Origin of the sequence: Streptomyces sp. NPDC005808 (assembly GCF_042871385.1) — a bacterium.
Taxonomy (GTDB): Bacteria; Actinomycetota; Actinomycetes; order Streptomycetales; family Streptomycetaceae; genus Streptomyces.
Genome location: NZ_JBIAIK010000003.1, coordinates 560,536 through 617,163, shown reverse-complemented (window position 1 = coordinate 617,163; position 56,628 = coordinate 560,536). Strand labels below are relative to the sequence as shown.

Sequence of the window (56,628 nt, the reverse complement as noted above, 5' to 3'; positions counted from 1 at the left end):
CCGGTGGCCTGGGTCGCGCCGCCGGATGCGGTGATGCTGCCCTGGGCGACGCTTCCCACAACGTACGAACGGAAGGACTCCTTCACGCCCCAGCCGAGCGTGCCGTCGACGATCTCACCCTTGGTCGCGGAGCTCTCGGAGGGCGAGGGGCCGGTCGTCTGCGTGGGCGACGGCGTCGTGGTCTGCGTGGCCGTCGGCGTCGGGGTCGGTGTGGCTGTCGTGGTCTTCGTGGGGGCCGGCGTTGTGGGCGGGGTTGTGGGCGGGGTCGGTGTCGGCGTCGTCTTCTGCACCAGCGTCAACGGGTCCCCGGCCGCGTTCTCGTAGCTGGCGCTGCCGAGGACGTCCGCCGCCTCCGCCGTCAGCTTGGTCGCCATGTCCTTCATGTCCCGGGTGACGGTCACCGTGGCGAGCGGCGTGTCGTCCGTCGTCGTCGTACCCGCCGCGGTGGTCTTCGTCACGTCGGCGGTGAGTTCGGTGGTGGCGCTGTCGAACTTCACGTCGGACAGGGTGATGTCGAAGCCGTGCGCCTTGGAGACGATGTTCAGGGTGCCCTTGAAGCCGAGGTCGAGCGTGTGCGCCTCGGGGTCGTAGGTACCGGTGCCGTCCACGAAGGTGAACGCGCCGTTGCCCGTGGCCTGCGTGGCGCCGTCCGCGGGCGTGAAGGTGCCGGCCGCCATCCCGGTCACGTACGTGCGGTACGACTGCTTGATCCCCCACGTCAACTCATAGCCGGCGAGGGGGGTTTCGGCCGCCGCGGCGGTGGTCGCGCCGACGGTGGCGAGCGCGGTGGCGCCCAGTGCGGCGGCCGTGGCGACAGCTGCGGCAAGGGCGAGAGGGCGGCGTGCTCTGGCAGGCATGGTGAGTGTTCTCCTTGGTGGGTGGTCCGGCCGGGCGGCGGACGGTGTACGGGAGTTCAGTCCTCGTCGGGGACTGTGGCGAACGGTGTACGGGAGTTCAGTCCTCGTCGGGGGCTGCGGCGGACGGTGTACGGGAGTTCAGTCCCCGTCGGGGACCGCGGCGGCCGTGCGGGCGCGGCGCCTGCGGACGACGAACGTGTAGGCCGCGCCCGCCACCAGCAGGGAACCCGCCACCAGGCCGATGTGCAGGACCGGTGCGCCGTCGGAGGTGTTCGCGGCGGCCTCGGTCGTGTCGGTCCCGGCGTCGGTCGCCGTCCGAGGGGCCGAAGCGGATGGGCTCGCGGTGGCCGAACTGCCCAGGTCGGGCAGGGCGGGCAGCGCCGCGTCATCGGTGAGGGCGACGGCGAGCGAGAGGGGATCCATCGCCGTTCCCGCCTGGTACATCCCGCCGAAGGCCTTGGCGCCCTGGGCGGTGAGCTTCGTCGGGACCTCGGTCAGCTCGACGAGGTCGTCCCGCGGGGTGAAGTCCTTCGCCGTGAAGGTGGCGATCGCGACCTTCTTTCCGGTGAAGTCCGCGCTCGTCACATCGGCGTACAGCGTGCCCTTGGCGTCCTGGACGGTCACCCGGACGCCGCTCAGCTTCAGGTCGAGACCCTGTTCGCCGGTGAAGCGCACCGCGCCGTCGAACTCCGCCTCCAGCGAGCGTGCGCCCTTCTCGTACGTCCCCTCGCCGGCGGGAAAGCGGAAGAGCGCGCCGCCGTCCTGTGCCCCCGCCGACAGGGTCCACCCGCCCTGGGCGATGTCCCCCGTGACGTACTCGCGGAAGGTGCGGCGCACGCCCCAGTCGACGGCGCCGTTCGCGATGGCGCCCGAAGTCTCCTTCTCCTCCGCGGACTTCGAGGGCGTCGGCCTGTCAGTGCCCGACGGCTTCGGCTCGGCCGCCTGCACGTCCGCGGACAGGCTCAGCGGGTCCAGCGCCGTACCGGCCGTGTAGTACCCCGCGAAGGACTGCGCGCCCGCGGAAGTCAGCGTGGCGGGAAGGTCGTTGAGCTGGACGGCGTTGCCGCCGCCCCTCATGTCGATCCCGCCGAGGGAGAGGGAGGCGAAGGGCACCTGCGAGGACGTCGTGACCGTCCCGGTGCCCTTCGCCTTGCTGAGAATGTCGACGTAGAGGGTGCCGCTGCCGCCGGAGATACGGACGGTGGGGCGGCTGATCGTGAGGTCGAGCTGGTAGGTGCCGTCGTCCTCCTTGTGCCCGACGAAGTGGACCCCGCCGGAGAAGGCGGCGGAGAAGGCGCCGGTGTCGCCGTCGTACGTGCCCGTCGCCGAGTGGAAGCGGAACTCGCTTCCACCGACCGTGGCCGCACCGCCGGTGAGGGAGTAACTCCCCTTGGCGATGGGCCCGGTGACATAGCTCTGGAAGGAGGACTTGATGCCCCAGTCGAGCCGGCCGCCCTGCACGGTGCGGCCGGCGGCGTGCGCGGCGGTGGCGGGCAGCAGCGCCCCCAGCAGAGCTCCGAGCGCGGTCACACAGACCGCGGTGATCAGGGCCCTCGGGCGCACGGGCATGGGTGTCCTCCGGGTACGAAGTCAGGATCCGGCCTCTCCTGGCGGGAAAGGTAAGGCTAACCTAAGCTATGCCTCGCATGTGCCGGAAGTGGCGGGATGAAGACCGGGGGCGGGATGAAGACCGACCGGGAGCCGGATGAAGCCCGATCGCCGGTTGAAGACCGAGTTGAAGACCGAGAGGACGGATGGACGACGATGAGGATGAGGGACGGGACAGCGCACCGTCGGCGCACACGAATGGCGGGCGCCCTGCTCTCCGCACTCGCCGTCCTGACGGCCGCGACCGGATGCGGAGGCTCCGCCCAGAGCGCGGAGTCCGCGAAGGAGACCTCGCAATCGGCGTCCGCCACCGCCGACCGGGTCGAACCCCTCGCGGATCCCGCGAAGCCCCAACTCCCCGTCACCGTCAGCTCGTCCGACGGCAAAAGGGTGACAGTCCGGGCCGCCGACCGGATCGTCCCGCTCTCCGGCAGCCTCAGCGAGATCGTCTTCACGCTCGGGCTCGGTGACCGGGTCGTCGCCCGTGACATCACCGCCACCTTCGCGCAGGCGGAGAAGCTGCCTGTGGTCACCCGCAACCACGACGTCTCGGCGGAGAGCGTCCTCTCCCTCGAGCCGGACCTCGTCCTCGCCGAGACGACGACCGGGCCCGACGAGGCCATGGAGCAGATCCGCGACGCCGGCGTCCCCGTCCTCGTCGTCGACCCGGCGCTCGGCCTCGACGACGTCGGCCCGCGCATCCAGGCGGTGGCCGACGCCCTCGGCGTGCCGGCCGACGGGAAGCGGCTCACCCTGCGCTCGGAGGACCGGATCGCCGCCGTACGCAAGGCGATTCCGGCCCGCGAGGAGCATCCGCGCGTCGCCTTCCTCTATCTCCGCGGCACCGCCTCCGTCTATCTCATCGGCGGCAAGGGCTCGGGAGCCACCTCGCTGCTCGAAGCGGCCGGAGCGGTCGACGCGGGCGCCGAGTCGGGCCTGGAAAAGGACTTCTCGACCATCACCACCGAGGCCCTGGCCCAGGCCGCACCGGACGCGATCCTCGTGATGACCAAGGGACTTGAATCGGTCGGCGGGATCGACGGCCTCGTCAAGATCCCCGGTGTCGCGCAGACCCCGGCCGGGATGGAACGCCGGGTCGTCTCGATCGAGGACGGGGTGCTCCTCAACTACGGTCCGCGCACGGACGAAGTCCTCAAGTCGATCGTCGAGCAGCTGTACGGGGATTCCCAGTGACCGTGCGCGAGGAGGCGCTGCCCGAGCACACCCGGGCGCAAAGTCCCGTACCCGGGAAGCCCGTTGGAGGCCAGGAGGGCCCCGCTGCCCGCTCCCCGCGCACCACCCGCTGGTTCCTCGCCGCCGGGCTCGTCGCCGCCCTGCTCGTGCTGGTGCCCGTCGCCGCGGGACTCGGCGCCTATCCGATCCCCATCGGTGACGTACTCGGCTCCGTGCAGCACCGGATCGGCCTGGGCGGGGCCGAGTTGGACCGGGTCGCCGAGTCGGTGCTGTGGAACGTCCGCTTCCCACGGATCGTGCTCGCACTGCTCGTCGGTGCCTCGCTGGGCTGTGCGGGAGCGCTGATGCAGGGCGTGTTCGGCAATCCGCTCGCCGAGCCGGGGGTCATCGGCGTCTCCTCGGGCGCTGCGGTCGGCGCGGTCGCCGCGATCTCGCTCGGCCTGAACTTCCTCGGTACGTGGACCGTTCCGGCCTTCGCCTTCGTCTCGGGGCTCGGCACGGTGCTGCTCGTGTACGCGATGTCGCGCTCGGGCGGACGGACGGAGGTGGTGACGCTGATCCTCACCGGCATCGCGCTGAACGCCTTCGCGGGTGCGCTGATCGGGCTGTTCATCTTCTTCGCGGAAAGCACCGCGGCGGTCAACCAGATCACTTTCTGGCAGCTCGGCTCGCTCGCCCAGGCCACCTGGCCCAAGGTGCTCGCCGTACTGCCCTGCGCGGTCGCCGGTCTGGCCCTGGCGCCTTTGTACGCCCGGCGGTTGGACCTCCTGGCGCTCGGCGAGCGGCCCGCCCGACACCTGGGCGTGGACGTGGAGCGGCTGCGGATCATCCTGGTGTTCGTCATCGCGCTGCTGACCGCCGCGGCCGTCAGCGTCTCCGGGATCATCAGTTTCGTCGGTCTCGTCGTGCCGCATCTGCTGCGGATGGCGGCGGGACCGGGGCACCGGTTCCTCGTTCCGGCCGGCGCGCTGTGCGGCGCGCTCGTGCTGCTCGGCGCCGACCTCGCGGCCCGTACCGTCGCCGCCCCCGCCGAACTCCCGCTCGGCGTCCTCACCGCCCTGCTCGGCAGCCCGTTCTTCCTCTGGCTGCTGCGCAGGACCCGTCGCAGGCAGGGAGGCTGGGCATGAGGTTCCCGCGGACGGGGCGCCCCACGCCCCCTCCCCCGGCCGCGCCCGGCGACGTACTCGCCGAGGCCGAGGGACTCCATGTCCGGCTCGGCGCCCGCGAGGTGCTGTGCGGCGTGGACGTCACCGCCCGGGCCGGCGAGGTCCTGGCCCTTGTCGGCCCCAACGGCGCTGGAAAGTCGACCCTGTTGGGCGCGCTGGCGGCCGATCTGCGGCCCTCCGCCGGAGTCGTACGCATCCATGGCCGCCCGGCCGCACAGTGGTCCGCGCCCGAACTCGCCCTGCGCCGCGCCGTGCTTCCCCAGTCGGCCGCGCTCTCCTTCCCGTTCACGGTCGACGAGGTCGTACGGATGGGCCGGGCGCCCTGGGCCGGACAGTGCGACGCAGACGAGGTGGCCGTGGCCGAGGCCATGGCGGTGACGGAGGTCGCGCCGTTCGCGGGCCGTCCCTTCTCGGCGCTGAGCGGCGGTGAGCGGGCGCGGGTCGCGCTCGCCCGGGTGCTCGCCCAGCGCGCTCCCCTGCTGCTGCTCGACGAGCCGACCGCCGCTCTCGATCTGCGGCACCAGGAGCTGGTGCTCCGGGTCTGCCGGGAAAGGGCGCACGCGGGGGACGCCGTGGTCGTGGTGTTGCACGATCTGGGGCTCGCGGCGGCGTACGCGCACCGGGTGGTGATTCTGAGCGCCGGGCGCGCGGTGGCCGACGGGCCGCCGGCCGGGATCTTCACCGACGCCTTGCTCTCGGACGTCTACAAGCAGCCGGTCGAGGTGTTTCCGCACCCGCGCACCGGCGAGGTCCTGGTGAGCCCGCGCCGCCTGTCTTGACCAGCTCTTTACCATCCCATGGGGTACAGATTGAGCCACCGTGATCCGGCCGCGCTCCTACACCCTCCATGAGAGCTGAATCACTCGACGGGTGGGTATCGCTCAGGTAAGCCTCAGATAAGTTAAGTCCGCCTCACCTGGATCTACGCCTTTCCTGTGAACCCGCCGAGCCCCGCTTGGAGCCTGAATGCGCCCCGTCCGACTCTCCGCCGTCACCGCCGTCGCCGGTGCGGTGGTTCTGACCGCCGTCACGGGCTGCACAGAGAAAAGCGACGCTTCGAGCAGCGACAACCTCATTGCGGTGACCGCCACCGACTCCACGTGCGAGGTGTCCAAAACGGAGTTCCCTGCCGGGCACGTCGAGATATCCGTGGAGAACAAGGGCTCCAAGGTGACCGAGATCTACCTCCTCTTCCCGGACGACCGGATCGTCACCGAGCGCGAGAACATCGGCCCGGGCACCAAGCAGACGGTCACCGCCGAGGTGAAGGCCGGCGACTACCGGATCGCCTGCAAGCCGGGCATGAAGGGCGACGGCATCCGCCAGGACGTCAAGGCCACCGGCGGCACGGTGGCCAAGCGCGACCCGCGGCTCGACGAGGCCGTCGCCGCCTACCGCGCGTACGCGCAGGCGCAGGCCGACCAGACGCTGCCCAAGGTCAAGATCTTCACCGACGCCGTCAAGGCAGGCGATCTGGAGGCCGCGAAGAAGGCGTACGCGCCCTCGCGCATCGGCTGGGAGCGCACCGAGCCGGTGGCCGAGTCCTTCGGCGACATCGACCCGAAGGTCGACGTCCGCGCGGACGGCCTGGAGGACGGCCAGGAATTCACCGGCTGGCACCGCCTGGAGAAGGCCCTCTGGCAGGACAAGAAGATCACCGCCGAGGACAAGACCCTCGCCGACCAGCTGGTGACGGACCTGACCGACTGGCAGAAGCGGGTGGGCAAGGCCGACATCACGCCTACCTCCATGGCCAACGGCGCCAAGGAACTCCTCGACGAGGTCGCCACCGGCAAGGTCACCGGCGAGGAGGAGCGCTACTCGCACACCGACCTGGTCGACTTCAAGGCCAACATCGAGGGCGCACAGGAGTCCTACACGCTCCTCAAGCCGGTCGCCGGCGAGAACGACGCGGCGCTGACGAAGGAGCTGGACAAGCAGTTCGCGGCGCTGAACACGCTGCTCGACAAGTACCGCGCGGACAAGACCTCCTACGAGTTCACCTCGTACGACAAGGTCGCCGACGCCGACCGCAAGGAACTCTCGGACGCGGTCAACGCGCTTGCCGAGCCCCTGTCCAAGCTCGCCGCCGCCGTCGTGAAGTAGCCGAGGGATCACTATGACGGACACCTCCAACGGTTCCACCCCCTCCCGGCGTTCGCTGATCGGCTGGGGCGGCGCGGGTCTCGCACTCGGTGCCGCCGCTGCCGGTGGCGCGGTGGCGATGGCCCGTACGGGCAGCGACGTGGAACCGGTCGCCGAGTCCGGCGCCGCGATCGCCTTCCACGGAGCGAACCAGGCGGGTATCGCGACACCGGTGCAGGACCGGCTGCACTTCGCCGCGTTCGACGTGAAGACGGAGGACCGCGCCGAGTTCGTCCAGCTCCTGAAGGACTGGACCGAGGCTGCGCGGCGGGTCACCGCCGGGCAGGCGGTCGGTGAGGGCGCGTACGGCGGTCTGGCCGAGGCGCCGCCGGACGACACCGGTGAGGCGCTGGGCCTCAGTCCCTCGCGGCTGACGCTGACGATCGGCTTCGGGCCCTCACTCTTCGAGAAGTTCGGCCTGGCGGGCCGGCGGCCGACGGCCCTCGTCGACCTGCCGAAGTTCGCGGGCGACAACCTGGACGGGACCCGCAGCGGCGGCGACCTGTGTGTCCAGGCCTGCGCGGACGACCCGCAGGTAGCGGTGCACGCGATCCGCAACCTCGCCCGGATCGGCTTCGGCAAGGTCGTCATGCGCTGGTCCCAGCTGGGCTTCGGCAAGACCTCGTCGACGACGCCGGACGCGCAGACCCCTCGTAACCTCATGGGCTTCAAGGACGGCACCCGCAATATCGCGGGGACGGAGACCGACCGGCTGAAGAAGTTCGTGTGGGTGGAGGAGGGGGACGAGAAGGGCGCCGCGGCCTGGATGGCCGGGGGCTCGTACCTTGTCGCCCGGCGGATCCGGATGAACATCGAGACCTGGGACCGGACTTCGCTCCAGGAGCAGGAGGACATCTTCGGCCGTGACAAGGCCGAGGGCGCCCCGGTCGGCAAGGCGAAGGAGCGCGACGAGCCGTTCCTCAAGGCGATGAAGCCCGACGCGCACGTACGGCTCGCGCACCCCGACTCCAACCACGGCGCGACGCTGCTGCGCCGCGGTTACTCCTTCACCGACGGCACGGACAGCCTCGGTCGCCTGGAGGCGGGCCTGTTCTTCCTCGCGTACCAGCGCGATGTGCGCACCGGATTCATCCCGGTGCAGCGCAGCCTGGCCATCGACCCGCTCAACGAGTACATCCAGCACGTGGGTTCGGCGATCTTCGCGATCCCACCGGGCGTCCGGGACAAGGGCGACTGGTGGGGCCGGGCGCTGTTCTCCGAGGAGGCGTAGCCGTGTTCGCGAACTATCTGATCGGTCTGCGCGAAGGGCTGGAAGCCAGCCTGGTCGTCTGCATCCTCATCGCCTACTTGGTGAAGACCGAGCACCGCGAGGCCCTACGGCCGATCTGGATCGGCATCGCCGTCGCGGTGCTGATCTCGCTCGGCTTCGGCTTCGGCCTGGAGTACGGCTCGCAGGAGATGACCTTCAAGGCGCAGGAGGCGCTGGGCGGTTCGCTGTCGATCGTGGCCGTGGGACTGGTGACCTGGATGGTCTTCTGGATGCGGCGCACGGCGCGGCATCTGAAGGCGGAGCTGCACGGCAAGCTGGACTCGGCGCTGCTGATGGGCACCGGGGCGCTGGTGGCCACCGCGTTCCTGGCCGTCGGCCGGGAGGGCCTGGAGACCTCGCTGTTCGTGTGGACGTCGGTGCACGCGGCCGGTTCGGAGGACGGCACATTCAAGCCGCTGCTCGGCGCGCTGCTCGGTCTCGCGACGGCGGTGGTGCTCGGCTGGCTGTTCTACCGCGGGGCGCTGCGCATCAACCTGGCCAAGTTCTTCACCTGGACCGGCGGCATGCTGGTCGTCGTCGCCGCGGGTGTGCTGGCGTACGGCTTCCATGATCTCCAGGAGGCCGACTTCCTGCCGGGGCTGACGAACAAGGCGTTCGACATCAGCGGCGCCATCCCGCCGGACAGTTGGTACGGCACCCTGCTCAAGGGCGTCTTCAACTTCCAGCCCGACCCGACCGTCCTCCAGGTCACGGTGTGGGCGCTGTATCTGATCCCGACGCTCGCGATTTTCCTTGCCCCGGTAGGGTTCGCCTCCGGGAAGGGGAAGGTGAAGACACCTGATGAGCAGGGATCGCAGGGTTCGCGGGGATCGCAGCATTCGAAGGCTTCGTAGTCGCGGCCAATTCGCCCTGGCGACGGGCGCGGTGACCGTTCTGTCCTTGACGGCGAGCGGCTGCGTGGTGGTGCACGGGGAACGGGAGATCGTGCCGACGGCGACCCGGACGGAGGCCGCCCGCGCCCTCAGCGACTTCACCACCGCGTACAACAAGGCGGACAAGGCGTACGACCGCTCGCTGGACGCCGGTCATGTCACCGGCCCGCTCTCCGACATCGACGGCGCGAAGCTGGACGCCGGGCACGAGAACAGCCCGGCCGGCAACCCGGCGCACGCTCCGCTGGAGCTGACCGACGCGAAGTTCACCATCCCCGAGAAGGCGGGCTGGCCGCGCTGGTTCCTGGCGGACACCCAGGCCAACAAGGGCTCGGACGACACCCGTTGGCTGCTGGTGTTCACCCGGGGCAGCGCGAGCGACGTGTGGGAGGCCTCGTACCTGACCGTCCTGGCCAGCGACGACGTACCGGAGTTCGAGAAGGACGCGGACGGCTGGGCGCAGCCGGTCACGGCGGACGACGCGGCCCTCGCGATCGAGCCGGAGGAACTGGGCCAGGCGTACGCGACGTATCTGGCGAGCGGTGGCGACACCTTCGCGCCGGGCGCCCACACCACCGAGTGGCGGGCCCTGCGCGAGAAGAACGCGAGCAAGCCGGGCCTGGCCCGGCAGTACGTCGACGAGCCGCTCAACTCCGGTGACTACGCCCCCGTCGGGCTGCGCACCACGGACGGCGGCGCACTGGTCTTCTTCGCCACCCGACACTACGAGAAGCAGACCGCCGCCACGGGCGTCGACCTCAACGTCACCGACGTGAACATCAAGGCCTTGATGACCGGCGAGGTGAAGCAGTCCCTCACGCTGGAGTTCGTCTCCAACGAGGCGGTCCTCGACCCGGCGAAGGGGTCGGGGGACCAGCAAGTGGAGTTCCTGAGCCGGGTGCAGGGGCTGACGGGGGCGAAGGGCGAATAGCCCGCGCCCGTAGGGGTTCAGCCCCGGTGGGGGTTCAGCCCCTGCGCAGGTTCAGCCTCGGTGGGGGTTCAGCCCCGGTGGGGCCAGGCCGCCAGTTGGTCCGAGCCGTCTCCGACATAGCGGGCGCAGGCGTCGGTCAGCATTTCGAGGATGGTGAGCGGGTCCGGCAGGGGGTGCTCGGGGCCCCGCACCCAGTCGACCGTCAGGTCACCGGGGAGCTGGGCGGGCGGCACGAGGACGTACGACCCGCGACAGTGCCAGCGCAGGCCCGGGTGTTCGTCCATCGTCTCGGGGTGGCAGTCCAGCTCGCAGGGCCACCACTCGTCCGGGTCCTCGGGCGTACCGCGGGTGGCCGTGAAGAAGAGCATGCGGTCTGCGCCGGACTGGGCGACGGGTCCGACCTCGATCCCGGAGGCCAGCAGTCGCTCCAGCGCCTCGCGCCCCGCCTCCAGCGGCACGTCCAGGACGTCGTGCACCATGCCGGTCGCGGTGATGAAGTTGGCGCGTGGCTGGTGCCTGGCCCAGCGCTCGATCTGGGCGCGGTCGGTGGTGGACTGGGTCTGCCAGGCGAAGGAGACGGGGTGGCGCGCGGGGGTGGGACAGCCGACGCGGTCACAGGAACACCGGTATCCGGAGGGGTACGCGGCTTGCGCGAGCGGCAGCCCGGCTGCGGCAGCGGCGAGCAGCAGGGCTTCACGTCCGCTGCCGTCGTCGGCGGTCTCCTTGGGGCGGCGGCCACGCAGCCACTGGGAGATCCTGCCCTGCGCGCCGGAGCGGCTGCCGAACTCTGCGCTCATGTATCGCCTCGCCTCGCCGTAGTGGCTACGTCTTGCGTCCTGCCCCATGGTCCCACCATCCTGCGCTCCGGGTGGCCAGAGCTGACATCCGGGGTGGGCGGGGGCGATGCGCCTGCGGCAGGAATCAGGCGCGTTTGCGTATTTTGGTGTGATTTATCTCGCCGCCCCGGTGGCCGCTCAGCGCGGGGCGAGGCCGTGGAGGGCGTATTCGACCAGGGCGTCCGTGTACGCGTAGTCGATCGGGCCGGTGCGCTGGAGCCAGCGCTGGGCGAGCGGGGAGACCCAGAGTTCCAGGGCGATGCGCAGGTCGATGCCCTGCCGCACCTGGCCGACGTCCTGGGCGGAGCGCAACCGCTTCACGTACAGCTGGAGCTGGGGTTCGAGGAGCTTCGTCACGAACTCGACGCCGACCTGTTCGTTGACGACGCCCTCGGCGGCCAGCGCGCGCGAGGGGATCTCGAACTTGGGGTCGAGGAGCTCGTCGACGGTGGCCCGCAGGACCAGCTTGAGGTCGGCCTCCAGATCGCCGGTGTCCGGGATCTCGTACGCCGCCTGCTCCCCCAGGATCTCGGGCCGGGCCGCGGCCTCCGCCGCCTGGGCGCTGAGGTCGATGAACGCCTCCAGGAGCACCTCCGCCTTCGACGACCACCAGCGGTAGATCGTCTGCTTGCCGACGCCGGCACGGGCGGCGATGCCCTCGACGGTGGTCTTCGGGTAGCCGACCTCGCCGACGAGGGCGAGGGCGGCGTCGTAGATGGCACGGCGGGACTTCTCGCTGCGGCGGGTGGAGTCGGGGGTGGGCTTGGCCGGGGGCTGGGTGGGCTCGCCCTGGGTCTTGAGGGGCTTGGGCGGCTCGGGGGGCTTCTGGACCATGGGGCGAACCTATCAGGTTGACAAGACGGTGCGTCTCGCCGGACAGTAGTGGAGCAATGACGAGACGATACGTATCGTTACGCGATCTGAGAGACAAGGAGTGCAGTCATGAGCCGAGGCGGAAACGGAAACACGCTGGGAGTCGGCGGCACCCGCAGCAATCTGGGCCGCAAGGCGCTGCGCGGCGGTGGCCGGGGCAACCGGATCGGCGGGGGTCAGGACCCCCAGGCCCAGAAACGGGAACTGCTGCGCAAGTTGCAGGAAGAGCGCCGCAGTGCGGAAGGGAGTTAGCCCCCCTGGGGCGGCGGCCAGGCGTCGCCCCAGTCCGCGCCTCGGGCCGCCTTGTACAGGAGCCCGTGGCGCTTGCTGACCGTCTCCCGGCGGAGTGCGGGCTCGGTCTCGCAGAGGTCCAGGAGCACTTGGCCCTTGCGGATCTGCGGCTTGCGGACGACGCGGGACGGGGCGGGGGAAGGCGGGAAGCGGGTCGCGGCGACATAGCTGAACTTCTCGTCCTCGTAGGGCAGTGAGCCGCCCTTGACCTGGCGGTGCAGGGAGGAACGGCTGACCCGGGCCGAGAAGTGACACCAGTCCTCGCCGGGGACGATGGGGCAGCCCGCGCTGTGCGGACAGGGCGCGGCGACCTGGAACCCGGCGCCGGTCAGGCGGTCGCGGGCCTCGATGACGCGGGCGTAGCCATCGGGGGTGCCCGGCTCGATGATCATGACGGCCTGGGCGGCGGACGCGGCGGCGTCGACGACGTGGGCGCGGTCGGCGTCGGTCAGTTCGCCCAGAACGTAGGAGACGGTGACGAGATCAGTGCTCTCGATGGTGAGCGCCGCTCCGATACGAGAGCGGTGCCACTCGGCGGACTTCAACTCCGGGTTCGCCGCGGCGATTTCCCGGCCGAGCGCGAGCGCCGGCTCCGCCCAGTCGAGCACCGTGACCGGGCGCGTGCCCTCCCAGGTCGCGTTCACCGCCCAGGTCGCCGCGCCGGTGCCGCCGCCGACGTCCACGTGACTGTCCGGCGCCCAGCCGGGGGCCGCGTCCGCGAACGCGTCCAGTGCCGTGCGTACCGCCTCGAAGGTCGCGGGCATCCGGTACGCGGCGTACGCGACCACGTCCGAGCGGTCGCGCAGGACCGGGGTGTGCGTCGGGGTGTGCCCCCGGTAGTTCGCGATCAGCCGCTCCACCGCCTGCGCGGCCACCTTCGGCGGGAGACCGTCGAGAAGTCCGGCGAGGGCGGTACGGAGGGTTTCGGCGGGGGCGGTCACGTCGTGATTCTACGGTTGGCGGGGCGGGGGGTTGGTTTCTCGCCCCCTCCGCCCTTACCCGTCCCATCCTTGCGGGGCTGCGCCCCGTTTCAGCCCGTCCGGCGGTTGAGGACGAGCGCGTTCAGCGCGATGCGGGGGTCTGGGGGCTGCAGCCCCCAGAGGCAAGGGCCGGGCAGGGGCGGAGGGGGCGAATAACTACCCGCCTCCAGCACCCCGCACCGCCCGGGCCACCCGCGTTCCCGCCGCCGCCCGCGGTCCGTTGTCGGCCGGCCGGCGCCGGGGATGCACCGTGTTCGCCAGTAACACCACGAACGTGTCCGTCGCCGGATCCAGCACCAGCGACGTCCCCGTGAATCCTGTATGCCCCGCCGCACCGCGCCCCGCGAGGTCGCCCATGAACCAGGCCCGGTCGAGGGCGAAGCCGAGGCCGGGCGGGGTGAGCATGAGTTCGACGAGGTCGGGGCCGAGGATGCGGGCGGGGCCGTAGGAGCCGCCGGCGAGGAGGGTGCGGCAGAAGACGGCGAGGTCGCGGCCCGTGGAGAAGAGGCCGGCGTGGCCCGCCACACCGCCGAGGGCCCAGGCGTTCTCGTCGTGGACCACACCACGCAGCATGCCCCGATCGGCCTTGGCCCACGGCCACCGCTGGTCCTCCGTGGCCGCCGCCCCGGGACAGGGCCCGAAGCCCGTGGCCGTCATCCCGAGCGGCCGGGTGATCCCGTCGCGCACGAGAACGTCCAGCGTGCGCCCGGTGACGCGCTCCAGGACGTGCTGGAGGAGGAGCAGGTTCACATCCGAGTAGACGTACTCCCCCGGCTCCGACTCGGGCGCCTCCGCCCGGAGCATCGCGAGCCGCGCCCGGTCGTCGGGGCAGTCGTACAGCGGGACTTCGGGCCGCATCCCAGAGGTGTGGGTGAGCAACTGCCGTACGGTCACGCCGTGTTCGACGACTCCACGGAAGTCCGGCAGATACGCGCCGACACGCGAGTCGATGCCGAGCGTGCCCCGCTCCAGCTGCTGCACGGCGGCGACCGCCGTGAACAGCTTGGTGAGGGAGGCCAGGTCGAAGGGTGTGTGGACGGTCGCGGGCACCCGTGTCTCGGGCGGCAGTTCGACACCCGTCTGCGCCTCCTGGTCGTACGAGGCGTAGCGGACCGCCCACCCCGCCGCCTCCTCGACGGCGATGACCGGGCCGCGCCCGGCGACCAGGACGACGCCCGCCGCCCAGGGGTCCGTCCCGCCGGTGAGGGCACGTACCTCCCGTACGAGGTGCTTCAGTTCTCCGGGGTCGAGCCCGGCCCGTTCCGGTGAGTCGATGCGCAGTCTCGGCGCGCTCAGCTGTCCCCGCCTTTCCGTGTGAAGTACGTCTTGATGTACGTCATCCCCCGCTCTCGGCTCCACTGGAGCGGGCGGACCCCCATTGCCAGGGACGGCACAGTCCCACGAAGCAGGCGGCGGCCACCAGTACCGCCGCCAGTTGGACGACGGCCATCGGGACGGCGGTGTGCTCTCCGGCGATGCCCACGAGGGGTGAGGCGATCGCGCCGATGAGGAAGGAGGTGGTTCCCAGGAGCGCGGAAGCGGAACCCGCTGCGTGCTTGACCCGCATCAGGGCCATCGCCTGCGTGTTGGGCATGGCCACGCCCATCGCCGACATCAGCACGAACAGCGCGACGGCGACCGGAACGAGCCCGGTCTCGCCGAACACGCCCGTGGACATCAGCAGCAGCGCGGTCGCGGCGAGCGTGACGACCGCCAGACCGACGGCGAGAACTTTGTCGAGACTGACCCGGCCGACCAGGATCTTGCCGTTGATCTGGCCGACGATCACCAGGCCGACGGAGTTGACGCCGAAGAGCAGGCTGAAGGTCTGCGGGGAGGCGCCGTAGATCTCCTGGATCACGAAGGGCGAGGCGGAGATGTACGCGAACAGCGCGGCGAAGGTGAACCCGCCCGCGAGCATGTAACCGGTGAAGACCCGGTCGGCCAGCAGTCCGCGCATCGAGCGCAGCGCCTCACCCACGCCGCCGCCGTGCCGTTCGGCGGGCGCGAGGGTCTCCGGCAGCCGGAACCAGACCATCGCCGTCAGCGCGATGCCGACCCCCGTGAGGACCACGAACACGCCCCGCCAGTCGGTGATCCGCAGGATCTGCCCGCCGATGAGCGGTGCGACGACCGGGGCGACGCCGGAGATCAGCATGAGCGTGGAGAAGAAGCGGGCCATCTCCACGCCGTCGTAGAGATCGCGTACCACCGCTCGCGCGATGACGATTCCGGCCGCGCCGGCCAGGCCCTGGACGAGTCGGAAGGTGACGAGGAGTTGGATGTTCGGGGCGGTGGCGCACATCGCGGTGGCCAGGATGTAGATGAGCAGGCCCACGAGCAGCGGTCTGCGCCGCCCCCACCTGTCGCTCATGGGGCCGACGACGAGCTGCCCGAGCGCCATGCCCGCGAGGCAGGCGGTGAGGGTGAGCTGGACGGTCGCGGCGGGGGCGTGCAGGGACCTGGTGACCTCCGGCAGCGCGGGGAGGTACATGTCCATCGCCAGCGGGGGTGTGGCGGTGAGCCCGCCGAGGATCAGGGTGACGAGGAGTCCGGTGCGGCGGAGGGCGGCGGTGCCGTGCACGCCGGGCAACGCCGCGACGGCCGTGTCCGATATGGGCCCCTCCCGGTCGTCCCGTCCGGCCCGGCCCTCCTGCTCCCGTGCGGTGGTGCCACGCTCGGGCATGCGTCCCTCCCTCTCCGATGATCCGGCACCTATGCTCTCAGTTCGAACAGCGTGTTCGGGCCACGGAGGCCGCAGCGGCCGTAGAGGTCGCAGAGGTCACAGAGGTGACAGAGCGAGGGGCCGGAGATGGCAGTGGATCGCGTGCGGTGGGGCATTCTGGCGACGGGCGGGATCGCCGCCGCGTTCACGGCGGACCTGGTGGACCTGCCGGACGCCGAGGTGGTGGCCGTGGCCTCGCGGACGGACGCCTCGGCGAAGGCGTTCGCGGAACGGTTCGGGATTCCCAGGGCGTACGGGGACTGGGCCTCGCTCGCCGAGGACGCGGACGTGGATGTGGTGTACGTCGCCACTCCGCACTCGGCGCACCGGGCCGCGGCCGGAATGTGTCTGGAGGCGGGCCGCCATGTGCTGTGCGAGAAGGCGTTCACGCTGAACTCGCGGGAGGCGGAGGAGCTGGTCGCGCTCGCGCGCCGGCACGACCGCTTTCTGATGGAGGCCATGTGGACGTACTGCAATCCGCTGATCCGGCGGCTCAAGGCGCTCGTCGAGGACGGCGCGGTCGGTGAAGTGCGCACCGTGCAGGCCGACTTCGGGATCTCGGGTCCGTTCCCGCCCTCGCACCGGCTGCGTGACCCGGCGCAGGGCGGCGGCGCGCTCCTCGATCTCGGTGTCTATCCGGTGTCGTTCGCGCAGTTGCTGCTCGGGGAGCCCTCGGACGTTGTCGCGAGAGCAGTGCTCTCCGACGAGGGCATTGATCTCCAGACCGGAGCCGTGCTCTCCTTCGAGAGCGGCGCTCTCGCAACGGTGCACTGCTCTCTCATCGGTGGCACCCCCACCACGGCCTCGGTCACCGGCTCCGAGGGCCGCATCGACGTCCCGAACGGCTTCTTCTCCGCGAACCGCTTCGTCCTGCACCGCGACGGCCGCGACCCCGAGGAGTTCACGGCCGATCCGGCAGACGGCCTCCGCAACAGCCTCAGGCACGAGGCCGCCGAGGTCATGCGCGCCCTGCGGGCCGGCGAGACCGAGTCCCCGCTGGTCCCGCTCGACGGCACCCTCGCCGTGATGCGGACGCTCGACGCGATCCGGGACCGCATCGGCGTCCGCTACCCCTGGGAGACGATCTGACCGGTGACGGCCGGATCAGATCCGAACCGGCCGGAGCGGAACCTGCCCAAGCCGAGCCAGCCGGACCAGAACCGGCCGAAGCCGAAGCCGCCCAAGCCGAACCGGCCAGGACCGAACCGGCCGGAGCCGAACCGGCCGGGACCGGACCGCCGGGACCGGACCGTCGACGCCGGACCGTCGACGCCGGACCATAGGCGCCGGACCATAGGCGCCGGATCGGCCGGGGATCAGGCGGACTTGAGGCCCTGGTCCCCGACCTCCGTCACGAACGACGCCGCCGTCGTGATCGGAGCGCCCGGCGTCGTCACGGCGGACACCGTCTTGAAGTCCGCCCGCGCCGACTCCCGCCCCAGCTCGACCGTCACATAGCCGCGCCGTCCGTTGTAGAGCTTCATGTGCGGGTTGGCGCCGGTGTACGTGTCCCAGGTGGCGGGCTTGTCCGCGCCGTCCCTGCCGCTGGAGATCGACGTGGCGACGATCTCCGTGCCGAGCGTCGCGGACGACGGGTCGTCGAAGTCGTCCTTGATGTCGTAGGCGTACGCCACATGCACATCGCCGGTGAGCACCATCAGGTTCTCGATCCCGGCCGCCTTCGCCCCGTCCAGGACGCGCCGGCGCGAGGCGCGGTAGCCGTCCCAGGAGTCCATCGACAGCCTGGCGACCGGAGCGATGTCCAACTTCCGCTGGGCGAAGTTGACTTGCTGCGGGACCACGTTCCACAGCGCCCGTGAGCGGCGCCAGCCGTCGAGCAGCCACCGCTCCTGCGTCTCGCCGGTCATCGTGCGCGCCGGGTCGTCGATCTCGGGCCCGGGGAGGTCGAGTCCGTCGCCGTACGCCTGGTTGGAGCGGTACTGCCGGGTGTCGAGGATGTCGAACTGGGCGAGCCGGCCCCAGCCCAGTCGCCGGTAGAGCTGCATGTCGGGCCCCACCGGTTGCTGCGGGCGCCGCAGCGGCTGGTTCTCCCAGTACGCGCGGTAGGCGGCGGCGCGGCGCAGCAGGAACTCCTCCGGCGGTACGTCGTTCTCGGGGATGTCGTCGGCGTAGTTGTTCTCGGTCTCGTGGTCGTCCCAGGTGACGACGAAGGGGTGCGCGGCGTGCGCGGCGCGCAGGTCGGGGTCGGACTTGTAGAGGGCGTACCGCAGGCGGTAGTCCTCCAGGGTCAGGGTCTCGTGGTTGAAGTGGTCGGGGATGACCCGGTCGGTGTAGTTGCGGTAGCCGCCGACGGAGTTGACCGCGTACTCGTACAGGTAGTCGCCGAGGTGGAAGACCACGTCGACGTCGTCCTCGGCGAGATGGCTGTACGCGGTGAAGTAGCCGTCCGTGTACGCCTGGCAGGAGACGGCGGCGAAGGTGAGGGCCGACGCCTGGGCGAGGGCGGCGGGCGTCGTGCGCGTGCGGCCCGTCTCGCTGATCCAACTGCCCGTCCGGAAGCGGTAGTAGAAGACCCGGTCCGGGGCGAGGGAGCCGACCTCGACGTGCACGGTGTGGTTGAACTCGGGGTGCGCGGTGGCCGTGCCACGTCTGACGATCCGGCGGAAGCGCTCGTCGTGGGCCAACTCCCAGTGCACGGAGACACGTTCGGCGGGCAGACCGCCGTCGGGCTGGTACGGGGCGGGCGCGAGCCGCGTCCACAGGAGTACGGAGCCGGGCAGTGGGTCGCCCGAGGCGACCCCGAGCGTGAAGGGGTCCTCGGTGATCTTCGACGCGTCGAGTTCCGCGGCGCTCGCCACGCCCGCGGTCGGCAGGTTGACGGCGAACGCGACCGCGGCGGCCGCCGCGGTGTGAGTGAGGAAGCGGCGGCGGCCGATGTGGCGGGCGACGGCGCGGAGTTCGGGGGCGTGCTGCGACGGATGCTGGGCTGCGGGTGTCATCTGGCCCTCCCCTGACAGTGGTGGTGCCTGTCATTGGAGTGGCCGCGATCAACGTCAGCTTGGCGCGTACACAACAGCATGATGGCGGACGCGTGAGTTCCGCATGACGGCCCCCGCGCCAGGTCTCCCGTACGCTGCGGGGCCATGAATGCCATGCAAACGAAGATCGCTGTGGTCACCGGAGCAGGATCGGGTATCGGACGCGCCGTTGCCGTGGAACTGCTGCGCACCGGCTGGTCGGTGGCGCTCGCCGGACGCCGGCCACAGATGCTGGACGAGACGGCCGCCCTCGCCCCCGAGGGCCCCTCGATCGCCGTACGGACCGATGTCGCCCGCCCCGACGACGTCGAGGCCCTCTTCGCGGCCGTACACGACCGCTTCGGACGGCTGGACCTGCTCTTCAACAACGCCGGTACGTTCGGCCCCGGCGGCGTCCCGTTCGAGGAGCTGCCGTACGAGGCCTGGCGGCACGTCGTGGACACCAACCTCAACGGGGCGTTCCTGTGCGCGCAGGCGGCCTACCGCCAGATGAAGGGGCAGGACCCGCAGGGCGGCCGGATCATCAACAACGGCTCGGTCTCCGCGCACACCCCGCGCCCGCACTCGGCCCCGTACACGGCGACCAAGCACGCGCTGACCGGGCTGACCAAGTCACTGTCCCTGGACGGGCGTCCGTACCGGATCGCCTGCGGTCAGATCGACATCGGCAACGCGGCGACCGACATGACCGAGCGCATGCGAACCGGAACCCTGCAGGCGAACGGGGAGACGGCGGTCGAGCCGGTGATGGACGTCGCCGATGTGGCTCGCACCGTGCGGCACATGGCGGAGCTGCCCCTGGAGGCGAACGTGCAGTTCGCGACGGTGCTGGCGACGGCGATGCCGTACGTGGGGCGCGGCTGAGGAAGCCGCCCAGCCCCCCGCAGCTGCCCCGTCAACTCTCAACATGTACAAACGGAAGCTGAACCTCCGGACCATAGAGGCCGGTAGCGGGCTTATGCTCGACGTCTCCTCCATCAGAGCTTCACACTTGGAGCACAGGACTTCGGTACGGCCACGGTGCACACCACGGTCCACACCGAGGGGGAGGAACAGCCGTCCGCGGCCGGGGTGGGGGCGGACCTCGCACCGGACCGCGGGGTACGCACCGGGCCGCGGACGGCTGCAACCGCACATCGGCCGGCGACAGCCGTTGCCGCCTGCGCAGCCACCCATCCCGACCGACATGCCGACCGACATGCCGACCGACGGCGCTGATTATCGCCCCGCTCACAAAGGCAGTCCGTGACACCGTGACACCGCACGGCGGGGCGGGGCGAAAAAGGGAATCCACCGCGTTCCCAAAGGGAGCGCAAAGGCAGCGGACGGGAAAGCGCCGCCGGCACCTGCTCGACATGCCGAAAAAGGCGCGGACCCGCCCCGTACACCTGCCCGCCGTCCCAGCTGGGGATACGTACCGGACGGGCCCGCCGTTCTTCACCAAGAACCCACTCAACAGGCACTACCTGGCAGCCAGCCCTAGGTAACCTGAGAATCAGCTGTCTGATGAAACATTGATATCGGGCCTCACATTCTCAGCCCTCACACATCCTTTACTCAGCCCGACGCAAAGGTTCCTTCATAGCTTGTGGCCGCGCCCACCAGCGGGCGCCAAGAACCTTTGAGGAACGGGATGTTTGGCATCTATCTCAAGCGTGAGCTGAGCCGGCGCAAGAAGGCGGCCCTGGTCATCGCCCTGGGTCTGGCGCTCGGTATCGCGCTGGTCATCACCGTCAACTCGGTGTCGGCCGGCATGACGCAGGCCCAGGACAAGGTCCTGACCTCGCTGTACGGGCTCGGGACCGACATGACGGTCACCAAGGCCCAGGCAGCACCCACGGACGGCGCGTCGGGCCGTCCCAAGTTCGACTTCGAGGCAGGCTCGGACAGCAGCGAAACCCAGAGCTCCGACCGCGTGATGCCGCAGGGCGGGCAGGCGCTCAAGGCCTCGCTCGTCACCGAGGTCGCCGATCAGGCAGGGGTGGCGAGCGCGGTCGGCGCGCTGAACCTGAACGTCACCAAGGTCGACGGTTCCTTCACCCAGGGCACGGCGGAATCCGCGGCGCCCTCCGGACAGGGCGGGGGCCAGGGCAGCGGCGGCGGCCAGCCGCGCGTGCAGGGCGGCGGCGCCTCCTTCGACGTCAACTCGTACTCCGTCGCCGGCGTCGACGTCAGCAACCTGGACCTCGGTCCGCTCGCCACGTCGAAGATCACCACGGGCACGACGTTCACCACCGCGCAGTCCAACTCGAAGGTCGCGGTGGTCAGCGCGTCGTACGCCAAGGAGAACGAGCTCACGACCGCCAAGACGATCACGATCTCCGACACCAAGTACGACATCATCGGCATCGCGACTCCCGACAGCAGCGAGAGCACCACCGACGTCTACCTGCCGCTGAAGCAGGCGCAGACGCTGGGTGACTCGGCCGACGAGGTCACCACGATCTACGTCACGGCGACCGACTCCAAGCAGATCGACACGGTCAAGGCAGAGATCCAGAAGAACATCTCGGGGACGACGGTCACCACCTCCGCCGACCTGGCGGAGACCGTCTCGGGTTCGCTGTCCACCGCCTCCAACCTCGCGACCAGCGTGGGCAAGTGGCTGTCCATCGCGGTGCTCATCGCCGCGTTCCTGGTGGCGGCGCTGCTCACCTCCTCCGCCGTCTCCCGCCGGGTGCGTGAGTTCGGCACCCTCAAGGCGCTCGGCTGGCCGTCCCGCAAGGTCACCCGACAGGTCGTCGGCGAGTCCATCGTGAACGGCCTCATCGGCGGCGCGCTCGGCATCGCCATCGGTGTCGGCGCGGCCTACGCCGTGACGGCGATCAGCCCGACACTGACCGCGGAGCTCGGCTCCACGGCCGGCGCGGGTGGAGGCGGCGGCGGCGGTCGCGGCGGCGCCCAGCAGGCGGCCACCAACACCATGGAGATCGCGCTCTCCGCGCCGGTCTCGCTGACCACCATCGCGCTCGCGGCGGGCCTGGCCATCGCCGGCGGTCTGATCGCCGGTGCGATGGGCGGCTGGCGCGCCTCCCGGATGCGCCCGGCGGACGCGCTGCGCAGCGTTCAGTAACAGTCCCTCGGGCAACCGGCCTTCGGGCCGGCCCCCAGGTCCTGTCGTCACCTTCCCGTCTGCCCTCCTGGCGGACGACGGGAAGGTGACGACAGGACCTAGAGCTGGGGCGCCGCGTCCGTTCCCCCCGGGTCGCGGCGCCCCGCCCCCTTTCGTCACCTCACCTGGCTGCTTCATCTTCGGAGAACTCATGTACAAGCTCACCGGCGTCACCAAGCGCTACACACGGGGCAAGGACACGGTCGAGGCGCTGCGCGGCATCGACCTCACCATCGAGGACGGCGACCAGCTCGTCATCCAGGGCCCCACGGGTGGCGGCAAGTCCACCCTGCTGCAGATGATCGGCGGCCTCGACCGCCCTTCCTCGGGCAGCGTCGAACTGGACGGCGTGGACCTCGCCTCCATCAGCGAGGCCAAGCTGACCCGGCTGCGTGCCGAGAAGATCGGCATCATCTTCCAGTCGTTCAACCTCATCCCGACGCTGACCGCGCAGGAGAACGTCGAGACGGCGCTCGTGCCGCTCGGTGTGAAGCCCAAGGAGCGGCGCGAGCGGGCCGCCGAGGCACTGACCTCCGTCGGCCTCGGCGACCGGCTGACCCACGCCCCCTCCGAGCTGTCCGGCGGCCAGCAACAGCGTGTCGCCATCGCACGCGCCCTGGTCAAGAAGCCGAAGGTGCTCCTCGCCGACGAGCCGACCGGCAACCTCGACGAGGGCACCCGCGACGACATCATGGGGCTGCTCGACGGGTTGTGGCACGAGTACGGGCTGACCTTCATCATGGTCACCCACGACTCGTCCATCGCCCGCCGCGCTCCGCGCCTCGCCACCATCAAGAAGGGGCAGATCTCGCTGAAGGAGCAGGGCGGCGGGACACGGCGCGCCCCCGTTCCGGCTCCCCAGCAGTTCGTCCAGTAGCGGTCCGGCGGTCCTTGGGGCCGCTCACCGTCCGAGAACCCGGTCGACCTCGGTCAACTGCTCGGCGGTGAGCGGCCCTTCGGCGATCGCGCCCGCGTTCTCCTCGGCCTGGGCGACCGAGCGGAAACCGGGGATCGGGACAGTCCGAGGGCTGCGCGCCCAGATCCAGGCGAGGGCGCCCTGCGCGAGCGTACGGCCGTTGCTGGTGAGGATGTCCCTGAGAGCGTCGACCCTGGCGAGCCACTGCGGGTCGGCGCCGCTGCTCTCGTTGAAGCCCGGCAGCCAGGCGGGCGGGGTGTTGCGGATGTCCCCCGCTTCGAGGGCACGCCCCGGCGCGTGCTTCCCGGTCAGCAGACCCATCGCGAGGGGGCTGCGATTGATGCTCGCGAGGTCCGACTCCTCGCAGAGCGCCAGGAGTTCGGGGGCGTCCTGGAGAATGTTCAGACAGTGCTGTACGGCCGCGCAGTGCTCGCCCGCCGCGAAGACGGCGGCCCGCTCGGGGTCGTCGGTGCTCCAGGCATACGCGCGGATGAGCCCCTCGCTCACGAACTCCTCGCAGGTCTCCCGGAGTTGGGCGGCACGGTCCGGGTCGGCGTCGGAGATGTGCAGCTGGTAGAGGTCGACGTAGTCGGTGTCCAGGCGGCGCAGTGAGGCGGTCAGCGCGCGGCGGGCGTACGCCGGGGAGTCGTCGCTCCCCTGCGCGACACGGCGCTCCTCGTCGGTCACGTTGCCCCACTTGGTGGCGACGACCACGTCGGCGCGGCGCTTGCCGAGAGCGCGCGCGAGGACCCGCTCACTGTGCCCGGTGCCGTACGCGTCGGCGGTGTCGAAGAACGTCACGCCGAGGTCGAGGGCGCGCCGCACGGCCCGTACGGACTCCTCGTCGTCGACCTTGCCCCAGCCCAGCGGCTGCCCGTCGGCGCCCGCCCATTCGCCGCCGATGGCCCAGCAGCCGAAGCCGAGTGCGCTGACCTCGATGCCGCTGCGGCCCAGTGTCCTGTGATGCTCGAAGGTCTCCATACGTGGGGACGCTAGGAGTTGGAGTGCACGCGAGGGCAAGACCTGGGTGGAGGGTTGTCACGGCGGGTTGTGGCGGCGGGGCCTGTGACGGCGAGTTGCGACGGCCAGCCCCCCGGCCGCCGTTGGTGCCGGCTGGTTACGCCTGGCCGGGGTTGGTGCCGGCTGGTTACGCCTGGCCCGTCTCGAAGCGGGAGATCCTGCCGCCGTCGTCGACGGTGAAGCTCCACCTGGTCTTCATCTCGCCCCAGGTGTCGTTGCTGTAGCGGGCGATGAGGGAACGGCCGCCCTTGGACTCGTTGTCGACGTCCATGTGGCCGCGGGAGGAGAAGATCTCCCGGTCGGTCCAGTCGGCGAGGTCGCGGTCGGAACCGTCGTCGGACATGGTGGCGCCCGGGGCGAGGACGGCCTGGAAGGCGTCGCGGTCATGGGCGTTCACAGCGGTGACGAACGCCCGGACGGCCGGGTCGCTGAGTCTGGCTACCTGAATCGTCATGCCAGCCAGACTCACACCGCTCTTCGGGGGCCGCCACCCGAACGGCGGCGCGGGCGCGCCGGGTGGGGGTCATGGGTGCGACGGTGGAGGTCCCTCCGCCCCGTCCGTTCCGGGAGTTCACTGTGACCTGTTTCGACCGACGTGATCTGGGACTGCTGCTGCTCCGCCTGGGTACGGGCGGGGTACTGGCCGCGCACGGGACGCAGAAACTGTTCGGCTGGTTCGGTGGGGGCGGGCTCGAAGGCACCGGGGCGGCCATGGAGTCCATGGGCTACACACCCGGGAAGACGAGTGCGACGGCGGCGGGCCTCGCCGAGGCGGGCGGCGGCGCACTGCTGGCACTGGGCCTCGCGACCCCCGCGGCCGGGGCGGCGGCGGCCGGCGCGATGGCGGGCGCGGCTGCGGTGCACACACCGAACGGGTTCTTCGCACAGGGCGGCGGCTACGAGTACGCGGCGAGCCTGGGCCTGACGGCGGCGGGTCTCGCCGTGACGGGACCCGGCAGGCTCTCCCTCGACCATGTGCTGGGGCACACGGTGAACCGCGGCTGGATGGTTCCGGCCGCGCTGAGCGTGACGGCGGCGGTCACCGCGGTGGTCGTGGGCGCGCGCAACCAGCGGGTGCGCAAGGCGGCGGAGGGCGAGCAGGACACGCTGTTCGACGAGTAGGGGTCCGTCGGCCGTTCCAGGGGAAAGCTGCTCGCGCATTGTCTACGCACCTTGGGCCGGCGGGTGGTTTCTCCCCGGTCTGCCGGACATCCCATCAGGGCTTGAACTCGCCCGCCGCGCTCACGGTCACCTGGAGGACGAGCGGCTCGGTGCGGTCGGCCAGCCCTGGGCAGAGCGCGTCGAGCGTCTCGCACAGGTCCGCGTAGGCGTCGATCCTGCGGACCGGGCAGCCGAAGGACTCGGCGAGGCCGGCCACATCGACCTCCTCGAAGGACGGCCAGGGCGGTTTGCCGCCCTGCTGCTCCGCGAGCCGGTCCATCACGGCGTAGCGGCCGTTGGCGAGGACGACGAAGACGGTGCCGACGCCGTAGTGGGCGGCGGTCCACAGGGCCTGGATCTGGTAGAGCGAGGATCCGTCACCGATGACGGCGACCACCGGGCGGCGCGGCTGTCCCATACGTACGCCGATCGCGGCGGGCATCGCGAACCCGAGCCCGCCCATGGCGGCGCTGAGGAAGCCGAGCGGCCGCCGGGCGGGCAGCAGGGCGTGCAGGTCCGGGCGGGAGGAGGGGGTCTCCTCCACGATCACCGTGTCCGCGGGCAACCGCTGCGCGAGCGCCGCCAGGACGTGGGAGGGGCTCAACGGCTCCCCGGCGGCGGGGGGTTCGGGGTTCGGGGTCCGCTGCGCGGGTTCCGAGGTCACGGGCCGGGACGGGGTGCGGCGGGCGAGCCGGTCGCAGAAGTCCGGCAGGGCTGCGACCACCGCGAGTTCGGCGGGCGCGCGGTGCGCCTCGGCCGGGTCGTCGGTGACGACCACCACTCGGGCGCCGGTCAACTCTCCGGGTGCGTAAGGGTATTGGCGCAGGAAGGGCGCGCCCACGCAGAGCAGCAGGTCGTACGGGTCGAGCGCGGCGCGCAGCCGTGGCCGGTCGGAGGGCAGATGCCCGGCGAACAGGCGGTGGTCCTGCGGGAAGCCGGCGCGCGCCCCGAAGGGCTCCTGCCACACCGGGCAGTCGAGCCGCTCGGCGAGGGAGGTGAGCGCGGACCAGGCTCCCCCGCTGTCCGCGCCCGCTCCCACGACGAGGGCCGGCGCGGTTGCCCCGGCCAGCAGCGCGGCGACCTCGGCGACGACCGACACGTCCGCCGACGCCGCCCGGCGCAGGGCGGCCGGCGCGGGTATGGGCAGGTCCTCGGCGGGCTCCGCCCAGTCGTTCATGGGTACGAGGACCAGCGCGGGGCCTCTTCCCTCGCGGGCGGCGTGCACGGCCCGCCCGATCGCGCCGGGTACGTCCTGGGCGCGTACCGGTGACTCCACGCGGACCGGGTAGTCCCCGGCCAGGCCGTCCAGCCGGCCTGTGAGGAAGGGCTCCTGGGCAAGGTGCCGGCGGTCCTGCTGACCCACCAGGACCACGAGGGGTGCCCGGTTCACACGGGCGGTGGCCAGCGCGCCCACCGCGTTGCCCAGGCCCGCCGTGGTGTGCAGCAGCACCAGTGCGGGCTGCTCGCGCGCCAGGGCCCAGCCTGTGGCCGCGCCGACCACCGAGCCCTCGTGCAGAGCGAGTACGAACTCCAGGTCCTGAGGCAGATCGGTGAGGAGCGACACCTCCGTCGAGCCCGGGTTGGCGAACAGTGTGGTCAGCCCGTGCAGCCGCAGGACGTCGAAGGCAGCGTCGCGGACGGTACGGACCGCGACCGGACCTGGACCCGCATCCGCATCCGCACCCGCACCCGCACCCGCACCCGCACCCGCACCCGCACCCGCACCCGCACCCGCACCCGCGAGCGTCTCGGCGCTGCTTGTTCCGGTCGTGGTTGTCTCCGGTAGGTGCGTCACGACAGCGTGCTCCTTCGGTTCGTGACCTGCCCGCCAAGGCCCACGTTGGCGCGCAGCCACGCGGTGAGAGCCTCGGTGAGCCCGACGTCGGATCCAGCGGTCTCACCCTTGCGGACGGAGACGATCCGCTCCACCACACGCTGGTGGTACTCACGGACCGCGGACGCGGCGACAACGGGATCGCGGCCGGCGATGGCGTCCACGATGCTCAGGCGCTCCGCCTGAAGGGCGCCCGCGACCCTCCCCCAGTCCCGGCCCTCGCCGCCCGCCAGCTTGACCGCGAGCCCGATCTGAACCTCGGTGATGAACCGGCACAGCGCGGCCAGCAGCGGGTTGTGGGAGATCTCGGAGAGGGTGACGAAGAACTGCTGGAGCGCCGCGGCGGACCGCTCGACACCCTCGGCCGTCGCACTCGACTCGGCCGCGGCCCGCAGGCCGGCGATCTCCTCGTCGGAGGCTTGTTCGGCGGCGAGTTCGGCGGCGTACGCGTTGAGCGCGCCGAGCAGGCCGAACACCTCGCGGGCGCCGACCTTCTCGAACTGCACGACGGAGGCGATGGACATGGCGAGCAGGGTGTCGCCCTGCGCGTTGACCGTCGCCCGGCTGCCGTTGCGGGTGGTGACCAGGCCCATCGCGGTGAGGACGCGGATCGCCTCACGGATGGTGGGCGCGCTGACGTCGTACGACGCGGCCAGTTCCCGTTCGGAGGGGAGCCGCGAGGCGTCCGGCAGGGCACCGCTGAGGATCTGCTCGCGGAGGTCCTCGACGATCTGGTCGGCGACCCGGCCGCGGTAGATCTTCGCCGGGGTATGGGGCACGGACATGACACTCCCAAGGGGGTTCTGGACCTCGCTCCCCGGACTGGCGTGCCCCGGGGACTTCGACGACCCATCCAACCAGCAAGTTAACCTACTAGGTAGGTTCTTTCAAGGTTTGCACAGCTTGCACTACCTGCAGTGCTCGCCAGGCCCGCAAGCGCAGGGCTTGCCGGGCCGCTCAACGCTCCGCCTCGCTGGGGCGGATGAGCAGTTGGCTTACGGCGGCGTGCGCGGGGCGCGTCACGACGTACTCGACGGCGTCGGCGACGTCCATGGCGCTCAGCCGCTCGTAGGAGCCGATCTGGGCGGCCATCGCCTCCCGCGCCGCGCGCGGGAACAGTTCGGTGGTCACCGCGGACGGTTCGAGGACCGAGACGCGGACCCGGCGGCCCGCCACCTCCTGGCGCAGCGCCTCGCTGTACGCGTTGAGCCCGAACTTGGACGCGTTGTACACGCTCGTGCTCTTGTGGACGACGCGCCCCGCCACCGAACTGACATTGACCAGGTCGGCGACCCGACGGGGCTCACTCGCGGCCGCCTCGACCAGGTACGGCAGGGCGGCGTGCGCGCAGTACATGCTGCCGAGCAGATTCACCCCCACCACCTGGTCGAACTCCGCGGGCGAGGAGTCCATCAGCGGGCCCCGCTGGGGCACGCCGGCGTTGTTGACGAGGATGTCGAGGCGTCCCCACTCCTGCACGGCGCGCTCCACCGCCGCGCGAGCCTGCTCCGCGTCGGTCACATCGGCCTCCACGGGCAGTGCCCGCCCGCCCGTGGCCGCCAGCTCCTCGGCCAGCGCCACGAGCCGGTCCTCGCGCCGGGCCACCAGGGCCACGGCCGAACCCCGCGCCGCGAGGACGCGCGCCACGGCGGCGCCTATCCCGCTGGAAGCACCGGTCACCACGGTGACGGTCCCGTTCAGATCCATGTCGGCCATCTCAGACTCCCTCGGCTCTCGGCTTCGACGAAAAGCTCATCACCTACCTTGACACAAACCTACCAAGAAGGTTTCGTGGATACCGCGACAACCGGATGTCATCTGGACGAGTGCGCCGCGGCGGGACCCGTGGCAACGCTGCCCGGCCGGTCGCGAACAGTCATCAGGCCCTTCGCGAGAAGGCCGGCCGGACCGGGCCACCGGACGCGCCGGCCCCGCAGGGGCATGCACCCGAACCTACGGAGGACCGCGATGAAGATCGCTCCGTTCGACGAGAACGCGTTCAAGATGGACCATCCCAGGGGGACGGTCTCGTTCAACTATCTGCTCATGGGCGACCGGAGCAAGCCCATGGAGAACTACCGCTACATCCTGGGCCGCCAGGAAGCCGACTTCCGTATGCCCCGGCACTGCCACACCTTCGAGCAGATCCGGCTGCCGCTGGTGGGTGACATGAACCTGGGCGAGCAGGGGATCCTGCACGAGGGCGAGGTCGGCTACTTCCCCGAGGGGCAGACCTACGGCCCGCAGGACGACCCGCTGACCGACCCCAAGCAGCTGCAGCTCGTGCTGCAGTTCGGCGGCGCTTCCGCACTCGGTATGAGCGCCGGCCGTGGCCGTGGCCCCGACAACAAGGAGGCGCAGGCCGAGCGCCGCCCTCGGCGGGAGCACAAGTTCCCCAAGCCGCGTTACAACGGCGTGGTGATCAGCAACCCGGACCACCTCAACTGGCTGCCGGTGACCGGCTGGTCGGGTGTCAAGCGCAAGCCGATCGGTACCTACACCGAGCGCGAGTTCTGGATCGAGTTCATCAAGATCGAGGCCGGCGCCGAGTGGGTCTCCACCAGCGAGGACGCCCGCCGTCTGACGGTGGTCCTGTCCGGCGCGGGCACGGTCGAGGACACCGAGGTCGGCAAGCTCGGCGCGGTGGAGGCCGACCCCGGGGAGAAGGTCCGCTACGCGGCCACCGAGGAGCTGGTCCTGTTCACCGTGGGCCTGCCGCCGATCCAGCAGCCGGTCGAGCCCGACGACGACAAGTTCGTCACCGTCGTCACCGACGGCGGCATCAACTTCGAGAACGCGAAGGACGCCGCCGGCGGCTGAGCGCGGGCGCGGGCGCCGGGCCGACGTGGGCAGAGCGAGACGGCTCACGCCGACACCGGCCGACGCTCTTGCCCTGGCCCTTGCCGCGGGCCGAGAGGGACCGGCGACGGCAACGGACATGCACGCCGATCCGGGTGTACGCCGACACCGGCCCAGCTCGCGCCGGGCCCACAGGGGCGGGACATGGCCGTACGCGTGGGGACGTACCCGTGCACGCGTACGGGCTGATCACCGCCGTACATCCCCGACCACAGGGCACGGCCGGCCGGACACCTACGCCGCCCCGCCCGCGACCCCGGGCCCACCGGCCGACGGCACCCCGGACCGGTCGGCCCCAGAACAGGCGGGACTCGGGGTGGCCCCCTCCCCGAGCCCCGCCGCCGGATCACCCCCGTCCCCGCGGTCTCCCGGTCCAGCCGTCCGAGTCACCCCGACCCGGACGGATCACCCCGGTGGGCCCCTCCCCGCAAGCCGGAGGGCCCATCCACCCGCACCCACGGAGAGCCCCATGAAAATCGCCACCCGGCGGACCCCCTTCGGCGACCGGCTCTGCTTCGCCGAAGTCATTCCGCACCACCTCATCGACATCCAGGCCGCGTTCGTGCGACGGCTGGAGAGCCTGGGCGTCCACCGGGACGACGCGGTGGCCCGCTCCCGCCTCGACGTGCCCGGTGACCTGCCCTCGCTCCTCCAGGTGGATCCCGAACTCACCGCCGTCCGGGCGGCGTTCGACTGGGCCGTCGACAACGCCGACACCGGCGAATTGCACGAGGACTGCCTCTGGTCCGACAAGCCGGAACGGCTCGGCCCGGCGGTCGGCCGGCCGCGGACCATCTGGTGCATGCTCGCCAACTACCCCCGTTCGCCCGGCACTTCCGCACCTCCGCAGCCCCGGCGAGGTCTCCAGGGCCATCTGAAGCCCACCGGTGCCCTCGCGGGCCCGAACGACGCGCTCCGGTATCCGGCGATCAGCGAGAAGGTCGACCCGGAGATGGAGCTGGCGGCGGTCATCGGCCCTCGCTCACGGTTCCTCACACCGGAGAAGGCGCTGCGGGCGGTGGCCGGTTACGTCGCCTTCTGCGACACCGGCTCGCGGGACGTCTCCGAGCTGGACAACAACCGCATGGACCGTGCCAAGGGCTTCGACACGTACGGCATCACCGGCCCCTGGTTCGTCACCGCCGACGAGATCCCCGACCCGCACCGGCTGCGCATCCGCTCCTGGGTCAACGGCGAACTGCGCCAGGACGGCAGCACCGCCGACATGTTCCACACCCTCCCCGAGCAACTGGCCTGGCTCACCGAGGCGCTCACCCTGGCGCCCGGCGACGTGCTGTCGACCGGAACACCCCTCGGCCACGGCAACGTGCTGCCGGGCGACGTGGTCCGCGGCGAGGTCGAAGGACTCGGAGTCATCGAGAACAAAGTCGTCCTCGACGACTGAGCCACAGAGGCCGCAGAGCCCACAGCCCACAGCCCACATAGCCGCTGAGCCGCTGAGCCACAGAGCCGCTGAGCAACCGGAGGTCAGTCATGTCCGCGCCCCACCTGCAGGTCATCGTCGGCAGCACCCGCCCGGGCCGGCGCGGCCACGCCGTCGGCACCTGGTTCCACAACCTCGCGGTACGGCACGAGGGCTTCGACGTCGAGTTCGTCGACCTCGCCGAGGTCGGCCTGCCCCTCCTCGACGAGCCGCGTCCCCCACAGCGCGGCCAGTACGACCACGACCACACCCGGCGCTGGAGCGAGACCGTGCGCGCCGCCGACGCCTATGTCTTCGTCGTCCCCGAGTACAACCACAGCTACAACGCGGCGACCAAGAACGCCCTGGACTTCCTGGCGAAGGAGTGGGCCGGCAAACCGGCCGCCTTCGTCGCCTACGGCGGTGTCTCCGCCGGCGCCAGAGCCGTGACCGCGCTGATCCCGGTCGTGTCCGCACTGAAGATGGTGCCGCTCTCGCACTCCGTGCACATTCCGTCCATCCGGACGGCGGTGACCCCCGGCGGTACCTTCGAGTCCTCCGCCGGCCTTGACGCGGACGCGTCGGGGATGCTGGACGAACTGCTCCGGCTGACCGCCGCGCTCTCCGCGCTCCGGCTCGGCGACCCGGTCGGGTGAGCGGGGGCCCGGTCGCGAAGTCCGCGGGTGGCGAGCCCGGCGGGCGGCGCGGCACCCGGATCGTCATCAGCCAGAAGGTGGCCGTAGGCGTTGTCTACGTGGCGGGGCTCTTCCTGAGCACGCTGGACATGACCATCGTCAACGTCGCGCTGCCGTCGATCGGCCGTGCCTTCTCGGTGCCGTCCACCGGCGTCGACGCGGTCTCCATCTCCTACCTGGTGAGCCTGGCCGTCTTCGTCCCGGCCTCCGGCTGGCTCGGCGACCGCTTCGGCGGCAAGCGCACCCTGCTGACCGCCGTGGCTGTCTTCACCACCGGATCGGCGCTGTGCGGCATGGCGACGAGCCTGGGTGAGCTGGTCGCGTTCCGGGTCCTGCAGGGCGCGGGCGGCGGCATGCTCGCCTCGGTCGGCATGGCGATGCTGCTGCGCGCCTTCGCCCCCGGGGAACGGGTGCGGGCCTCGGCGATCCTGAGCATCGCCAACGGCCTCGCCCCCACCCTCGGCCCGGTGATCGGCGGTCTGCTGGTCACCTCGGTGTCCTGGCGGGCGATCTTCTACGTCAATGTGCCCGTCGGCGTCTTCGCGACCGTGTTCGGCCTGCTGTACCTGCGCAACGAGCCCGCGCGGCCCGCCGAACGCTTCGACCTCGCCGGGTTCCTGCTCGCGGCGACCGGCCTGGGCCTGCTGATGTACGGCGTCTCGGAGGGACCCGAACGGGGCTGGACCACCGCCCCCATCGCCGCCTGCCTGGCCTGCGGCACCGTCCTGGTCGCCGCCCTGATCGTCGTCGAGCTCCGCAAGGAGTTCCCGATGATGGACGTACGCCTGCTGACGAACCGTCTGTTCGCCTCCGGCACCGCGGTCATGACCGTGCAGTCGGTGGCCTTCCTCGGCACCCTTTTCACCCTCACGCTCTACCTCCAGGACGAGCGGGGAATGACTCCGCTGGCCGCGGGACTGACCATCTTCTGCGAGGCGCTGGGCGTGGTCATCGGCTCGCAGCTCGCCAGCCGGTTCCTCTACCGCAGGCTCCGCCCACGGCGGCACCTGATGCTCGGTTCGGCGGGGACGAGTGCGGCCATCGCGCTGATGAGCCTGTGGCACGAGGACACCGGCCTGTGGTGGGTCCGGCTGCTGCTCTTCTGCATGGGTCTCGCCGTCGGCCAGGTGTTCGTGGGCACCCAGTCCGCGTCCTTCGCCACGGTCACCTCGTCCTCGTCCGGCCGGGCCTCGACCCTGTTCAACGTCGGCCGCAGGCTCGGCGGCGCGACCGGCGTGGCGGTGGCCACCACCGTCCTCGTGTCGGCCACGGGCGGCGCTTCCGGCGCCGGGGGCGCCCCGGCCATGTCCGGCTACCGGGCCGCCTTCCTCACCGCCGCGACGCTCAATCTGCTCGGCCTGTACGCGGCCACGCGGGTCAGCGACGCGGACGCGGCGAGCACGATCCCCGCCCCCCGCACCGGCCGGTGCAAGCATCTGCTCCGCCGCAGAGGGAGAACCCTGCCCTCACCCGACCCATTGACCGCACTCCGGAAAACGCCCGACACCCAGAACAGCAAGAAAGCAAAGAAAGCAGAGGAGCCACAGACATGACCGGTCTGAGCCTGACCCAGGCGTCCGAGATCGTCGACGCCGCGCTGGACCACGCCCGCGAGCTGGGACTGCGACCTTTGACGATCACCGTGCTCGACCCGGGCGGCCACCCCCAGGTGGTCAAACGGGAGGACGGCGCGGGCATCCTGCGCCCGCAGATCGCACACGCCAAGGCATGGGGCTGCCTCGGCACCGGATCGGGCGGCGCGGCCGGGGCGCGGCACGCCACCCGTGACCCCGCCTTCTTCGCCGCTCTGGCCGCCATCTCCGAGGGCCGCGTCGCCTCTTCCCGGGGCGGTGTGCTCGTCCGCGACAAGGACGGCGAGCTGCTCGGTGCGGTGGGCGTCAGCGGAGAGCGGCCCGAGAACGACGAGATCGTCGCCGTCTTCGGGGTGGAGAAGGCGGGGCTGGTGGCAGACGTGGGCTGACCCGGTCCAGACGGCCGTGACCCGCTTCCGGGACGGAGCGGGTCACGGCATCACCACCGGATACGGATGTACTCCCACGTCGGAGCCGCATTCCCGGCGGGGCGCCGCCGCGCCCCCCACGGCATCGAACTCCTCTGCAGATAGCCGATGGGAACCTGAGGTGCACCATGGCAAAGACGCCTGAAGACCTCGCAACAACCGCTGTACCCACACCGCCCTACCTGACCTCGAAGCGGCGCACGCAGGCCCTGTTCATCTGCATAGCGGCCGCGTTCCTGACCCTCCTCGACGTGAGCATCGTGACCGTCGCGCTGCCCTCGATGGAGGAGCACCTGCATCTGACGCCCGCCGACGTCACCTGGTCGCTCGCCGGATACACCCTGACCTTCGGCCTGACGCTCGTCCCGGCCGGCCGGCTCGGGGACGAGTTCGGCCGCCGGAAGATCTTCGTCGTCGGAATGGTGCTGTTCGTCCTCACCGGCGTGCTGTGCGGATTCGCACCCGACGCCGTGTGGCTGGACGCGGCACGGCTCGCCAGGGGGGTCGCCGCCGGCCTCGTCGCCCCCCAGGTCGTCGGCATGCTGCACCAGATGTACCCGGCGCGCGAAAGGGGCCGGGCCTTCGGCTACTACGGCGCGACGGTGAGCCTGTCGACCGCGATCGGCCCCCTCCTCGGCGGCGTCATCCTGCACTTCGCCGGTACGGGCGAAGGCTGGCGCTGGATCTTCCTGGCGTTCATCCCGGTGGACGTCGTCGTCCTCTTCCTCGCCGTGCGCCTGCTGCCGGAGGGCCGACGCGTCGAGGCGCGCCGCACCCTCGACCTGGTCGGTGTGCTGCTGCTCGGCCTCGCCGTCACGGCCGTGATGCTGCCGCTGCTGCAGAGCGGGGGCTGGAGCGGCCGCCGGTGGTGGCTCGCGTGGACAGGGCTCGCACTGCTGGCCGTCTTCGTCCTGCACGAGCGCACCGTGGCGCGGCAGGGCCGGCAGCCACTCGTCGACCTGAACCTGTTCCGTGAGCGCCACTACTGGGTGGGCACGCTCGTCGCGGCCTCCCTGTACGGCGGGTTCACGGGCATCTTCCTGGTGCTCACCCAGTTCCTCCAGCAAGGCCTGGGGTACACGGCGCTGCACGCGGCGCTGTCCATCGTGGCATTCACCGTCGGTTCAGCGGTCTGCGGCGTCATCAGCGGCCGTATCGTGCACCGCGTCGGCCCTCCGCTGGTGATCGTCGGCACCGCCGTGACCGCCCTGGGGCTGGCCGGCACGGCCCTGGTCGTCGACACCTCCTCGGGCGCTCCCATGCCGCTGCTGCTCGCGGGGCCGCTGCTGGTGGCGGGCTGCGGCGCGGGCCTCGTCATCGCGGCCAACCAGACGCTCGCCCTGCACCTCGTACCGCGCAAGGAGGGCAGCACCGCGGCCGGGATCTACCAGACCGGCATGAAGATCGGCACCTCGCTCGGCACGGCGCTGGCGACCTCGCTGTACTTCAGTGAGATCACCTCCACGCGCGGCGACTTCGCGGCCGCCGCCCGGGCCGGTCTTTTCGGCGGCGCCGCCCTCGCCGCCGTCGCCTTCATCGTGGCCCTGCCAGGACTCACGCTCGGCAGGCGCCGGAACACACCGGCCGCCCTGGGTCAGGAAGAGCCGAAGATGGTGGCCAGGTGAGGTGATCCGCGCAGGGGCGGCCGAAGGATCCTCGGCGGCCGCCCCCGTGTGGTGCCCGTCGTCCGCCTCAGCACGCCTGCCGCCACGCGTCCAGGGAGAGCCGCTTCAGCATCGAGTCGAGGCCCAGCCGGTCGGCGGTGGGACAGAACTTCCCGGTGGGTACGTCGTACTCCACATGGAAGACGGCCTTGCGTGCCTTGACGAACGGTGTCAGTGACGCGCATTCGCTGAATTCCGCGCACTCCTCGTTCACCGCGAAGTCGAAGTCGTCGACCAGCTGCGGGATCTGCTCCAGGTCGTTCTTCAGTCCGACGGCCAGGCCCCGGTCGTGGGCCAGATCCGCGATCATGCGGTTGTACGCGAGCTGGTGCGCCGCGGTCAGCGGGAAGCCGGTCTCGTTGGTGTAGCCGTCGAGGAGGTCGGGCTCGACGGCGTCGAACCCCTTCGAGCGGCACATGTCCATGCGCTTGGCCATGATGGGGCGCAGCACGTCGAGTTGGCGGATGTCGAGCCACCGCTCGCCCTCCCACCCGTTGCCCTTGCCGAGCACGGCGGCGGGGAAGGCCTTCTGGTCGGGGCGGTAGTCCTCCCAGGAACCGGCGTTGATGTAGCAGATCACCTTGCGTCCGTCCGCGTGCAGGGACTTGACCACGGCCGCGCTGTTCTCGAAGCCGTCGATGTCGTACACCGGGACCTCGACGGAGGTGTCGACCGGGCCGCTGAGCTGCCACTGCCAGGCGGTGCCGGGGCGCGGCTGCCAACGGCGGGGAGCGTCGGGGGTGTCGGGGGTGTCGGGGGAGCAGCCCGCAAGGAGCAGGGCAAGCAGCATGAGGGCGAGGGCGGTTGCGGGTCCCGGCCGTGCCGCGAGTCTCAAGACGCCTCCCTCTCCACGGCCGGCGGCAGACCGCTCCACGGGTTCGCGCCGCTGCCGGGGACGGCGCAGTGCACGGCCGCTCCACGCATCCGGGCGGTGCGCGCCGCGAGAGTGCAGAGCTCGTCCGGGACGCCGTGCACGAGGTGGCAGAACCGGTCGGGCGGATGGGCACCGGTCCAGGCGGGCACGGTGAAGTCGGAGTGGCGGTACGTCTTCCAGGTGCCCTCGAAGGTGACCAGCAGGTCGGCGAACTCGGCGTAGCCCGGGACCGGATGGACGCCCGGGTTGAGGACGACGGTGCCGGCCCCACAGAGACGGGCCGCCCTCGTCAGCCGACGGTAGTGGCGCAGATCCTCGGCGCCGGAGGCCGTACGGTCCAGGAAGGCGCCGTCGGTGTCGTACCAGCGGCGGTGCCTGCGCAGGTCGCCGACGACCGCGCGGACCGGCCGCTCGCCGTAGGCCGTGTCGACGTACCCGAGCAACCGCACGCCCGCTTCCCGCAGTTGGGCGGCGGCCGTGACGAAGGCCGGGTCGGGTGTGTCGCCGGGTCCGTCGGCGACGTTGAGGACGACGCCGTACAGCTGTGGTCCGGCGCGGATCAGGGCGCGCCAGGCGGCCGGGTCCACGGCCGGGTGCACATAGAGCGGGACGAGCAGCCGGCCGCGGCCCGGGTCCGTCGCCGCGTCGCTCACGCCGGGACCTTCGTGTGGCCGGCCCACAGGGCGGCGAGCGAGTCGGCCAGCGTCAGTTCGGGCCGCCAGCCGAGGGCGTCCGCGGCGGCACTCACGTCGGCCCGCTGCCAGGACACGGCGGACGAGCGCTGCGAGCCGGCGCCGCGTTCCTCGATCGGTCCCCGGTATCCGGCGACCCGCGCCAGTTCCTCGGCGAGGTCCCGGGCGCGGGTGGCCGTGCCGCCGGCGATGTTCAGGACGGCCGGCAGGGGGCCGGGGGTGGTCGCCGCGAGGACGGCGGCCCGAGCCACGTCCCGTGCGTCCACGAAGTCGCGGTAGGCCGAGAGGTCTCCGACGGTGACCGTGCCGTCGGGCAACGCGCGCCGCAGCTCGTCGGCGAGCCGTCCGGGCAGGCTGGCGGCGGGTGAGCCGGGGCCGAGCGGGTTGAACACCCGCAGGACGACGGTGTCCAGGCCGGTCCGGCCTGCCTCGGTCACCGCGTACGACCCGGCCAGCTTGGTCGCCCCGTAGGTGCCCTGCGGGCTGACCGGAGAGCTCTCGGTGAGGATCTGCCCGGCGGGGGTCGGCCCGTACTCGGCGGCCGACCCCAGGTGGACAAGCCGGGCACCCGGCGCCGCCTCGCGCAGCGCCTCGCACAGTACGGCGGGTCCGCGGGCGTTGGTCTCGGCCATGCGTACGGGGTCGCCGCTGACGGCGCCCGCGCAGTTGACGACCGCGTCGGGTGCGAGGGCCCGCAGGGACCGGGCGAGTCCGGCGACGGAGATGGCGGCGAGGTCGACGAGGAGGTTCAGGGGCAGACCGGGGTCCACCGAGCGGCCGCCGCCGAGCACCCGCACACCCGGGAGGGTGCGCAGCTGCCCGGCGATGTGGCCGCCCAGGAATCCGGTGGAGCCCAGGACGAGGATGCGCATGATGCCGGGTCACACTCCCTTGAGGAGGGCGGGGCGGCGTGTGGTGAACTCCGCGTTGGCCCGGTCGTAGTCGTCCGGGCGCCCTATGTCGAGCCAGTAGCCGTCGAAATCGTAGGCGGCGGGCGGGGTTTCGGCCTTGAGCAGGTCCAGGACCAGTTCGTCGAAGCCGAGGGGCAGACCGGGTGTGTAGCCGTTGAGGGTGGAGCGGGAGAGTCCGTAGACGCCCATGGAGACCCGGTAGTCCATGCTCGGCTTCTCGGCGAAGCCGACGACCTTGCCGGCTTCGGTGGTGAGCACGCCGAAGTCGATGGCGACCTTACGCGCGTAGGTGGCGATGGTCAGCGGCGAGTCGGATTCCTCGTGACTGCGCAGTACGGCGCCGAAGTCGAGGTCGGTCAGGATGTCGCCGTTCATGACGAGGAAGTGCTCGGGCAGCCGGTCGAGCATGGTCAGCAGCGGTCCCATGGTGCCCAGCGGGCTGTCCTCGGTGGCGTAGCCGACGCGCAGGCCCCACTGGGAGCCGTTGCCGACATAGGCGCGGATGATGTGGCCGAGGTGCCCGATGGCGATGGTGCAGGTGGTGAATCCGGCACCGGCGAGCTGCCGCATCACGATCTCCAGGATCGCGTGCTGGTCGCCGATGGGGACGAGCGGCTTGGGCAGGGCGGTCGTGTAGGGCCGCAACCGCACGCCTTTGCCTCCGGCCAGGATGACTGCATGCATCGTGGGGTTTCCTTCCGACTGTCGTCAGGTGTCGCCGATTCGGTGTCGCCGATTTCCTGGGTTCAGGGACTCGGTAGGTCTTGGAGCCAGGGACAGGTCAGGGAGCCGTCAGATGTTGTAGACGGACGTCTTGTAGCGGGCGAGGTTCGCCGGGTCGCGGAAGAAGTCGATGGTCGCCTCCAGCCCCTCTTCGAGGCTGTGGGCGGGCTCCCAGCCGGTGGCGGCGCGCAGCCGTGACGCGTCGCAGACCAGCCGCATCACCTCCGATCCGGCCGGTCGGATGCGCTGCGGGTCCTCGCGGACCTCGAGGTCGGCGGCCATCAGCTTGCCGATGAGGGTGACCAGGTCGCCGACCGAGATCTCGCCGCCGGTACCGGCGTTGAAGGTGCGTCCGACGACGGCCTCGGCGGGCGCGGTGCCCACCGCGAGGAAGGCGCGCGCGGTGTCCTTGGCGAAGGTGAAGTCGCGGGTGGGCCGCAGATCGCCGAGGGTGATGGTCCGTTCTCCGGCGGCGACCTGCCCGATGACGGTCGGGATCACCGCCCGCATGGACTGGCGCGGCCCGAAGGTGTTGAACGGCCGCAGGGTGACCACCTGGGTGCCGAAGCTCGCGTGGTAGCTGTCGGCCAGCCGGTCGCCGCCCGCCTTGGAAGCGGCGTACGGGGACTGGGTGTTGATGGGGTGGTCCTCGGTGATCGGCACCGTCTGGGCGGTGCCGTACGTCTCGCTGGTGGAGGTGTGCACCAGGCGCGGGATGTCGAGCCTGCGGACCGTCTCCAGGACGTTGAGGGTGCCGGTGACGTTGGTGTCCACGTAGCTGTGCGGAGCCTGGTAGGAGTACGGGATCGCGATCAGCGCGGCCAGGTGGTAGACGGCCTCCGTGCCGGCCAGCAGCCGGTCCACCGAGCCGGGGTCGCGTACGTCGCCGAGGACGACCTCGACACTGTCCATCACGTCCTGCGGCAGGGTCTCCAGCCAGCCGTAGGAGGAGAAGGAGTTGTACTGGGCCATCGCGCGCACCCGGTGCCCGGCGGCGACGAGCGCCTCCACCAGGTGCGAGCCGATGAATCCCTCTGCTCCGGTGACGGCTACGGGTCCGGGTCCGGGGACGGATTCGGTCACGGGTCTGTCTCCTCTGTTGTCAGGGGTCATGCGGGTGACGGAGGTGCTGAGGTGCTGAGGTGCTGAGGTGCTGAGGTGCTGAGGTGCTGTCAACGGTGGGCCGTGGCACGGCCCAGCAGGGCGTACGAGACGATCACCAGCGCTGCGGCGGCGCAGCCGCAGACGAGCGGGCGGACGGCGGCGGGGCCAAGGGCCGCGCCTGCGGCGGCGGCCAGACAGACGGCGGCGGGTGGCCAGGCCGTGCCGAAGGCCTGGAGCAGCAGGGCGGTCCATAGGACGGCTCCCAGCGCCAGCAGTGGTCCGGGCGAGTCCCCGCGGATCAGGGCGGGCGTGGCCAGCAGTGCCAGGTATCCGGCGAGGCAGAGCAACAGCGCTCGCCCGGCGCGGAGTTGGAAGCCCCTGGGTGTGGTGCTGTGCCGCAGTGCGGCGAGGCCCAGGCTCCGGTAGCGGTAGAGCAGCCATTCGGCGACGCCCATGCTCAGGGTGAGTACGACCACGGCGGCCCCGTCGGCCGACGCGGCCATCAGCGTCAGCGACCCCGCCGCGAGGCCGAACAGCCCGTACGGGAGGGAGGCGGCGAGCGGTGGCCCGGTGCCGGGCCCTGACGTGCTCTCCGTACCCAGCGACCTGACGATCTCGCGGGCCGCCAGCAGCACCGCCGCCGCGACGGTGGCAAGGAGCAGCCCGGTGACGGCCTGCGGGCCGGGATGCCACAGGAGCAGGGAGGCCGCTCCGGCGACCGTCGGGGTGAGCGCGAGCAGCAGATCCCGTTCGCGGCCCAGCACCAGGAGCACTGTGCCCGCCGCGAGGTAGAGCGCCTGCCCGGCGGCGAACGCGGCCATGGTGCCAGGACCCGACAGCAGCAGCCCGGCCGACATCGCGCCCAGTGCCCCGGCCGGGGCACCGACGCGCAGGGTGCGCGCGGCGGCGCGACGGCCGCCCGACGCGAGCCGTACGTAGGAACGGTGGGCCAGGCCCTGGTTCCACGCCCAGGCGACCAGCGCCGAGGCGGCCAGTCCGGCGATCGCGCCCGTACCGCTCGCGAGGAGCCCGGCGCCCAGCACGTATGCCAGCCCGGGGAGTCCGAAGACCGCCCCGCGCAGTACGCACCGCCAGGGGCTGGTGCGCCAGGGGTCGGGCGGCGGTTCCGGGTCGGGGAAGCGGCGCGGTACCCGCTCGTACAGCTCCTCGGCGACCTCGAAGAGGTCCCGTCGTCCGTAGCGGCCGGTGATCTGTTCCTGCGTCAGCCCGTCCGACTCCAGTACGGCGGCGATCTCGTCGGGGTGGACGGCCGCGCCGCACACGTCCGCCAGCCGTTCGGCGAGTTCGTCGAACGGATCCTCGGCCCAGGACGGCCGACGGCGACGGACCGGACGTGGGCCGAGAGCGGGCAGCGCGTCGGTGCCACGGGACCCGCCCCAGTCTGCCCGGCCCGCGCTACCGGCCGAACCGCCTTGCCCGGCAGTCGTGTTGCCCGGCCACCCCGCCGGGAACCGCCGCAGCTCGGCGCGCTCCTGATCGATGCCACCGTCCCCCGGCAGCAGACGCAACGGCCCGCTCACCCCACCTCACCCGCCTGCCGTACGCCGCCGTGCCCCGCGAACTCCTTCTGCAACTCGCGTCCACCGACGGACGCCCGGGCGAACTCGTCGGCGTACTCCTCGGCGTACCGCTCGTGACCGGTGGCGGCGCCGGTGGCGAGTTCGCCGTAGATCCCGCGGAAGGTGTCGATGGTCTGGCGGAGGGTGAACTGCTCGATCACCCTCAGTCGTGCGGCCTCGCCCATCCGGGCGCGCCGTGCCGGGTCGCGCAGCAGTTCCAGTGCCGCGCGGGCCATCTCCCGCGGCTCACGGGGCGGTACGACGAGGCCGGTGTCGCCGACCGCCTCGTGCACCCCGCCCACGTCGGTGGAGACGGTGGCCCGGCCGCAGGACATGGCCTCGATGAGGGTGAAGGGGAAGCCCTCGCTGATGCTGGACAGCATCACGACGTTGCCCGCCGCGTACGCGTCGCGGATGTCCTCCACCCGGCCCTCGAAGACCACCGCGTCGCCTGCCCCCAACTCCGCGGCGAGGGCCTGGCAACGCTCCCGGTAGGCCTCTCCGCCGCGCGGTGTGCCACCGAACAGCCGCAGCCGCGCCTGCGGCAACTCCTCGCGTACGAGGACGAAGCCGCGGATCAGCGTCTCCAGGTCCTTGATCGGGTCGACGCGTCCCGCCCAGGTGAGGGTGGGCAGTTCGGGTTCAGGACCGGCGGGCGGGAAGGCGCCGGGGTCGACTCCGTTGTAGACGGTGCGTATGCGGTCGGGCGCCGTGCCGCCGTGCTCCTCCCAGCGCCGGTTGTAGCGGTTGCCGGGGGTGACGAGCGCGGCGCGGGCGTAGGTCTCCCGGGCCAGCAGCCGGAAGAAGCCGAGCAGCAGCGACTTCACGGGCCAGCGATAACCGCCGGTGCGGTAGCCGAGGTAGCGCTCGCGGAGGTAGACGCCGTGCTCGGTCAACAGCAGTGGTGTTCCGTGCAGTTGATGGGCCATCAGCCCGGGCAGTGCGGCAAGGCCTCCGCTGACGGCGTGCGCGACGCCGCCCTCGGGCGGCGTGACCGCGAGCGGCCGCAGCGCGTGCTCCAGGAGTTCGGTGGCGGTGAGCGCGTCGTGCAGGGTGGGCCGGGCCGCGGCCACGGGTATGTGCGGCCGGTTCCACACCGCGGTCAGGGTGCGCAGCGCTTCCTCGGTGCGCATGGCCGCCGACAGCTCTCCCTCGCGGGCCCGGGCGGCGAGGGCGTACAGGCCGTCGGCGAAGTCCGTTCCGGCGGTCGGCGAGCCGGGCTCGAGGAGCGAGAGCAGGAACCGCTCGTACGTGCCGAGGAAGCGGCGCAGCCGCCGGCCCCGGGGCGCGCGTCCGTCCGGAACGGGTCCCCACAGCGGGACGGAGACCAGTCCGCCGACGTTCGGGGGCAGTTCCCAGGCGGGCGGCTCCTGGCCGGTCCCGGTGATCGCGACGACCTGGAAGTCGACCTCGGGCATCCCCCGTACCAACTGGTCGCACCACACGCTCACCCCGCCGTGCTGGTGCGGGTACGTCCCTTCGGTGAGCAGTGTCACCGCCGTCCGGTCGCCCGTGCCCTGCGGTGGCACGGCGTGCAGGATCTCTCGCGTGGACATGCGTCTCATTCCCCCCAAGGAACGGTTGGTTCAGGCCGCGGCCGTGGTCAAGGGCGCGGTCGGGCCCCGGCGGCCGATGCCGCCGGGGCGCGCGGCTAACCGGCCGCTGCTGCCGCCGGCTCCAGCGAGCCGCTGTCGGTCCATCCCGACCGCACTCCGGCGTACGGGCTGCCGAAGCCGTCCGTGCCGGCGGGCAGGGTCACCGGGGCCTGCACCCCGCTGGGCGCGCTGATGGTGACGGTGTTTCCGATCCGGTAGGCGGTGACCTGTCCGCCGTCGACGGCGGCGTCCCAGGCCGCCCGGTGCGCCAGTTCGGCGCTGGTCTCGCTCAACCCCTGGTTGACCAGCGGGGTGTTGTCGGCGAAGAGGGCCGCATAGTCGCTCAGCACCTTGTCCAGGACCGGGTAGGCGATCCGCTCCTCGGCCAGGTTCGACTGGTGGATGTAGTGCGGGCGCGGGTTGTTCGACAGCGCGTGGCCGAGCGCGATCCGGCTCTCGGTCGGTACGAGGTACGAGGTGTAGCCGGTCGCGGTGTCCAGCGGGGCGTCCAGGCAGGTGGTCGTCGTGGAGTTGTCGCAGATGCCGCTGCCGCCGTCGGCGGCGCTGGTGTAGATCCAGTTGTACTCGTCGACCTGCTCAGCCTGCTTGGCCACGTTGTAGAAGATGTTCATCGGGAAGCGCGGCACCGTCAGCGCGGCGCCGACCTGCCGCTGCTGCGGGTCACGTGAGTTGTCGCTGCCCAGTACGCTCACGCCGGTCGCGGCGAGCGCGGGCGCCAGGTTGGGGTTGTCGTCGGGCTGCTGCGGAAGCACCCTCATGCCCGAGTGCTCACCGGTGACGAGCTCCGTGTTGTCGAGGTCGAGGCCCTTCGCGGTGGCCCAGGTCCGGTTGTCCGCGATCTGCGCGGTGATCTCGGCCTGGCTGACCCACTGCACGTTCCCTGCGGTGTCGGTGGAGCACACCCAGGGCACCACGGTCACGTTCTGCACGCAGCCCAGGAACGGGTGGTCGTAGGTGTGGTTAACCCACCGGAAGGAGTCCTTGTCCGCGACCAGTTGATCGGTCAGCGCGTCCGACCCGCCGTTCTCCTCCTTGTAGGTCTCGCTGCCCGCGCCGTTGAACATGAAGTCGAGCGTCAGACCGTGCTCCTGCGACCACTGCTTCGCGTACTGGGCGTCCGCGACCGTCATCCGGATCGGGTCCGCCGTGCCCTGGCCCTCGGGGCAGTCCACGTCTCCGGGGGTGCAGTTCAGCACGGTGTCCCACCGGTCGTCCGCGCCGAAGACGTCATCCACGTGCACCGCGAAGTAGTTCCGGTCGGCGCCGAGATGGACACCCTGCGTCATCCACTCCACGATTCCGCGCGCGAGCAGCCGGTACTGCTGCTGGGCCTGGTTGTAGACAAACGTCACCACCAGTTCCCGGCGCCCGTCGTGCGCGTACTCACCGATGAGCGAGCCGTTCACCGCGGTGCCGGGAATGGGCGCCTCCACGTAACTCGTGAACGTGGCTCCCTCCGCCTGCTGGGCGAGCGGCACGGCCAGGTATCCGTAACTCTCGGACACATCGGCCGCGTTGTCCTCGAACGGAACCGGACCCTCGAGATACCCGAAGGGCCCCGCGAGACCGGCGGCGGTCACCTGCGCCGTCACGCCGTCCAGCGACCCCATGTACCCGGGGTCCTGGGCCCAGTTCAGCCCGACGGCCGGCTGGGCGTACGTGTAGGCGTCGACCTGGCGGATTCCGTACGTCTGCTCGTACGACGCCAGCGCCGCCATCTCCGTCGAGCCCGCCCCGAAGGGATTGTCGTTGGGCAGCACCACGGCCTGGTACTTCGCCCTCGGCCGCCCGTCGACGGTGTCACTCAGGAACGCCGCGTCGATCTGCGGTCTACCCGCGTCACTCAAATCGACTTCGGTGTACGGCGTCCCGGCTCCGTCGAGCTCCGCCGCGACGGCCGCCGTGGCCTCACCGCCGTCGTCGACCACCAGCACTCTGAGGTCGATTCTCGGTTCCGTGTCGGCGGCTCTGGCCCCGGCCACCGGCGCCAGAAACGTGAGCAGCAGCGACGCCGCGCAGACCGCGGCCCTCCGCGAAAAACCCTGCATGATGTGCCCCCCATGGGCTGCGGCATGAATTGCCGCATGACGAAGAACCGAGCCAGGACAGCGAAAAACCTTCTTGCGTGCCTACGCCGAGACGAACGAAAAACCTTGGCCTCGAGCAGCCCCCGGCCCGTGCCGCACACATCCTCCGACGCCATGAGGAGGTTTCGTGGGCAATTCGAAAAAGTTTCTCAGCCACCCTGCGCTTGTTTACCTTGTGTATATAAATGTTCACTCCATGCACAGGCGACTCCCCTCGAACTCCCAGGAACCGGCGGGAGCGGGTCGGCTGTAGGCGACCGACAGGGAACACCGGTCCCCGGCTGGGCCAGGATGATCTTCGGCCAATCCGTCCCCTGCGCGGGCCGTTCCGGGAAGGCCCTCGGCCACTCCGGGAAGGCGCTCCCTCTCCCTTCCCGCCTGCGGAAACAGGGGGAACACCGGTGACAGAGAGGACATCCGCCGGACCCCCTGGAATGCGCCACCCGGGTAACTGCTGGGAGCAGTCCTGGTCGGCACCGCACTGCGGATGGCATGACTGAGCCGATCAGCGCTCCGGTCAGAGGCAGTGGTCGGGGAACCGCCCGGCAGCGTTGTCCGCGCCGGCTCCGGTGGCCCTGGGTGAGGGGAACCCGCGCCGGGAGGCGCGGGGAGCCTCCCGACGGCCGGTCCAACTGGCCGAGTCCAGTGGGTTCCCGCACTACTGGATGACTGAACACCACCCCATACAGGGCATTTTCCTCTCCGGCCGGGAGAGGCCCCACCTGGGACCGAGGGACGGAGCGGTCAGCGCCCCGCCGGTTCCTTCGTCGACGCGCGGACGACGAGGGAGACCGGCAGGAGCACCGAGCGCGCCGGTCGGGGCGGCCCGTCGAGCGCCTCCAGCAGCATCCGGGCCGCTTCGACGCCGATCTGGTGGTGCGGGACGGCGACCGTGGTCAGCGGGGGGCGCAGTTTGTCGAGGAAGGGCATGTCGTTGAACCCGACGATGCTGATGTCGTCCGGGCAGGTGATACCGCGCTCGCCACAGACGTCGTAGGCACCGAGGGCGATCAGGTCGTTGCCCGCTATCACGGCGGTGAACTCCGTCCCGACGTCGAGGACTTCACGCAGCGCGCGGGCTCCGTCGGCCTCGGCCCAGAAGTCGCAGTGCACGACGAGCGCGGGGTCCTCGTCGAGGCCGAACTCCCGTACAGCGTTGCGGAAGGCTCTGGCGCGGGTGAGCCCGGTGGAGGTGGCGCGGGGTCCCGCGAGGTGAAGGACCCTGCGGTGGCCGAGCCGGGCGAGATGGTCGACGGCGAGCGCGATCCCGGTCGCGTCGTCCGGGGTGACGGCGGGCACGTCGAGGTGCTCGGTGCGGCGGTTGACCAGCACCATCCGCACGCCCTGCTCGTGCAGTTCGGCGAGCAGGGGGTGGTCCAGTCGTGCGGTGGCCACGATGAGCCCCTCGACCTGGCGAGACCGGAGGGACTCGATCTGGGCCTTCTCGCGCGCCGGATCGTTGTCGGTGTTGACGATGAGTCCGCTGTACCCGGCGGGGCCGAGGATGTCGTCGATGCCCCGGACGATCGGGGGGAACAGAGGGTTGGTCAGATCGGGCAGCACCACGCCGATGCTGAGCGACTTCGCGGTCTTCAGGCTGCGGGCGATCGGGTTCGGCGTGTAGCCGAGGGACTTGGCGGCGCGGCTGACGCGTCGGGCGGTGTCGGCATTGACCAGCGACCGGGTGCTGGGGTTGAGAGCCCTGGACGCCGTGGCGACATGGACGCCCGCGGCCTGGGCCACGTCCCGGAGCGTTGTCTTCTGCACAGGGGAATCCTAGGGGTCTTCAGTGCAGACGCGCAGTGGCGGTTGCAGGGGGACGGGCGCGCAGGGGCGTCGGGTCAGGGCGCGGAAGCAGATCAGTCCGGCGGCGGGGGGAGAGGGGCTCCCGCCCGTCCACGGTCGCCGGAAGCAGACGGCGGCGTCGCGGCCCGGCCCAGGTACGGATCGCCGCCCGCTGGACGGCCCCCTCGGTCCGGGCGACCGGGACACCCGCCGGGGAGTGCAGGACGGAGAACTCTCCCGTCGACCGGGATGGTGGTCATGACTGCCTCCCAGGTCTCTCGGACGCGATACGAAGGCGAGTCTATCCGAGAAGTGCAGTCGATTGCAGTGATGGATCCGAACTCGGTACGGCCCCGGCCATTCCGCTTGATCCACCCTTCCTTCCCATTACGTACCGTCCGGGTGCTTGACTCCGCCGTCGAGCGTGGGCAAAGCTTGCAGTCGTTTGCAGGGACGCTTTCAGGCACCCTGCGATGCCCTTGAATGCAATCGATTGCAGGAGTGGCCCATGAACGAGACAACGACCCAGCTGCCCGACCTGCGGCTCGGATGGATCGGAGCCGGGCGCATGGGAGCGGCCATGGCCGCCCGCCTGGGTAACGCCGGGGCCGCGGTGACGGTGTGGAACCGCACCCGGGCGAAGGCCGAGCCACTGACCGCGAACGGCTGCACGATCGCCGACACGGTGGCCGAACTCCGCGGACTCGACGTCGTGTTCACCATGGTCTCGACGCCCGCCGACCTGGAACAGGTCCTGCTCGGTGAGGGCGGACTGCTGGCCGACCCGGACCAGGTGCCGGGCATCGTCGTCGACTGCTCGACGGTCTCCACCGCCTCGTCGGAGGCGGTCCGCGCCGCCTGTTCCGAGCGCGGCGTCGCCTTCCTCGCCGCCCCGGTCAGCGGAAACGGCAAGGTCGTCCGCGCCGGAGAACTGAGCCTGGTGGCCTCCGGGCCGGAGGAGACGTACCAGAAGGTGGAGCCCTTTCTCCGCCGGATCGGCCGGTCGGTGACCTACGCCGGTGACGGCGACGTGGCACGGCTGGTGAAGATCTGCCACAACCTGTTCCTCGGCGTGGTCACCCAGTCACTGGCTGAGATCACGGTGCTGGCGGAGAAGGGCGGCGTCTCGCGCGCGGCGTTTCTCGACTTCCTCAACAACAGCGTCATGGGGTCACCGTTCACCCGCTACAAGGCGCCCGCCTTCGTGAACCTCGACTACACGCCGACCTTCACACCCGTCCTGCTGCGCAAGGACTTCGACCTCGGTCTCGCGGCGGCCCGCGAACTGGACGTACCCATGCCGCTCGCCTCCGCCACCGCCCAACTGGTGCAGGCCAGTGTGGGCAGCGGACGGGTGGAAGAGGACTTCGCCATCCTGCTCGATCTCCAGGCGCAGAACTCCGGTCTCAAGCTCAGCCCGGAGAACGTGCAGGTGGACGATGGTCTCGGTGCGGCCGACGAGGTGGCGCAGTGAGCGCCCGTCCTGCCACCGGGCCGGCCGTCACCCCGATGGCGGCGCCCGGACACATGGCCGTGGACTACGAGCAGCGAGTCGACTTCGACCGGCTGCGGGCGTACCGGCTGGCGCGTGCCAAGGCGTCGCTGGAGGCGAGTGAGTGCGGGGCCTTCCTGCTCTTCGACTTCTACAACATCCGGTACACGACGCAGACCTGGATCGGTGGCGCGCTCGGGGACAAGATGACCCGGTACGCGCTGCTCACCCGCGACGGTGAGCCGATGCTGTGGGACTTCGGATCCGCCGCCCGGCACCACCGGCTCCACTCCCCGTGGCTGGACCCGGACAACTGCCATGCGGGCATGCTGGGCCTGCGCGGGGCCATCGCACCCACCGCGGGTCTGATGGAGTCGGCGGTGCGCCAGATCAAGGGGCTGCTGGAGGACGCCGGAGTCGCCGACGCGCCGATCGGGGTCGACATCGTCGAGCCCCCGTTCCTCTTCGAGATGGAGCGCCAGGGTCTGCGGGTGGTGGACGCGCAGCAGCTGATGCTCGATGCCCGGCAGATCAAGTCGCAGGACGAGATCATGCTGCTGACCCAGGCCGCGGCGATGGTCGACGGCGTCTACCAGGACATCGTGGGAGTGCTGAAGCCCGGGATCCGCGAGAACGAGATCGTGGCCCTGGCGAACAAGCGCCTCTACGAGATGGGGTCGGACCAGGTCGAGGCCATCAACGCGGTCTCGGGGGAACGGTGCAACCCGCATCCGCACAACTTCTCCGACCGGCTGATCCGCCCGGGCGACCAGGCGTTCTTCGACATCATCCACTCCTTCAACGGCTACCGGACCTGCTACTACCGCACCTTCGGCGTGGGCAGTTCCACCCCTTCCCAGCGCGAGGCGTACACCAAGGCCCGCGAATGGATGGACGCCTCGATCGGCAAGGTGAAGGCCGGAGCGGGTACGGACGAGGTCGCGGCCGTCTGGCCGAAGGCGGAGGAGTTCGGCTTCGAGAACGAGATGGCCGCGTTCGGCCTCCAGTTCGGCCATGGACTCGGGCTCGGCCTGCACGAGCGGCCGATCATCTCCCGGCTGAACAGCATGCGCGAACCCGTCGAGTTGCAGGTGGGGATGGTCTTCGCGCTGGAGACGTACTGCCCCGCGAGCGACGGCTTCTCGGCCGCCCGGATCGAGGAGGAGGTCGTGGTCACCCCGGAGGGTCCGCGCGTCCTCACGCTGTTCCCGGCCCAGGACCTGTTCGTCGCCAACGCCTACTGAGCAGCTCCCGTACGAAAGGTGCTCGACCATGGACGACTACACCCCGGACCCTGCGGTGCCCACCGATCTGTACATCGGCGGCAAGTGGACCGCGGCTTCGGAAGGCGGCCGCTTCGACGTCCGCGATCCGTCGACGGGCCGGACCTTCGCCACAGTGGCGGACGGCACGGTCGCCGATGCCATCGCGGCTGTCGACGCCGCCGAGCGGGCCGCGGCCGGCTGGGCCGCGACCGCACCCCGGGAGCGCGCCGAGATCCTGCGGCGCTGCTGGGAGTTGATGACGGCACGGGCCGAGGAACTCGCCCGGCTGGTGACGCTCGAGAACGGCAAGGCACTCCCCGACGCGCGGGGCGAGGTCGCCTACGCGGCGGAGTTCTTCCGCTGGTATGCCGAGGAGGCGGTCCGGACCTACGGGACGATGCTGACCGCGCCCTCGGGGACGAACAGGATCCTGGTCGTCCAGCAGCCCGTCGGGATCGCGGTGCTGGTCACGCCGTGGAACTTCCCGGCCGCGATGGCCACCCGCAAGATCGGCCCGGCGCTTGCCGCCGGGTGCACGGTCGTGCTCAAGCCGGCCAGCGACACCCCGCTGACGGCGCTGGCGATGGCCGCGATCCTCGAGGAGGCCGGAGTGCCGGCGGGAGTGGTCAACGTACTGCCCTCGCGCCGTTCGTCCGCGGTGGTGTCCGCCATGCTCCATGACCCCCGGGTGCGCAAGCTGTCCTTCACCGGCAGCACGGAGGTCGGGCGGGTTCTTCTCAAGGAGGCCGCCGACCAGGTGGTGAACTGTTCGATGGAGCTGGGCGGCAACGCGCCCTTCCTGGTCTTCGCCGACGCCGACCTCGACGCCGCGGTCGACGGCGCGATGGTGGCGAAGATGCGCAACGGCGGCGAGGCGTGCACCGCGGCCAACCGCTTCTACGTCGAGGCCTCCGTCGCCGAGGAGTTCGGCCGACGGCTGGCGGAGCGGATGAGCGCGGTACGGATCGGGCCCGGCATCGACCCGCAGACCGAGGTCGGACCGCTGGTCAACGAGGACACCGTGACGAAGGTGGACTCCCTGGTCCGTTCGGCGGTGGAATCCGGGGCCCGGGCGGTGGTCGGTGGCCGGCGCCCCGACCGCGAGGGCTTCTACTACGAGCCGACCGTCCTGCTGGACGTCCCGCCCGACGCACCGATCCTCCGCGAGGAGATCTTCGGCCCGGTCGCCCCCCTCGTCACGTTCGACGAGGAGGACGAGGCGGTCCGGCTGGCCAACGACACCGAGTACGGGCTGGTCTCCTACGTGTACACCGGCGATCTCGCGCGCGGTCTGCGGATCGGCGAGGCGCTCGACTCCGGCATGGTCGGCCTGAACCGGGGGATCGTCAGCGATCCCGCCGCGCCTTTCGGCGGCACCAAGCAGAGCGGGATCGGCCGCGAGGGCGGCCACGAGGGCGTCCTGGACTACATGGAGTCGAAGTACATCGCGGTCGAGTGGTGAGTACCGCCGCTCCGCGGGCCCCGGGCCGCCGGGCTGTCTCACCGCGGGATCTACGGGATCTACGGGATCTACTCGAAGATCTCGGGGTGTCTGCCGAGTTCGATCCGGGTCCGGCGGATGTGGCCGCTCAGAAACCGCTCCGCGTCTACGGCGTCGCCCCGCTCCACCGCGTCGAGGATGAGCCGGTGCTCCGAGTTGATCACCCACATCCGGCCCGGGCCGCTGAGCGACACGTACGCCCGACGGTAGTGCTGGGTGGAGTTCCAGAGTCTGGTGACCGTCGCGGTGAGCTGCTGGACGCCGCACCCCGCGTACGACCTCAGGTGGAACTCCCGGTCCAGGGCGAGGAAGTCGCCGATGTCGGTGGTGGCCTCGATGCTCCGTTGGATCTCCGCCAGGCCCTCGACGGCGGCGCGGTCCAGGGCCGGGATGCTCTGGGCGAGCGCGAGCGGTTCGAGCCGTTCGCGCATCCGGTAGACGACGTCGACCTCGTGCTGGGTCAGCCGGGGCACCCTGGCGCCCCGGTTGGCCTCGTGTTCGGTCAGGCCCTCCGCCTCCAGGATGCGCAGGGCCTCCCGTACGGGGAGCCGGCTCGCCCCCAGGCGTTCGGCCACCTCCTCCTGGCGGATCCGTGTCCCCGGGGCGATGGCGCCGCTGAGGATGGCATCCCGCAGGTGGGCCGCCACCCGCTGGCTCGCGGCGGCCGCGCGCAAGGGGGACGGCCCGCCGTCCGGCGTGCTGGTGGTCATGCGGTGGCCGGCCCCTGTTGCCGGAGGCGGTCGAAGGCCTTGCCATGGGGATAGGAGACGAGCTCGAACTGCATTCCCCAGGGGGCGAGGAAGTAGATCCAGCGGTTCCCCTCGGCGGGGCCCCTGCTCGATGTCGGACCGGCGAGGACCTGGACCCCGCGGTCGCGCAGATAGGCGACGGCCTCGTCGAGATCGTCCACGTACAGGGCGACGTGATGGCCGCCGACGTCGCTGTTCTTCGGCGGGACGTCCCGCCGATCGGGAGCGGCGTAGTCGAACACCTCGAAGACCGCCTGGTCACCGCAGCGGAAGAAGCGGTTCTCCCGAACCTCCGCCCGTGGGTGGACGTTGAGGTGGTCGCGCATCCAGTCGTCGTCCCCACGGAACGGCCCGAGGGAGTACAGGAACTCGCACCCGAGGACATCGACGAGGAAGCGGGTGGCCTCCTCCAGATCGGGCACCGTGAACCCGATGTGGTCCAGCCGCTTCAGTCCCGGAATGGCCATATTGGATCCTTTCTCAATTCAGCTTCTTTGTATGGCGTGCATGATGCCAGGAAAATCATGATCTGAGCCCTGCACATCTCTAGATAGTGGATCCAATCCTGTGGCAGTCTGCCACTGCAAACGATTGAGGAGGCTGCCATGACGGAGCACCGCAAGCTCAAGGCCGCATCCCCGTGGGTCGAGGTTCTCGCCACCGAGAAGGACTGGGACGCGGCATCCCCCGAACTGCTGCGGACGATGCTCGGCCAGCTCGTGCTGATCCGGTCCTTCGAGGAGTACGTCCTCGAACTGGCCGGCGCCGGGCTGGTCCACGGGCCGGCGCACTCGAGCATCGGGCAGGAAGGAGGCGCGGTCGGATCGGTCCTCGCGCTCACCTCCGCCGATGCGGTCAACGGATCCCACCGCGGCCACCATCAGTTCCTCGCCAAAGCCCTTCACCACGTCGCACCCAAGGGCCTGGACCCCACCGCCGATCTCTCCCCGGAGGTACGCGAGGTTCTCCTCCGTACGCTGGCGGAGATCTGCGGTCTGGACCGGGGCTGGAGCCACGGGCGCGGCGGCTCGATGCATCTTCAGTGGCACGAGGCGGGTGCGGTGGGGACCAACGCCATCGTCGGCGGCGGCGTCCCGATGGCCGCCGGATACGCCTGGGCCGCCCGCCAGGCGGGCACCGAGGACGTGGCCGTCACCTACTTCGGGGACGGCGCCGTCAACATCGGGTCCACGCTGGAGACGTTCAACCTCGCCTCCGCCTGGAAGCTGCCCGTCTGCTTCTTCATCGAGAACAATCTCTACGCGGTTTCCACCAACGTCTTCGAGGCGACGGGCGAACCGAGGCTCTCGGCCCGCGGGCTCGGATTCGCCATCCCGAGCTGGAAGGTCGACGGGATGGACCCCCTCGCCGTCCACCTCGCCATGCGGGAGGCGGTCGCCCATATGCGGGCGGGACACGGCCCCACGATGATCGAGGTGGACACCTACCGCTACTTCCACCAGAACGGCGGCTTCCCCGGCTCCTCCTTCGGATACCGCTCCAAGGAGGAGGAACGGCACTGGCGCGCCCGCGACCCCATCGAGCAGGTCTCCGCCCATCTGACCCGGCGCGGCATCATGACGCCGGAGGAGATCGCCGCGGTGTCCACCCGCGCCGCACAGTGCATGGCCGAGACCGGCGACACGCTGCTGGAGCCGCTCCCCGACGGCAAGCCCGGGCAGCGCAGGATCAAGCCCGCGGAGTGGCCGGACCCGGCGTTCGCGGACGTCGGGATCCGCGGGGATCTCAGCGAGTTCAGCGACGCACGCTTCGCGGACCTGGATTCCTTCTCCGGCGAGGTGGCCGAGCAGCGGCTCGTCGACGCCGTCGCGGCCGTTCTGGGCCGGCGGATGGAGACCGACGAGTCCGTGGTCGTCATGGGCGAGGATGTGCACCGCCTCAACGGCGGCACCAACGGCGCCACTCGCGGGCTGAAGGAGCGCTTCCCCGACCGGATCCTGGGGACCCCGATCAGCGAGAACGCGTTCACCGGCCTGGGCGGCGGGATCGCGCTGGACGGCCGGTTCAAGCCCATCGTGGAGTTCATGTACGCCGACTTCATGTGGGTGGCCGCGGACCAGCTGTTCAACCAGATCGGCAAGGCGCGTCACATGTTCGGCGGCGGTGGCGACGTCCCGTTCGTCCTGCGCAGCAAGGTCGCCATGGGCACCGGGTACGGTTCGCAGCACTCGATGGACCCGGCCGGGGTGTTCGCCACCGCGCCCGGCTGGCGCATCGTCGCCCCGACCACCCCGTTCGACTACGTCGGACTGATGAACAGCGCGCTGCGCTGCAACGATCCGGTGGTGGTCCTCGAACACGTCGACCTCTACGGAGCCACGGGCCCCGGCCCTGTGGACGATCTGGACTACTGCCTTCCCGTTGGTAAGGCCGCGGTGCGGCGCCAGGGTTCTGAGGTCACGGTGATCTCGTACCTGGCGATGGTCGGATATGTGCTCGACGCCGTGGAACAGCTCGGTTCCGTCGACGCCGAGGTGATCGACCTGCGCTGGCTGGACCGGGCGAGCATCGACTGGGACACCATCGGGGCGAGCGTGCGGAAGACCGGCCGGGTCCTCATCGCCGAACAGGGACCCCCCGGCACGTCGTACGGCGGTTGGCTCGCCGACGAGATCCAGCGGCGGCTCTTCGACTGGCTGGACCACCCCGTGGAGCGCGTCACGGGCGGGGAGGCCTCTCCCAGCATCAGCAAGGTGCTGGAGCGGGCCGCGATCGCCCAGAGCGACGAAGTCGCCGCCAAGCTGCGCGAGATGACGAGGTTCTGAGATGGCGAACGTGCTGCGCATGCCCGAAGTGGCTGCGAATGTGACCGAGGCGGTTCTGCACGAGTGGTTCGTCGCGGACGAGGCCCGCTTCGAGGCCGCCGACCCGATCGCCGCGGTCGAGACGGACAAGGCCGTCGTCGAGGTCGAGGCCGAAGCCCCCGGAGTCGTCCTGCGCCTCCTGGTCCCGGCGGGAGCGCAGGTCGACGTCGGCGCGCCGATCGCCCTGCTGGGCAGCCCCGGTGAGGAGGTCGCGGACATCGACGCGGTCCTGGCCGAGCTGGGGGTGACGGCCACCACGGCCCCGACGGTGCCGGAGCGCCGAGCGGTTCCGGAGAACGGCTCCCGGGGTGCCGCGCCGGACGGCGACCCCCCGGGCCATGCGCCGACCGGCCCCGCCGTTCCGGCGAACGGCTCCCACGGCTCCCCGGGCCATGCGACAAGGGACCCCGCCCTTCCGGCGGACGGTTCCCGGGATGCCGCGCCGGACGGCGGCTCCCCGGGCCATGCGCCAAAGGGCCCCGCGCCGGCCTACGCAGCATCCGAGGCGAGCCCCGCCGCCGTCGCTCGGGAAAACGGTGGGCGGATCTTCTCCAGCCCGCTGGCGCGCCGGGTCGCCCGGGAGGCGGATCTGCCGCTCGACGAGATCACCGGGACCGGGCCGCACGGGCGGATCACGCGACGCGATGTGGACGCGGCCGTGGCCGCCAGGAGCGCCTTGCCGGCACGGCAGGACGACACCCCGGTGGACGTTCCAGGGGCCACCACCCCGGCCCCGGCGCGGTACCAAGGCAGCGCCCCGGCGCCGTCCGCGTACACGGACGTACCCCACTCGCGGATGCGGGCGGCCATCGCCACCCGTCTCACGCAGAGCAAACGGGACGTGCCGCACTTCTATCTGCGCGCCACGATCCGGGCCGACAAGTTGCTGGCGCTGCGCCGCAGGCTGAATGCCTCGGGCGAGGTACGGATCTCGGTCAACGACCTGGTGGTCAAGGCGGCGGCGCGCGCTCACACCCTGGTCCCCGCGATGAACGTGGTGTGGCTGCCCGACGCACTGCGGCAGTTCACCCCGGTCGACGTGTCGGTCGCCATCGCCACCGAACGAGGCCTGGTGACGCCGGTGTTGCGCGGGGTCGACGCGATGACCGTCTCCGCTGTCGCAGCGGGCGTACGGGACTTCGTCGAACGGGCCCGGGCGGGCCGGCTGCGTCAGGAAGAACTGGAAGGAGGGGCACTGACGGTGACCAACCTCGGTATGTACGGCACCGAGGAGTTCGCCGCGATCATCAACCCGCCCCAGTCGGCGATCCTCGCCGTCGGCGCGGCGCGTGAGGAGCCGGTGGTGGTGAAGGGCCGGCCGGCGGTGCGGAGCGTGATGCGGGTGACTTTGTCGGTGGACCACCGGGCGGTGGACGGCGCGCTGGCAGCCGAGTGGATGCGCTCGTTCGTCGCAGTGGTGGAGGACCCCGTACGGATCCTCGCCTGACCCATCCTCGGTGCAGTCGTTTGCAACGAGGCCCACGGATCAACCAATTCAAGATCTCGTCACAGGTCGGTAAAGACCAACCTGGGGACATTTTCGACCGAGTCCTTGACGTGACGAGCCTTTCTCATGAGACTGCGCGCAACCGCAATCGATTGCGGTCGGCAAGGAGGAACAATGCCAACAAGCCCACAACGTCGTCGGCTCATGGTCATGGCTGCTGCGGGTTCCCTGCTTCTGGGAACCGCCGCCTGCGGTGGCACCGCCGGAGACGACACGAGCGGCCCGATCAAGATCGGCGCCTCCCTCCCGCTGACCGGCGAGTTCTCGCAGCCGGGCCAGGCAGCGAAGCGGGGATACCAGGTCTGGCAGGAAATGATCAACAAGGACGGCGGCCTGCTGGGACAGGACGTCGAACTCGTGATCAAGGACGACGCGTCCAACCAGAACTCGATCGTCGCCGACTATAACGCTCTCATCAGCCAGGACCGGGTCGACCTCCTGCTCG

At 71.0% G+C, this 56,628-nt stretch carries 49 protein-coding genes (2 of these 49 cut by a window edge); 25 read left to right on the top strand and 24 right to left on the bottom strand.

Annotation, left to right across the window (positions count from 1 at the left end; all coding sequences use genetic code 11):
* Window positions 1-857, bottom strand: the 5' portion of a protein-coding gene (locus ACFYPC_RS09990; protein WP_388673247.1) for an HtaA domain-containing protein. It extends 649 nt beyond the left edge of the window; the window shows 857 of its 1,506 coding nt (coding positions 1-857); it begins with the start codon at window positions 855-857; its stop codon lies beyond the left edge, outside the window.
* Window positions 858-995: 138 nt separating this feature from the next.
* Window positions 996-2,426: an HtaA domain-containing protein gene (locus ACFYPC_RS09985; protein WP_388673245.1), complete on the bottom strand. Its 1,431-nt coding sequence runs from the start codon at window positions 2,424-2,426 to the stop codon at window positions 996-998.
* A 201-nt stretch (window positions 2,427-2,627) separates the two neighbouring features.
* Between ACFYPC_RS09985 and ACFYPC_RS09980 the strand changes: the two genes are divergently transcribed.
* The 7 genes from ACFYPC_RS09980 (at window position 2,628) to ACFYPC_RS09950 (ending at window position 10,064) form a co-directional block, all read left to right on the top strand.
* On the top strand, window positions 2,628-3,659 hold the full coding sequence (locus tag ACFYPC_RS09980; protein ID WP_388673243.1) for a hemin ABC transporter substrate-binding protein: 1,032 nt from the start codon (window positions 2,628-2,630) through the stop codon (window positions 3,657-3,659).
* Entirely contained in the window at window positions 3,656-4,786 is a 1,131-nt protein-coding gene (locus ACFYPC_RS09975; RefSeq protein WP_388673241.1) for a FecCD family ABC transporter permease, read from the top strand. The genes ACFYPC_RS09980 and ACFYPC_RS09975 overlap by 4 nt, the downstream gene beginning before the upstream one ends.
* The gene (locus ACFYPC_RS09970; protein WP_388673239.1) at window positions 4,783-5,604 is read left to right on the top strand and encodes a heme ABC transporter ATP-binding protein; all 822 of its coding nucleotides are present in this window, start codon (window positions 4,783-4,785) and stop codon (window positions 5,602-5,604) included. The genes ACFYPC_RS09975 and ACFYPC_RS09970 overlap by 4 nt, the downstream gene beginning before the upstream one ends.
* Window positions 5,605-5,791: 187 nt before the next feature.
* A complete protein-coding gene (efeO, locus tag ACFYPC_RS09965) occupies window positions 5,792-6,931 on the top strand; it encodes an iron uptake system protein EfeO (RefSeq protein WP_388673237.1) in 1,140 nt (379 codons plus the stop codon).
* A gap of 13 nt (window positions 6,932-6,944) precedes the next feature.
* Window positions 6,945-8,201 carry an iron uptake transporter deferrochelatase/peroxidase subunit gene (gene efeB / locus ACFYPC_RS09960; protein ID WP_388673235.1) on the top strand — a complete coding sequence of 419 codons (1,257 nt, stop codon included), beginning with the start codon at window positions 6,945-6,947 and terminating at the stop codon, window positions 8,199-8,201.
* Window positions 8,202-8,203: 2 nt separating this feature from the next.
* Window positions 8,204-9,094, top strand: coding sequence for an iron uptake transporter permease EfeU (gene efeU, locus ACFYPC_RS09955; RefSeq protein WP_388673233.1), 891 nt, complete (start codon window positions 8,204-8,206; stop codon window positions 9,092-9,094).
* Window positions 9,042-10,064 carry a hypothetical protein gene (locus tag ACFYPC_RS09950; protein WP_388673231.1) on the top strand — a complete coding sequence of 341 codons (1,023 nt, stop codon included), beginning with the start codon at window positions 9,042-9,044 and terminating at the stop codon, window positions 10,062-10,064. Before efeU ends, ACFYPC_RS09950 begins: the two co-directional genes overlap by 53 nt.
* 68 nt (window positions 10,065-10,132) lie before the next feature.
* On the opposite strand, the gene ACFYPC_RS09945 is transcribed toward ACFYPC_RS09950, so the two are convergent.
* Both ACFYPC_RS09945 and ACFYPC_RS09940 read right to left on the bottom strand, forming a co-directional pair.
* A complete protein-coding gene (locus ACFYPC_RS09945; protein ID WP_388673229.1) occupies window positions 10,133-10,861 on the bottom strand; it encodes a bifunctional DNA primase/polymerase in 729 nt (242 codons plus the stop codon).
* 177 nt (window positions 10,862-11,038) lie between these two features.
* Complete coding sequence (locus tag ACFYPC_RS09940; RefSeq protein WP_388673227.1) at window positions 11,039-11,734, bottom strand: TetR/AcrR family transcriptional regulator; 696 nt, start codon at window positions 11,732-11,734, stop codon at window positions 11,039-11,041.
* A 108-nt stretch (window positions 11,735-11,842) separates the two neighbouring features.
* On the opposite strand from ACFYPC_RS09940, the gene ACFYPC_RS09935 reads away from it, so the two are divergent.
* Window positions 11,843-12,025, top strand: coding sequence for a DUF6243 family protein (locus ACFYPC_RS09935; RefSeq protein ID WP_388673225.1), 183 nt, complete (start codon window positions 11,843-11,845; stop codon window positions 12,023-12,025).
* On the opposite strand, the gene ACFYPC_RS09930 is transcribed toward ACFYPC_RS09935, so the two are convergent.
* The 3 genes from ACFYPC_RS09930 to ACFYPC_RS09920 form a co-directional block, all read right to left on the bottom strand.
* Window positions 12,022-13,005 (bottom strand): small ribosomal subunit Rsm22 family protein, encoded by a 984-nt coding sequence (locus tag ACFYPC_RS09930; RefSeq protein WP_388673223.1) that lies wholly within the window; start codon window positions 13,003-13,005, stop codon window positions 12,022-12,024. The genes ACFYPC_RS09935 and ACFYPC_RS09930 overlap by 4 nt on opposite strands.
* A gap of 195 nt (window positions 13,006-13,200) precedes the next feature.
* Complete coding sequence (locus ACFYPC_RS09925) at window positions 13,201-14,403, bottom strand: serine hydrolase domain-containing protein (RefSeq protein ID WP_388673221.1); 1,203 nt, start codon at window positions 14,401-14,403, stop codon at window positions 13,201-13,203.
* Window positions 14,381-15,730 carry a multidrug effflux MFS transporter gene (locus ACFYPC_RS09920; RefSeq protein ID WP_388673219.1) on the bottom strand — a complete coding sequence of 450 codons (1,350 nt, stop codon included), beginning with the start codon at window positions 15,728-15,730 and terminating at the stop codon, window positions 14,381-14,383. The genes ACFYPC_RS09925 and ACFYPC_RS09920 overlap by 23 nt, the downstream gene beginning before the upstream one ends.
* A gap of 126 nt (window positions 15,731-15,856) precedes the next feature.
* Here ACFYPC_RS09920 and ACFYPC_RS09915 point away from each other — a divergent pair, with 126 nt between their 5' ends.
* Window positions 15,857-16,858: a Gfo/Idh/MocA family protein gene (locus ACFYPC_RS09915; RefSeq protein WP_388673217.1), complete on the top strand. Its 1,002-nt coding sequence runs from the start codon at window positions 15,857-15,859 to the stop codon at window positions 16,856-16,858.
* A 227-nt stretch (window positions 16,859-17,085) separates the two neighbouring features.
* On the opposite strand, the gene ACFYPC_RS09910 is transcribed toward ACFYPC_RS09915, so the two are convergent.
* On the bottom strand, window positions 17,086-18,729 hold the full coding sequence (locus ACFYPC_RS09910) for an alkaline phosphatase D family protein (RefSeq protein WP_388673215.1): 1,644 nt from the start codon (window positions 18,727-18,729) through the stop codon (window positions 17,086-17,088).
* 144 nt (window positions 18,730-18,873) lie between these two features.
* Between ACFYPC_RS09910 and ACFYPC_RS09905 the strand changes: the two genes are divergently transcribed.
* The 3 genes from ACFYPC_RS09905 (at window position 18,874) to ACFYPC_RS09895 (ending at window position 22,757) form a co-directional block, all read left to right on the top strand.
* Window positions 18,874-19,632: an SDR family oxidoreductase gene (locus ACFYPC_RS09905; RefSeq protein WP_388673213.1), complete on the top strand. Its 759-nt coding sequence runs from the start codon at window positions 18,874-18,876 to the stop codon at window positions 19,630-19,632.
* 769 nt (window positions 19,633-20,401) lie between these two features.
* Entirely contained in the window at window positions 20,402-21,841 is a 1,440-nt protein-coding gene (locus tag ACFYPC_RS09900; protein WP_388673211.1) for an ABC transporter permease, read from the top strand.
* 190 nt (window positions 21,842-22,031) lie between these two features.
* Window positions 22,032-22,757, top strand: a complete 726-nt coding sequence (locus ACFYPC_RS09895; RefSeq protein WP_388673209.1) for an ABC transporter ATP-binding protein — start codon at window positions 22,032-22,034, stop codon at window positions 22,755-22,757.
* 24 nt (window positions 22,758-22,781) lie between these two features.
* Here the strand turns inward: ACFYPC_RS09895 and ACFYPC_RS09890 are convergent, their stop codons facing one another.
* Together ACFYPC_RS09890 and ACFYPC_RS09885 are read right to left on the bottom strand one after the other, a co-directional pair.
* A complete protein-coding gene (locus ACFYPC_RS09890; protein ID WP_388673207.1) occupies window positions 22,782-23,777 on the bottom strand; it encodes an aldo/keto reductase in 996 nt (331 codons plus the stop codon).
* Window positions 23,778-23,943: 166 nt separating this feature from the next.
* Complete coding sequence (locus ACFYPC_RS09885; protein ID WP_388673205.1) at window positions 23,944-24,270, bottom strand: nuclear transport factor 2 family protein; 327 nt, start codon at window positions 24,268-24,270, stop codon at window positions 23,944-23,946.
* Between the two features lie 122 nt (window positions 24,271-24,392).
* On the opposite strand from ACFYPC_RS09885, the gene ACFYPC_RS09880 reads away from it, so the two are divergent.
* A complete protein-coding gene (locus ACFYPC_RS09880) occupies window positions 24,393-24,938 on the top strand; it encodes a DoxX family protein (protein ID WP_388673203.1) in 546 nt (181 codons plus the stop codon).
* A 94-nt stretch (window positions 24,939-25,032) separates the two neighbouring features.
* Here the strand turns inward: ACFYPC_RS09880 and ACFYPC_RS09875 are convergent, their stop codons facing one another.
* The 3 genes from ACFYPC_RS09875 to ACFYPC_RS09865 form a co-directional block, all read right to left on the bottom strand.
* Window positions 25,033-26,772, bottom strand: a complete 1,740-nt coding sequence (locus ACFYPC_RS09875) for a thiamine pyrophosphate-dependent enzyme (protein WP_388673201.1) — start codon at window positions 26,770-26,772, stop codon at window positions 25,033-25,035.
* A complete protein-coding gene (locus ACFYPC_RS09870; protein ID WP_388673199.1) occupies window positions 26,769-27,596 on the bottom strand; it encodes a FadR/GntR family transcriptional regulator in 828 nt (275 codons plus the stop codon). The genes ACFYPC_RS09875 and ACFYPC_RS09870 overlap by 4 nt, the downstream gene beginning before the upstream one ends.
* A 172-nt stretch (window positions 27,597-27,768) precedes the next feature.
* Window positions 27,769-28,527, bottom strand: a complete 759-nt coding sequence (locus tag ACFYPC_RS09865; protein WP_388673197.1) for an SDR family NAD(P)-dependent oxidoreductase — start codon at window positions 28,525-28,527, stop codon at window positions 27,769-27,771.
* A 252-nt stretch (window positions 28,528-28,779) separates the two neighbouring features.
* Between ACFYPC_RS09865 and ACFYPC_RS09860 the strand changes: the two genes are divergently transcribed.
* The 6 genes from ACFYPC_RS09860 (at window position 28,780) to ACFYPC_RS09835 (ending at window position 35,433) form a co-directional block, all read left to right on the top strand.
* The gene (locus ACFYPC_RS09860) at window positions 28,780-29,631 is read left to right on the top strand and encodes a hypothetical protein (RefSeq protein WP_388673195.1); all 852 of its coding nucleotides are present in this window, start codon (window positions 28,780-28,782) and stop codon (window positions 29,629-29,631) included.
* Between the two features lie 508 nt (window positions 29,632-30,139).
* Entirely contained in the window at window positions 30,140-31,075 is a 936-nt protein-coding gene (locus tag ACFYPC_RS09855; protein ID WP_388673193.1) for a fumarylacetoacetate hydrolase family protein, read from the top strand.
* Between the two features lie 89 nt (window positions 31,076-31,164).
* A complete protein-coding gene (locus ACFYPC_RS09850) occupies window positions 31,165-31,749 on the top strand; it encodes an NADPH-dependent FMN reductase (protein WP_388673191.1) in 585 nt (194 codons plus the stop codon).
* Window positions 31,746-33,341: an MDR family MFS transporter gene (locus ACFYPC_RS09845; protein ID WP_388673189.1), complete on the top strand. Its 1,596-nt coding sequence runs from the start codon at window positions 31,746-31,748 to the stop codon at window positions 33,339-33,341. Before ACFYPC_RS09850 ends, ACFYPC_RS09845 begins: the two co-directional genes overlap by 4 nt.
* Window positions 33,338-33,769, top strand: a complete 432-nt coding sequence (locus tag ACFYPC_RS09840) for a heme-binding protein (RefSeq protein ID WP_388673187.1) — start codon at window positions 33,338-33,340, stop codon at window positions 33,767-33,769. The genes ACFYPC_RS09845 and ACFYPC_RS09840 overlap by 4 nt, the downstream gene beginning before the upstream one ends.
* A 167-nt stretch (window positions 33,770-33,936) precedes the next feature.
* A complete protein-coding gene (locus tag ACFYPC_RS09835; protein ID WP_388673185.1) occupies window positions 33,937-35,433 on the top strand; it encodes an MFS transporter in 1,497 nt (498 codons plus the stop codon).
* A gap of 67 nt (window positions 35,434-35,500) precedes the next feature.
* On the opposite strand, the gene ACFYPC_RS09830 is transcribed toward ACFYPC_RS09835, so the two are convergent.
* The 9 genes from ACFYPC_RS09830 to ACFYPC_RS09790 form a co-directional block, all read right to left on the bottom strand.
* The gene (locus tag ACFYPC_RS09830; protein WP_388673414.1) at window positions 35,501-36,262 is read right to left on the bottom strand and encodes an endo alpha-1,4 polygalactosaminidase; all 762 of its coding nucleotides are present in this window, start codon (window positions 36,260-36,262) and stop codon (window positions 35,501-35,503) included.
* 41 nt (window positions 36,263-36,303) lie between these two features.
* Window positions 36,304-36,999: a spherulation-specific family 4 protein gene (locus ACFYPC_RS09825; RefSeq protein ID WP_388673183.1), complete on the bottom strand. Its 696-nt coding sequence runs from the start codon at window positions 36,997-36,999 to the stop codon at window positions 36,304-36,306.
* A complete protein-coding gene (locus ACFYPC_RS09820; RefSeq protein WP_388673181.1) occupies window positions 36,996-37,910 on the bottom strand; it encodes an NAD-dependent epimerase/dehydratase family protein in 915 nt (304 codons plus the stop codon). Before ACFYPC_RS09820 ends, ACFYPC_RS09825 begins: the two co-directional genes overlap by 4 nt.
* A gap of 9 nt (window positions 37,911-37,919) precedes the next feature.
* Complete coding sequence (locus tag ACFYPC_RS09815) at window positions 37,920-38,633, bottom strand: NDP-sugar synthase (RefSeq protein ID WP_388673179.1); 714 nt, start codon at window positions 38,631-38,633, stop codon at window positions 37,920-37,922.
* A gap of 108 nt (window positions 38,634-38,741) precedes the next feature.
* On the bottom strand, window positions 38,742-39,755 hold the full coding sequence (locus tag ACFYPC_RS09810; RefSeq protein WP_388673177.1) for an SDR family NAD(P)-dependent oxidoreductase: 1,014 nt from the start codon (window positions 39,753-39,755) through the stop codon (window positions 38,742-38,744).
* Window positions 39,756-39,844: 89 nt separating this feature from the next.
* Window positions 39,845-41,317: a hypothetical protein gene (locus ACFYPC_RS09805; protein WP_388673175.1), complete on the bottom strand. Its 1,473-nt coding sequence runs from the start codon at window positions 41,315-41,317 to the stop codon at window positions 39,845-39,847.
* Complete coding sequence (gene pelF, locus ACFYPC_RS09800) at window positions 41,314-42,912, bottom strand: GT4 family glycosyltransferase PelF (protein WP_388673173.1); 1,599 nt, start codon at window positions 42,910-42,912, stop codon at window positions 41,314-41,316. Before pelF ends, ACFYPC_RS09805 begins: the two co-directional genes overlap by 4 nt.
* A 95-nt stretch (window positions 42,913-43,007) precedes the next feature.
* Window positions 43,008-45,020 (bottom strand): hypothetical protein, encoded by a 2,013-nt coding sequence (locus tag ACFYPC_RS09795; RefSeq protein ID WP_388673171.1) that lies wholly within the window; start codon window positions 45,018-45,020, stop codon window positions 43,008-43,010.
* 783 nt (window positions 45,021-45,803) lie between these two features.
* Window positions 45,804-46,826: a LacI family DNA-binding transcriptional regulator gene (locus ACFYPC_RS09790; protein WP_388673169.1), complete on the bottom strand. Its 1,023-nt coding sequence runs from the start codon at window positions 46,824-46,826 to the stop codon at window positions 45,804-45,806.
* 526 nt (window positions 46,827-47,352) lie between these two features.
* On the opposite strand from ACFYPC_RS09790, the gene ACFYPC_RS09785 reads away from it, so the two are divergent.
* From ACFYPC_RS09785 to ACFYPC_RS09775, 3 genes are read left to right on the top strand one after another with little or no spacing between them, the layout of a single operon-like run.
* Window positions 47,353-48,318, top strand: a complete 966-nt coding sequence (locus ACFYPC_RS09785; protein WP_388673167.1) for an NAD(P)-dependent oxidoreductase — start codon at window positions 47,353-47,355, stop codon at window positions 48,316-48,318.
* On the top strand, window positions 48,315-49,580 hold the full coding sequence (locus ACFYPC_RS09780; RefSeq protein ID WP_388673165.1) for a M24 family metallopeptidase: 1,266 nt from the start codon (window positions 48,315-48,317) through the stop codon (window positions 49,578-49,580). Before ACFYPC_RS09785 ends, ACFYPC_RS09780 begins: the two co-directional genes overlap by 4 nt.
* A gap of 28 nt (window positions 49,581-49,608) precedes the next feature.
* Entirely contained in the window at window positions 49,609-51,063 is a 1,455-nt protein-coding gene (locus ACFYPC_RS09775) for an NAD-dependent succinate-semialdehyde dehydrogenase (protein WP_388673163.1), read from the top strand.
* Window positions 51,064-51,131: 68 nt separating this feature from the next.
* Here the strand turns inward: ACFYPC_RS09775 and ACFYPC_RS09770 are convergent, their stop codons facing one another.
* Window positions 51,132-51,812 carry a GntR family transcriptional regulator gene (locus tag ACFYPC_RS09770; RefSeq protein WP_388673161.1) on the bottom strand — a complete coding sequence of 227 codons (681 nt, stop codon included), beginning with the start codon at window positions 51,810-51,812 and terminating at the stop codon, window positions 51,132-51,134.
* Entirely contained in the window at window positions 51,809-52,318 is a 510-nt protein-coding gene (locus ACFYPC_RS09765; protein ID WP_388673159.1) for a VOC family protein, read from the bottom strand. The genes ACFYPC_RS09770 and ACFYPC_RS09765 overlap by 4 nt, the downstream gene beginning before the upstream one ends.
* A 138-nt stretch (window positions 52,319-52,456) precedes the next feature.
* Here ACFYPC_RS09765 and ACFYPC_RS09760 point away from each other — a divergent pair, with 138 nt between their 5' ends.
* From ACFYPC_RS09760 to ACFYPC_RS09750, 3 genes are all read left to right on the top strand, one after another.
* Entirely contained in the window at window positions 52,457-54,637 is a 2,181-nt protein-coding gene (locus ACFYPC_RS09760; protein WP_388673157.1) for a thiamine pyrophosphate-dependent enzyme, read from the top strand.
* Between the two features lie 19 nt (window positions 54,638-54,656).
* On the top strand, window positions 54,657-56,123 hold the full coding sequence (locus tag ACFYPC_RS09755) for a 2-oxo acid dehydrogenase subunit E2 (RefSeq protein WP_388673155.1): 1,467 nt from the start codon (window positions 54,657-54,659) through the stop codon (window positions 56,121-56,123).
* A 210-nt stretch (window positions 56,124-56,333) separates the two neighbouring features.
* Window positions 56,334-56,628, top strand: partial view of an amino acid ABC transporter substrate-binding protein gene (locus ACFYPC_RS09750; protein WP_388673153.1) — the beginning only. It continues 899 nt past the right edge of the window; only the first 295 of its 1,194 coding nucleotides appear in the window; it begins with the start codon at window positions 56,334-56,336; its stop codon lies off the right edge, out of view.

Bases quoted from the DNA above. Each gene is read 5' to 3' on its own strand.
- ACFYPC_RS09830 (WP_388673414.1), bottom strand. From the start codon at position 36,262: ATGCTGCTTGCCCTGCTCCTTGCGGGCTGCTCCCCCGACACCCCCGAC.
- efeO (WP_388673237.1), top strand. From the start codon at position 5,792: ATGCGCCCCGTCCGACTCTCCGCCGTCACCGCCGTCGCCGGTGCGGTG.
- ACFYPC_RS09985 (WP_388673245.1), bottom strand. From the start codon at position 2,426: ATGCCCGTGCGCCCGAGGGCCCTGATCACCGCGGTCTGTGTGACCGCG.
- pelF (WP_388673173.1), bottom strand. From the start codon at position 42,912: ATGTCCACGCGAGAGATCCTGCACGCCGTGCCACCGCAGGGCACGGGC.
- ACFYPC_RS09835 (WP_388673185.1), top strand. From the start codon at position 33,937: ATGGCAAAGACGCCTGAAGACCTCGCAACAACCGCTGTACCCACACCG.
- ACFYPC_RS09950 (WP_388673231.1), top strand. From the start codon at position 9,042: ATGAGCAGGGATCGCAGGGTTCGCGGGGATCGCAGCATTCGAAGGCTT.
- ACFYPC_RS09915 (WP_388673217.1), top strand. From the start codon at position 15,857: ATGGCAGTGGATCGCGTGCGGTGGGGCATTCTGGCGACGGGCGGGATC.
- ACFYPC_RS09815 (WP_388673179.1), bottom strand. From the start codon at position 38,633: ATGCATGCAGTCATCCTGGCCGGAGGCAAAGGCGTGCGGTTGCGGCCC.
- ACFYPC_RS09865 (WP_388673197.1), bottom strand. From the start codon at position 28,527: ATGGCCGACATGGATCTGAACGGGACCGTCACCGTGGTGACCGGTGCT.
- ACFYPC_RS09890 (WP_388673207.1), bottom strand. From the start codon at position 23,777: ATGGAGACCTTCGAGCATCACAGGACACTGGGCCGCAGCGGCATCGAG.
- ACFYPC_RS09770 (WP_388673161.1), bottom strand. From the start codon at position 51,812: ATGACCACCAGCACGCCGGACGGCGGGCCGTCCCCCTTGCGCGCGGCC.
- ACFYPC_RS09910 (WP_388673215.1), bottom strand. From the start codon at position 18,729: ATGACACCCGCAGCCCAGCATCCGTCGCAGCACGCCCCCGAACTCCGC.
- ACFYPC_RS09795 (WP_388673171.1), bottom strand. From the start codon at position 45,020: ATGCAGGGTTTTTCGCGGAGGGCCGCGGTCTGCGCGGCGTCGCTGCTG.
- ACFYPC_RS09765 (WP_388673159.1), bottom strand. From the start codon at position 52,318: ATGGCCATTCCGGGACTGAAGCGGCTGGACCACATCGGGTTCACGGTG.
- ACFYPC_RS09860 (WP_388673195.1), top strand. From the start codon at position 28,780: ATGAAGATCGCTCCGTTCGACGAGAACGCGTTCAAGATGGACCATCCC.
- ACFYPC_RS09885 (WP_388673205.1), bottom strand. From the start codon at position 24,270: ATGACGATTCAGGTAGCCAGACTCAGCGACCCGGCCGTCCGGGCGTTC.
- ACFYPC_RS09920 (WP_388673219.1), bottom strand. From the start codon at position 15,730: ATGCCCGAGCGTGGCACCACCGCACGGGAGCAGGAGGGCCGGGCCGGA.
- ACFYPC_RS09820 (WP_388673181.1), bottom strand. From the start codon at position 37,910: ATGCGCATCCTCGTCCTGGGCTCCACCGGATTCCTGGGCGGCCACATC.
- ACFYPC_RS09935 (WP_388673225.1), top strand. From the start codon at position 11,843: ATGAGCCGAGGCGGAAACGGAAACACGCTGGGAGTCGGCGGCACCCGC.
- ACFYPC_RS09900 (WP_388673211.1), top strand. From the start codon at position 20,402: ATGTTTGGCATCTATCTCAAGCGTGAGCTGAGCCGGCGCAAGAAGGCG.
- ACFYPC_RS09785 (WP_388673167.1), top strand. From the start codon at position 47,353: ATGAACGAGACAACGACCCAGCTGCCCGACCTGCGGCTCGGATGGATC.
- ACFYPC_RS09760 (WP_388673157.1), top strand. From the start codon at position 52,457: ATGACGGAGCACCGCAAGCTCAAGGCCGCATCCCCGTGGGTCGAGGTT.
- ACFYPC_RS09850 (WP_388673191.1), top strand. From the start codon at position 31,165: ATGTCCGCGCCCCACCTGCAGGTCATCGTCGGCAGCACCCGCCCGGGC.
- ACFYPC_RS09855 (WP_388673193.1), top strand. From the start codon at position 30,140: ATGAAAATCGCCACCCGGCGGACCCCCTTCGGCGACCGGCTCTGCTTC.
- ACFYPC_RS09945 (WP_388673229.1), bottom strand. From the start codon at position 10,861: ATGAGCGCAGAGTTCGGCAGCCGCTCCGGCGCGCAGGGCAGGATCTCC.
- ACFYPC_RS09970 (WP_388673239.1), top strand. From the start codon at position 4,783: ATGAGGTTCCCGCGGACGGGGCGCCCCACGCCCCCTCCCCCGGCCGCG.
- ACFYPC_RS09940 (WP_388673227.1), bottom strand. From the start codon at position 11,734: ATGGTCCAGAAGCCCCCCGAGCCGCCCAAGCCCCTCAAGACCCAGGGC.
- ACFYPC_RS09895 (WP_388673209.1), top strand. From the start codon at position 22,032: ATGTACAAGCTCACCGGCGTCACCAAGCGCTACACACGGGGCAAGGAC.
- ACFYPC_RS09775 (WP_388673163.1), top strand. From the start codon at position 49,609: ATGGACGACTACACCCCGGACCCTGCGGTGCCCACCGATCTGTACATC.
- ACFYPC_RS09980 (WP_388673243.1), top strand. From the start codon at position 2,628: ATGAGGGACGGGACAGCGCACCGTCGGCGCACACGAATGGCGGGCGCC.
- ACFYPC_RS09840 (WP_388673187.1), top strand. From the start codon at position 33,338: ATGACCGGTCTGAGCCTGACCCAGGCGTCCGAGATCGTCGACGCCGCG.
- efeB (WP_388673235.1), top strand. From the start codon at position 6,945: ATGACGGACACCTCCAACGGTTCCACCCCCTCCCGGCGTTCGCTGATC.
- ACFYPC_RS09870 (WP_388673199.1), bottom strand. From the start codon at position 27,596: ATGTCCGTGCCCCATACCCCGGCGAAGATCTACCGCGGCCGGGTCGCC.
- ACFYPC_RS09905 (WP_388673213.1), top strand. From the start codon at position 18,874: ATGAATGCCATGCAAACGAAGATCGCTGTGGTCACCGGAGCAGGATCG.
- ACFYPC_RS09755 (WP_388673155.1), top strand. From the start codon at position 54,657: ATGCCCGAAGTGGCTGCGAATGTGACCGAGGCGGTTCTGCACGAGTGG.